The following is a 40,929-nucleotide window of genomic DNA, read 5'->3' as shown; positions in this document are numbered from 1 at the left end:
CGGTCCGCGGCGTGCAGGCCCGGATGGCCGAGAAAATGACGTTGTCGCACAGGGAGATCCCGGCCGCCAAGGTCAGCGTCGCGGTTGACTGCTCCGAACTGTTGCGGCTGTCGGACCGAGCGTCGGCGGATCAGCGGATCACCCCGTTCGTGCTGACCTTGCGGCTGCTGGTGATCGCGCTGCGCCACAACGAGATTCTCAACTCGACATGGGTGGACTCACCCGATGGCCCGCACGTGCGCGTCGAGCATCTGGTCCATCTGGGGTTCGGGGTGGCCACCGATCGCGGGTTGTTGGTCCCGGTGATCGCCGACGCGCATACCAAGACCACCCGCGAATTGGCCGGCCGGACGGCCGAATTGATCGCCGGGGCGCGCGAGGGCATCCTGACGCCGGGGGAGATGCGCGGGTCCACGTTCACCGTGTCCAACTTCGGGGCTTTGGGCGCCGACGACGGCGTGCCGGTGATCAACCACCCCGAGGCGGCCATCCTGGGGATGGGCGCGATCAAGCCGCGCCCGGTGGCCGTCGGCGATCAGGTGGTGGTGCGCCCGACGATGACGCTGACTTGCGTGTTCGACCACCGCGTCGCGGACGGCGCCCAGGCGGCCCGATTCGTCACCGAGCTGAGGGACTTGATCGAGTCGCCGATGACCGCGTTGCTCGACCTCTGACGGCTCAGGGGTGCGGCGGTACGGGGCACCAGAACAGGCCGCAGTTGAAGCTGGGCGCGCGCGAAGGCGGCGGGGGCGGGTACGGCGGCGGGTTGTCGGTGTCCCAGCACTGATTCCAGTATCTGTTTTCGCCCCATGCCGGGTTCCACGGTTGATTGGGGCACCAGTAGACCCGCGGCGCGGGGGCCGGCTGGGCCTGGGCGATGCCTTCGACCAGAGCCGTTCCGGCCGTCGCGAGGCCGCTGGCCAACAGGGCCCCAGCGGCGAGTCGGGTGAGGGTCTGGGTGATCTCCACGGGCATGTCCTTCGCTAGGGCGCCACGCCTGTCGGCGTCTTCGTAGCAAAGCACACTTTTGCCGAATCGCTACCGATCCCAACTTCCGAACCTGCGTCGGCGCTACCGGCGTTGCGCCGCGGCCAGTCGCTGGGCGAATTCCGGTGACTGGATGGAGTAGGCCTGCGGCCCGAGCTCGGTGCGCATGGCCCAGACGTGCTGCTCGTTATCCACCGATCCCGGGCTGATGGTCGTGCGCATGGTGGCCTTGGTCGCCAGCACGACCTCGCGCGGGGCGTTCGCGGGCCCGGCGGCGAGCTCCAGCGCCGCCGCCACCGGATCGTCGGCGACGGACAGCGCCAACCCGTGCCGCACGGCGGCTTCGGCGTCGAAGCGCATGCCGAACAACAGGGCCGCGCGGGCCACCTGCGGCCCCACGGCTCGCTGGAGCATCCAGGTCGCACCGCCGCCGGGATGCAGCCCCAGCTTTTGGAAGCGGGCGTCGAACAACGCCGCCGGCCCGGCGATCCGCACGTCGGCCGCCAGCGCGAGATTCAGTCCGGCGCCGACGGCCGCGCCGTTCACCGCGGCGATGGTGGGCAGCCGGCAACCGCCGACGGCCATGAAGCCGTCGTAAAGCTGTTGCAGACCCGCCTCGGCTTTGTCACCGCCCGCAACGGCGAGCGCGCTCAGGTCCGCGCCCGCGCAAAACGCCTTGCCGGCTCCGGTGACCACCACGGCGTGAACGTCGGGGTCGGCCTCGGCCCGCTCGACGGCCGCGCGCAGGCGAGCCGACATCTCGGCGGTGACGGCGTTGCGCCGGTCGGGGTCGTTGACGGTGATGACCGCGACGCGGCGCTCGACGGTGAACAAGACGGGGTCGGATTCGGCCATCGGGCACCTCCGCGGCTTGGGCTGGCGGCCCCGGGCGACGCACGATTGCCGTGCCGTCGGCTGCTATTCCGGGCCACGGTAAGGGTACTGCGCGGCGTGCATACGGGCGGTCGGGGTCGCGCCGACCGGATTTCGCCCGTTTCGCAGCAGCAAGCTGCGGTGGATGGCCGGGGGGCCGGGCGGCGGGTGCGAAAGAAACGCACGGCAGCGGCCGGGCGTGAATGGCGGCCCCCGCTCTGGCCGTGCCCTTTAACGGCACTCGTATTGTGCGAGCCGCCGCGAGGATTTGCGTGGCGCACACGATACGAGCGAGGCCCCACCGCGGAAAAAATGGCCGTGCAAACGCAAATGCGTTTGCGGCACCTTCCCGCGGACGGGCGCGCGGGCCTACCGAATTGCATGGAAATAATTCAGCGACGTAATGAATTGTCGCGCTTTAAGTCGCGGTCAGTTCACTCTCGACCGGGTCGGGTCGTGCCAACCGCTTTGCCAGCTGGTCCAGCGCCGCCTGGCGCCGTCTGACCCCAAACGTCCGGTGGTCCCGCACGGGCCCCTGCAGCGCTGTGGCCGGCATCGCGTCGTGGCGCAACCGATTGTTCGCGTAGTGGATTGCCGCATCGATCATTTCGATGTACTGCTCCGCCTCGTCGAGCGCACAGGTGCCCTCTATGCACTGGATCTCATCCCAACAGGGATACGACGAGTACCTGGCATCGAGCCGTTGCTGCGATACCTGCGAACCGAAGTAGCCGCGCCAGTCCCGGCTTAGCCACCCCCGCGTCTTGACCTCAACTTTTATCCTATTTCCCAGGCCGGCTACGAATTTGGGTTCTCCAACTCGTACCACCGGTTGCCAGTCGTCCGACGTCATCATCGACCACCCCTCGAATAGAGACGCCTTTAAGTCATGATCCCCCTGCTGGCGTCATCCGCTCGTACGACACGCCAATTGTTGTTCCCCAACCCTCAAATGGGCAAACGCTAGAACGAACGGTCGGTTCGGCACTTGTTAAATGCCGGTTTCCGGCCGCTGTCTTTGGACGCGCCGCGGTGCGCGCGCCCCCATCTACGGCATATGGAGAATGCGCCGCCCCGCCGTATTGCACCGCCAGACGAGTTCGGCGACGCTGGGGTGGGTCAATCCGGTGCGGATAACGAGGGGAAGCGCGATGGCGAAGGTTCTGTTCGTGGTGAGCGGCGCGAGTTACTGGACGCTGAAGGACGGCACCAGGCATCCGACCGGCTACTGGGCCGAGGAGTTCGCGGCCCCCTACCGCGAGCTCACCAACGCCGGTCACCAGGTCGTGGTCGCCACCCCGAAAGGCGTTGTGCCGCATGTGGATGTGATGAGCCTGCGCCCGTCGATGGCCGGCAGCGAAGAGATCGCCCTGGAACTCGAGGAGATCCTGCGCTCCGCCGAGGAGTTGCGCCGACCGATCGAGCTGGCCGACGCCCGCCTCGAGGACTACGACGCCGTCTACTACCCGGGCGGGCACGGCCCGATGGAGGACCTTTGGCAGGACGCCGACTCGGGCCGGCTGCTGACCGCGGCGCTCGCGTCCGGCAAGCCGCTGGCCATCGTCTGCCACGCGCCGGTCGCGATGATGGCCACCCGGCGCAATGGAGCGTCGCCGTTCGCCGGGTACAAAGTCACCGCCTTCACCAATGACGAAGAGGACGGGGTGGGGCTGCGGGCGAAGGCCCGCTGGACCGCCGAGGACGAACTGGTGAAGATGGGCGTCGACTTCTCCCGCGGTGAGGTCTGGAAGCCCTACACGTTAAAAGATCGCAATCTCTTCACGGGTCAGAACCCGGCCTCCGCTGGACCTTTGGCGAAAGAGTTCATCAAGGAACTCCGTTAGGCCAGTGCCGCGGGCCATCCGGGGTCACACTTGTGCAATGAACGTAAGTGACTGCATTGCCGATGCGCTGGGTGCAGCGCCAGCGCGGGTGGCGTGATGGTGCCGGAGCCGCAGCGGCGCGGCCCGCTCAAAGGCCTCTCGGACATCCGCGCGTTCTTCCACACGAACAAGGTCCCGCTGTTCTTCGTCTCGCCGACGCCGTTCAACTTGCTCGGCGTCGACCGCTGGATACGAAACTTCTTCTACCTGACCTACTTTGACTCGTTCGAGGGCACCCACTCGCGCGTGTTCGTGCCCCGCCGACGTGACCGCCGCGATTTCGATTCCATGGACGACGTCTGCAGCCACCTCCTGTCCGACCCCGAGACGATCGAGTTCATCGCCGGCAAAGGTCCGGGCGGCAAGTGCTGTTTCGTGATGATGAACGCGGAAATTCAGGCCCTCGCCCGGTCGGCGGGCCTCGAGATCATGCACCCGCCGATCGAGCTCCGCGAGCGCCTGGGCTCCAAGATCGTGATGACGCGCCTGGCCGACGAGGCAGGGGTGCCCAGTGTGCCCAACACGATCGGGCGGGCCGGTACCTACGACGAACTCCTGGCGCTCGCCCACGACGCCGGCTTGGGCGACGACCTGGTCATCTCGATCGCCTACGGCAACGCCGGCAGCGGGACGTTCTTCGTGCACGGTCAGCGCGACTGGGACGAGCACGCCGGCGACCTCGTCGGGCAGGAACTCAAAGTGATGAAGCGGATCCGCAACGTGGAGGTGTGCCTCGAGGGGGCCGTGACCCGCCACGGGACCGTGGTCGGCCCCGCGATGACGAGTCTGGTCGGTTACTCCGAGCTCACTCCGAGCCGGGGCAGCTGGTGCGGCAACGACATCTGGCACGAGGTGCTGCCGCCCGCCCAGACGCACGCCGCGCGGGAAATGGTGACCAAGCTCGGCGACGTCATGCGCCGCGAGGGATACCTCGGCTACTTCGAGGTGGACCTCCTGCACGATCTCGACTCCGACGAGCTTTACCTCGGCGAGGTGAATCCGCGCCTGTCCGGCGCCAGTCCGATGACGAACCTGACCACCGAGGCCTACGCCGACATGCCGCTGTTCCTGTTCCACCTGCTCGAATACATGGACGTGGACTACGAGCTCGACATCGACGAGATCAACGAGCGCTGGGAGCGGGGCTACGGCGAGGACGAGGTCTGGGGCCAGGTGATCCTGACGGAGACGTCGCCGGATATCGAGATCTTCACCGCGACGCCGCGGACGGGGGTTTGGCGCCTCGACGACGACGGCCGGGTCTCCTTTTCGCGGACCGCCAATGACTGGGCGACGCTGCTCGACGGGTCCGAGGCCTTTTACATGCGGGTCGCCGCGCCGGGCGACTTGCGTTCCGAGGGCGCCCAGCTCGGCGTGCTCGTCACCCGCTCACACCTGCAGACCGACGACTATCAGCTGAGCGACCGCTGCCAGCGCTGGGTCAAGGGCATGAAGGCGAAGTTCACCTCGACGCCCCTGACGCCGGCCGCGCCCATCGTTTCCCGGCTTGTCGCGCGCGCGTGACTCGCCCTGCCGGGATTTCACTCGACAACTGGCTCGCGCCGCCCTACTCGCGCTGGTCGTTCCAGCACATCGAAGACATGGTGCCGACCGCGGTGATCTCGCGGGGGGCCGGCCCGGTCGCGGCGATACCCGCCGCCCCCGCCCCCCTGGCCGAGATCCCGCTGACCGACACCAACGGGTCGGCCAGCACCGTCGGCGCCGTGATGGCCGCGACCGTCACCGACGGGTGGGCCGTCGCCCATCGCGGGTCGCTGGTCGTCGAGGAATACCTCGACGGCATGGCACCCGACACCCGACACCTGCTGTTTTCGGTGAGCAAGTCGCTGGTGGCGACCGTGGTCGGTGTTCTGCACGGGGCCGGTGCCATCGACCTCGCCGCGCCAGTCACGAAATACATTCCCGCGCTTGCCGATTGCGGTTACGCCGGCGCGACCGTGCGTCACCTGCTGGACATGAGGTCGGGCATCGCCTTCTCGGAGGATTACGGCGACCCGGCCGCCGAGATTCATCTCCTCGACCAGGCGATGGGCTGGGCGCCCAAGAGCCGCCCGGACAACCCCGGCACGCTGCGGGACTTCCTGCTCACCTTGCGGCGAAAGGCTTCTCACGGCGGCCCGTTCGAATACCGTTCGTGTGAAACAGATGTGCTCGGTTGGATCTGCGAGGCCGCCAGCGGCCAGCGGATGCCCGGGCTCATGTCGGAGGTGCTGTGGAGCCGCATCGGGGCCCACCGCGACGCCACCATCGGCGTCGACCCGGACGGCACCGGGTTCTTCGACGGGGGTATCAGCGCCTGCCTTACCGACATGATCCGGTTCGGCTCCTTGTTCCTGCGCGACGGTGTTTCGTTGACCGGCCAACAGGTGGTGCCGCCCGCGTGGCTCACCGACACCTTCAACGGGGGACCCGACTCACGTGAGGCGTTCGCCGCCAGCCCCGACCACGACACCGATCTGCCCGGCGGGATGTACCGCAACCAAATGTGGTTTCCCTACCCGGGTGCCAATGTTGTTTTGTGCCTTGGCATGTGCGGTCAGATGGTCTACGTCAACCGCGCCGCGGAGGTCGTCGCCGCCAAGCTGTCCACCCAGCCGCACTCGCATGAGCCGCACATGTTGGACACCCTGCGCGCATTCGATGCGGTGGCACACGAGTTGACGGGAAGTGCAGGCGCGTTTACCTAGACTTTTTTGGGGGGAGGATCACTTTAACCACCAGAAACCCATCGGTATCCGCTCGAAAGTTAGGGGCGTTGTCAATGTCCGCTCAGGGGAACGCGGGAAGTGCGCGACTCAAGCCACCGGTCGAGAAGGTCCGGTCGCACTACGACAAATCGAACGAGTTCTTCAAGCTCTGGCTTGACCCGTCGATGACCTACAGCTGCGCTTACTTCGACGAACATCCCGACCCGCAGAATCTGACCAAGACGCTGGAAGAGGCGCAGTACGCGAAGCGCAAGCTGTCCCTGGACAAGCTCAACCTGGAGCCCGGCATGACGCTGCTCGACATCGGCTGCGGCTGGGGTTCGACGATGCGGCACGCGGTGGCCGAGTACGACGTCAACGTCGTCGGCCTGACGCTCAGCGAGAACCAGTACGCACACGACGTGGAGAAGTTCAAAGAGATCGACAGTCCCCGCCGCATGGAGGTGCGGATCCAGGGCTGGGAGGAATTTCCCGACGAACCGATCGACCGGATCGTGTCGCTGGGCGCGTTCGAGCACTTCGCCGACGGGGCGGGCGACGCCGGATACGAGCGGTACGCCGTCTTCTTCAAGAAGTTCTACGACCTGCTGCCCGACGGGGGCCGGATGCTGCTGCACTCGATCGTGGTGCCGACCACCGACGAGGTCAACGCGCTGGGCCTGAAGACGACGATGACCCTGCTGCGGTTCATCAGCTTCATCCTCAAGGAGATCTTCCCGGGCGGCAGGTTGCCGCAGGTGCACCAGATCGATCGGTATGCGACCGAGGCGGGTTTCCAGATCGAGCGCCACCACTTCATCGGCAAGAACTACGTGCCGACGCTGAACGCGTGGGCGGACGCCCTCGAGGCCCACAAGGACGAGGCGATCGCGTTGAAGGGGCAGGAGACCTACGACATCTACATGCACTACCTGCGGGGCTGCTCCGACCTGTTCCGCGATGGCTACACCAACGTCTGCCAGTTCACGATGGTCAAGTAGCCGGCCGCGCGGCGGTCACGAGCCACGACGGCTGACGGGTGCCCCCGGCACGACTCGAACGTGCGACCTAGGGATTAGAAGGCCCTTGCTCTATCCACCTGAGCTACGGAGGCAATGCGCAGGTCAGTCTATTCCAACGGCGTGTCGCGACACGACTCGCCGCGGCGGCGCGCACGAAAAGCGTTCGCGCCGAGCAGTTATCGGCTATGGTTGGGACCCTCGACACACGTACAACACCGGCCGGTAATCGGCCGTTAACCGCAACGAGGCGTGTGCAAACCGTCGAGGGGTGGCGTTGCTATGAGCGTGACCATGCACTTGACTTCACGGTGCTCGTGGGCCGGTACCCAGGCATTACGCCTGGCCGCCGATGCGATGGACGCCTACCGGGCCGGCACGCTGTTGCTGCGCGGCTCGCCGTTCGCGCTGGGCTGCCTCGTCGGCTGGATCTCCACGGAATTTCCGCCGCACGTCCTGACCGGCCACGCCCTGTCGCGGGTCTCGCACCCGTCCATCGGTCGCGTCGGCGCCAGCTGGGCGGCACAGCGGGCGGACCGGGCCCTCACCGCCGCGCTCGAGGAGTCCTTCGGCCCGGACTTCCGCGAGCAGGTGCGCCATCCGGCCGGCGTCAATCCCGTCTGCGCCCCCCGCGGCGGCGTGTTGGGCAGGCCCGGGCCGCACCGCCGGTACGCGGCGCAGACGTCGAACATCTCCTACGGCCCGAACGGGCGCGACAACCTGCTCGACATCTGGCGACGCCATGACATGGCGCCGGGGCGACGCGCGCCGGTCCTGATCCAGGTTCCCGGTGGGGCGTGGACCGTCGGCGACAAGCGCGTCCAGGCCTACACGCTGATGAGCCGCATGGCCGAACTCGGCTGGATCTGCGTGTCGATCAACTACTGCAAGAGCCCCCGGTCCACGTTCCCCGCGCACCTGATCGACGTGAAGCGGGCGATCGCCTGGGTCCGCCAGAACATCGCCGACTACGGCGGCGATCCCGACTTCATCGCGATCACCGGCGGGTCGGCGGGTGGACACCTGGCCGCCCTGGCCGCGCTCACCCCGAACGACCCCGCCTACCAGCCCGGATTCGAAAACGCCGACACGACGGTTCAGGCCGTCGCGCCCTATTACGGGGTGTACGACTTCACCGACTTCGACAACATGCACGACCTGATGCTGCCGTTCCTCGAGCAATTCGTGGTCAAGGCCCGCTACGCCGACGAGCCCGAGCGGTTCGAGGCGGCGTCGCCGGTGTCCTACGTGCACAGCGAGGCGCCGCCGTTTTTCGTGCTGCATGGCGAGAAGGACGAGCTGGTTCCCAGCGGCCAGGCCCGGGCCTTCTGCGCGGCGCTGCGTGCGGCCGGCGCCGCCACGGTCGCCCACGCCGAGCTGGACAACGCGCACCACGCGTTCGACATCCTGTCGACGGTGCGATCGCGGCTGGCCGCCGACGCGGTCGCCGATTTCCTCGGCGTCGTCTACGGCCGGCGCGTCAGCTCGCTGCTGGACTCGGTCCCGCTGCCCGCAACCTCGGCCAGCTGACCCGCCTGGCCCGACCGCTCCTTTCACCAGCGCGGCAACCCGACTAGCGTTGTGTTGGCGATTGCGCAGGCGGGTCCGAGGCAGGAGGCTTGATCTTCGGTGACAGGGTTGACGCGTCGGGCGGGAGATCATGGCTGAATCCGTCGAGGTCGTGAAGCTGTCCGACCAGCTCGGACCGGTCGACTATCTGATGCATCGGGGCGAAGCGAATCCCCGGACCCGGTCGGGGATCATGGCGCTGGAGCTGCTCGACACCACCCCGGACTGGGATAGATTCCTGACCCGATTCGAGAACGCCTCGCGACGGGTGCTGCGCCTGCGGCAGAAGGTGGTCGTGCCGACGCTGCCGACGGCGTCGCCGCGCTGGGTGGTGGACCCCGATTTCAACCTCGAATTCCATGTGCGCCGCATGCGGGTGGCCGAACCCGGCACACTGCGCGACGTTTTCAACCTCGCCGAGGTGATCCTGCAGTCGCCGATGGACATCTCCCGGCCGCTGTGGACGGCCACCCTCGTCGAGGGCCTGGCCGGCGGGAGGGCCGCGACGCTGCTGCACGTCAGCCACGCGGTCACCGACGGCGTCGGCGGGGTGCAGATGTTCGCCGAAATCTACGACCTCGAGCGTGATCCGCCTGCCAAGCCGACGCCCCCGCTGCCCATTCCGCAGGACCTGACCTCCAATGACCTGATGCGGCAAGGCATTAACCACTTGCCCTCCGCCGTGGTCGGCGGCGTCCTGACCGCGCTGTCCGGGGCGGTGTCGGCGGCGGGCCGGGTGGTTCTGGAACCGGGGCCCACCGTGTCCGGGATCGTTGGTTACGCGATGTCCGGGATGCGGGTGCTCAACCGGGCGGCCGAGCCGTCGCCGCTGCTGCGGCGGCGCAGCCTGGCCACCCGCACCGAGGCGATCGACATCCCGCTCTCCGATCTGCACAAGGCCGCCAAGGCCGGTGGGGGATCGATCAACGACGCCTACCTCGCCGGCCTGTGCGGCGCCCTGCGGCGCTACCACGAGGCGCTCGGCGTGCCGATCAGCACGCTGCCGATGGCGGTGCCGGTCAACCTGCGGGCCGACGCCGACACGGCCGGCGGCAACCGGTTCACCGGCGTCAACCTGGCCGCCCCGGTGGGCACGGTCGACCCGGTGTCGCGGATGAAGAAGATCCGCGCGCAGATGACGCAGCGCCGCGACGAGCCCGCGATGAACATCGTCGGTTCGGTCGCGCCGCTTCTCAGCGTCCTGCCGACCGCGGTGCTCGAGGGGATCACCGGCTCGGTGATCGGTTCCGACGTGCAGGCCAGCAATGTCCCGGTCTACCCCGGGGACACCTACATCGCCGGGGCAAAGGTGTTGCGGCAGTACGGGATCGGGCCGCTGCCCGGGGTGGCGATGATGGTGGTGCTGATCTCGCGGGGCGGGTGGTGCACCATCACCGTGCGCTACGACCGGGCGTCGGTGCGCAACGAGCCATTGTTCGCCCAATGCCTGCTGGAGGGTTTCGACGAAATCCTCGCGCTGGCCGGCGAGGGGGCGCCGCAGGCGGTGCCCGCCTCGTTCAACGAACCGGCGACCTCGGCGCGGACGGCGAAGAGCTCATGAGCGCCCCGAAGGATCGGCGAGACGGCGGGCCCTCCGGCGACATGCGCCTGCCGGGTTCGGTCGCCGAGATCATGGCCAGCCCGCCGGGCCCCAAGATCGGGGCGTTCTTCGACCTGGACGGGACGCTGGTGGCCGGCTTCACGGCGGTGATCCTCACCCAGGAGCGGTTGTTGCGCCGCGACATGGGCGTTGGCGAGTTGCTCGGCATGGTTCAGGCCGGCCTGAGCCACACGCTCGGGCGCATCGAGTTCGAGGACCTCATCGGCAAGGCCGCCGCCGCGTTGGCCGGCCGCCTGTTGGACGACCTGGAGGAGATCGGCGAGCGGCTGTTCGTGCAGCGGATCGAGTCGCGGATCTACCCGGAGATGCGGGAGCTGGTGCGGGCCCACGTCGCTCGCGGGCACACCGTGGTGCTCAGCTCGTCGGCGCTGACCATCCAGGTCAATCCGGTGGCGCGTTTCCTGGGCATCTCGAACATGCTCACCAACAAGTTCGAGACCACCGAGGACGGGATACTCACCGGCGGCGTGCAGAAGCCGATCCTGTGGGGGCCCGGCAAAGCCGCTGCGGTACAACGGTTTGCGGCCGAGAACGGCATCGACCTCAAGGACAGCTACTTCTACGCGGACGGGGACGAGGACGTCGCCCTGATGTACCTGGTCGGCAATCCCCGCCCGACCAATCCCGAGGGCAAGATGGCCGCGGTGGCCAAGCGCCGCGGCTGGCCCATCCTGCGCTTCAACAGCCGCGGGCCGGTGGGCCTGCGGCGCCAGCTGCGCACCCTTGCCGGCTTCGGCTCGATGTTCCCGGTCGCCGCGGGCGCCGTCGGCATCGGCGTGCTGACCCGCAACCGGCGGCGCGGGGTCAACTTCTTCACCTCGACCTTCTCCCAGCTGTCGTTGGCGATCGCCGGCGTGCAGCTCAACGTCATGGGCCAGGAGAACCTGACCGCGCAGCGACCGGCGGTGTTCATCTTCAACCACCGCAACCAGGTCGACCCGGTCATCGCCGGTGCGCTGGTGCGCGACAACTGGATTGGCGTGGGCAAGAAGGAACTCCAGAAGGACCCCATCATGGGCACGCTGGGCAAGCTGCTCGACGGCGTGTTCATCGACCGCGACGACCCCGCGGCCGCGGTGGAGACGATGCACGAGGTCGAGGACCGGGCCCGCAAGGGGCTGTCCATCGTCATCGCCCCGGAAGGCACCCGGGTGGACACCACGGAAGTCGGGCCGTTCAAGAAGGGCCCGTTCCGCCTCGCGATGGCGGCCGGAATCCCGATCGTGCCGATCGTGATTCGCAACGCCGAGCTCGTCGCCGCCCGCAACTCCACCGTCATCAACCCCGGCACGGTCGATGTCGCGGTGTTCCCGCCGATCTCGGTGCAGGACTGGACGGTCGAGAACCTGGCGGAGCGCATCGCCGAGGTCCGCCAGCTGTATCTGGACACGCTGGCCAACTGGCCGGTCGACGAGCTGCCCCAGGTTGACCTCTACGCGGAGAAGAAGGCGGCGGCCAAGGCCAAGGCCCCCGCGAAGAAGCCCGCGGCCGCGAAGGCTCCGGCGAAGAAGGCACCGGCGAAGAAGGCGACGGCGAAGAAGGCCGCGCCGAAAGCCAAGCCCGCCAAGGCGAATCCGCACGAGTCGCAGGCCGCCCTCAAAGACGGTGAGGCGCAACGGCCCGCCGACGCGGCGCTGCGCGCCGAACCGCCGACCGAAGGGCGGCCGTGACCGAACTGGCCGCGGACACCACCGCGGTCCTCACCGGCCAAGACTCGCTGGTGTTGGCGTCCATGAGCTCTCCGGTCGAGAGAGAACTGGTGACGGCCTGGATGGCGCAACAACGCGCCGACAAGCCGGCGGCCAGGTTCGACGTCTTGGAACTGCCACCGCCCAACGCGGCGCCCGAGGCGCTGAGCCCGCTGATCGGGCAGCTCCAGGCCGGTGACGACGCGGCAGGCGACCGCTGGATCGTGCCGGTGCGGGTGTTCTGGCTGCCGCCACCGGACCGCGGCCGGATCGCCAAGCTCGCCGGCCTGCTGCCGGGGCGGGACCCCTACGCCCCCAACGAACGTCAGCAACTGAAGATCATGCGCACCGCTCCGCAGCGGGCGCGGGTGGTGGCCGGGGAACCGGCGAAGGTCTCCGAACTCCGCCAGCAGTGGCGCGACATCACCGTCGGCGAGAACGAGAGCGACTTCGCGCGATTCGTCATCCGTCGCGCGCTGTTGGCGTTGGAGCGTGTCGAGTACCGAATCCTGGGGCCGCAGTACAAGTCGCCGCGCCTGGTGAAGCCGGAGATCTTGGAGTCCAGCCGGTTTCGTGCCGGGCTGAAGAAAATCCCCGGCGCGACCGTCGAACAAGCCGGCGAGATGCTCGATGAGCTCTCCACCGGTTGGAGCCGGGTGTCGGTCGACCTGGTCGGCGTCCTGGGGAGGGCGCTCAGCCGCGGATTCGACCCCGAGATCGACTACGACGGCTACCAGGTCGCGGCGATGCGCGCCGCCCTGGAAACCCACCCCGCGGTGCTGCTGTTCTCGCACCGCTCCTACATCGACGGTGCGGTGGTGCCGGTGGCGATGCAGGAGAACCGGCTCCCGCCCGTGCACGTGTTCGCCGGCATCAACTTGGCGTTCGGCGCGATGGGGCCGCTGCTGCGCCGGTCGGGCGTCATCTTCATTCGGCGCAACATCGGCGAAAACCCGCTCTACAAGTACGTTTTGCGCGAGTACGTGGGTTACATAGTGGAGAAGCGGTTCAACCTGAGCTGGTCCATCGAGGGCACGCGTTCGCGCACCGGCAAGATGCTGCCCCCCAAACTCGGGTTGCTGGCCTACGTGGCCGACGCCTATCTCGACGGCCGCAGCGAAGACATCCTGTTGCAGCCGGTGTCCATCAGCTTCGACCAGCTGCACGAGACCGCCGAATACGCCGCCTACGCCCGCGGCGGGGAGAAGACGCCCGAAGGGGTCGGCTGGCTGTACAACTTCATCAGGGCGCAGGGCGAACGCAACTACGGCAAGATCTACGTCCGCTTCCCCGAAGCAGTTTCGATGCGCCAGTACCTGGGCCCGACGCACGGCCCGATGGCGCACGACCAGGACGCCAAACGGCTTGCGCTGCAGAAGATGTCGTTCGAGGTCGCCTGGCGGATACTGCAGGCGACCCCGGTGACGGCGACGGGCCTGGTGTGCGCGCTACTGCTGACCACCCGCGGCGCGGCGTTGACGCTGGGTCAGCTGCACCACACCCTGCAGGACTCGCTGGATTACCTTGAACGCAAACACAACCCGATGTCGACGAGCGCGTTGCGGCTGCGCTCGCGTGAGGGCGTGCGGGCGGCGGTCGACGCATTGTCCAACGGGCACCCCATCACCCGGGTCGACGGTGGCCGGGAACCGGTGTGGCGCATCGCCCCCGACGAGCAGCACGCGGCCGCGTTCTACCGCAACTCGCTGATCCATGCCTTCCTGGAAACCTCGATCGTCGAACTCGCCCTGGCCCACGCCCGGCACGTCGAGGGCGACCGCATGCAGGCGTTCTGGGATCAGGCTATGCGCCTGCGCGACCTGCTCAAGTTCGACTTCTACTTCGCGGATTCGGCGGCGTTTCGCGACAACATCGCCGAAGAGATGGCCTGGCATGACAACTGGGAGGCCCACGTCAGCGCCGGCGGCGAGGAGATCGACGAGCTGCTGTTCGCCAAGCGTCCGTTGATGGCGGACGCGATGTTGCGGGTGTTCTTCGAGGCCTACGAGATCGTTGCCGACGTGCTGCGCGACGCGCCGGCCGACGTCGCGCAGAAGGAATTGACCGAGTCGGCGCTCGGCGTCGGCCGGCAATACGTGGCGCAAACCCGGGTCCGCAGCAGCGAATCGGTGTCGACGTTGTTGTTCGCCACCGCGTATCAGGTCGTCGTCGATCAGGACCTGATCGCGCCCGCCGCCGACCTCGCCGAACGGCGGACCGCGTTTCGGGCGGAGCTGCGGGACATCCTGCGGGACTCCGATTACGTCGGGCGGATCTCGCGCGACCAGTTCGTCGCCCGCGAGGCCAGAGCGCGCCAGGAGCGCCTGGCTCGGTAGCCGCGGGTTCGCGCCCATACCCTGGCTGCATGACGGTCGATCGGTCGCTGAGCACCCCGCGCGCGCCGGCGTGGCCGCTGCTGATCGGCGTGGCGGTGTTGGCGGGCTGCACGGCGGCCGGGATCGGCGCGCTGTCGCTGGCCGACTCGCTGAGCGCCACGGGGTTGCCGAACCCGGGCCCGGCAACCACGCTGGGGCTGCCGTTCGTCCGGGCGGCGGGGGAGCTCGCCGCGGTGCTGGCCGTCGGTGCGTTCCTGTTCGCGGCGTTTCTGGTGCCCCCGCAGCGCAGCGGCGTCCTGGACGCCGACGGGTACCGGGCGCTTCGCCTGGGAACGGTCGCGTCCGGGGTCTGGGCGGTGTGTGCGGCGCTGCTGGTGCCGCTGACCGTTTCGGACGTGTCGGGCCGACCGTTGGGCGCGCTGTTGAACCCGGTGCGCATCTGGTCGGTGGCGGGCCTGGTCACCACCGCGTCGGCCTGGCGGTGGACCGCGGCGCTGGCCGCGCTGGTGATGCTGGCCAGTCTGCCGGTGCTGCGCTGGTCGTGGACGCCGCTGCTGTTCGCCGGCTCGTTGCTGACGCTCATCCCGCTGGGGCTGACCGGCCACTCGTCGGCCGGCGGGTCGCACGACCTGGCCACCAACAGCCTGCTGATCCACCTGGTGGCCGCCGGCCTGTGGGCCGGCGGCCTGCTGGCGTTGGCGGCCTACGGCTTGCGGGGCGGTGGGCACCTCGCCCTGGCGGCGCGGCGGTTCTCCGCGGTCGCGCTGTGGTGCTGGGTCGCGATGGCGCTGAGCGGCGTGATGAATGCCGTGGTGCGCGTGCCGCTCGGTGACCTGTTGACCACCGATTACGGGCGCCTGGTGGTCGCGAAGTTCCTCGCGCTGTGCGTGCTGGGCGTGCTGGGCTGGCGTCAGCGGCGCTCCTCGGTCGGCCGGTTGCGGGCCGAGCCGGATGGCGCGCGCCGCGTCCTGCTTCGGCTGGCGCTCACCGAGGCCGCCGTCTTCGGCCTCACCTTCGGCGTCGCCGTCGGGCTGGGCCGCACCCCGCCGCCGCCACCGCCGGCCCGGCTGCCCTCGATACCCGAAGCCGAGATCGGCTACGACTTCAACGGCCCGCCCACGCCGGCGCGCATCCTGTTCGACTGGCGCTTCGATCTGATCTTCGGCACCGCCGCGATCGTGCTCGCCGGCCTCTACGTGGCCGCCGTGCTGCGCCTGCGCCGCCGCGGCGACGCGTGGCCGCCCGGCCGGACCACGGCCTGGCTGCTCGGCTGCCTGGCCCTGCTGTTCGTCACCTCCTCGGGCATCGGTCGCTACATGCCGGCGATGTTCAGCGTCCACATGGTCGCCCACATGGGCCTGTCGATGCTGGTCCCGATCCTGCTGGTGCTCGGCGCGCCGGTGAGCCTGGCCCTGCGGGCGTTGCCCGCCGCCGGCCGTGACGACCCGCCCGGCATGCGGGAATGGCTGCTGGCCGCGCTGCACAGCCGGCTGTCGCGGTTCCTCACCAACCCCGTCGTCGCGACCGTGCTCTTCGTCGCCGGGTTCTACGGGCTGTACCTGTCGACCCTGTTCGACACCGCCGTCGGCAGCCACGCGGGGCACCTGGCGATGAACGTGCACTTTTTGCTCAGCGGCTACCTGTTCTATTGGATCGTCATCGGCGTCGACCCCACCCCGCGGCCGATCCCGCCGCTGGCCAAGGTGGGCGTGGTGTTCGCGTCGTTGCCGCTGCACGCGTTCTTCGGGGTGGTGCTGATGGGCACCCGCAGGGTGCTCGGCGCCGACTACTACCGGTCACTCGGTTTGAGCTGGCACACCGACCTGCTGGGCGATCAGCGGCTGGGCGGCGGCATCGCCTGGGCGGCCGGGGAACTGCCCCTGGTGATCGTGATGCTGGCGCTGCTGGTGCAGTGGGCGCGCAGCGACGACCGCACCGCCCGGCGGCTGGACCGCGCCGCCGAGCGCGACGATGACGCCGAGCTGGTCGCCTACAACGCGATGCTGGCCGAGTTGGCGCGGCGCGACGCGCCGGGACATGCAAAGCCCCAGTGACAAGGTGCTGCGGTGCGGGCCTCGAGCGGCTCTCGGTCCGTGCGCGGTTCTCGGCTTCGGCGACGGACTAGTTGTTGGACGGTGGTGGTTTGTGCTGGTAGGGGTCATACCACCACCTATCGGCGCGTTCGCCGATCGGTCCCGGGCACGGTGGAACGGCGGGCGGCGGTCCGGTGGGTTGGCGCGCCAGCGATCCCGGACTCAGTGCGCGCCCGGCGGCGTCGGTGACGGTCAGATCGTGTGCGGGTCCGACAATGGTGATGCCCCCGGAGTGGTGCAGCCGGTGATGATAGGGACAGACCAGCACGAGGTTGGTCAGCTCGGTGGGGCCGCCGTCTTCCCAGTGCCAGATGTGGTGAGCGTGCAGACCCCGGGTCGCGCCGCAGCCGGGCACAGCGCACGTGCGGTCGCGGTGCTCCAGCGCGCGGCGTAGCCGTCGGCTTATCTGGCGCGTGGTTCGGCCCGCGCCGATGAGCTGGCCGTCTCGGTGGAACCACACCTCACAGGTGGCATCACAGGTCAGGTAGCGGCGTTCGGCGTCGGACAGCAGCGGACCCAGATGCAGTGCCGCGGCGCGCTTCTCTGTGTCGACGTGCACCACCACGGTGGTGTGTTGCCCATGCGGCCGCCGGGCCGCCTCGGCATCCCAGCCGGCCTCTACCAGCCGCACAAACGCCTCGGCGGTGCCCGGCAGCGGCGGCGCGCTTTCGGACGCTCCGTCGGTGCGGTCTTGTTTCCATTCGGCGATCAGCGCGTCCCGGTGTGACGCCAACGCGGTGTCGAACTTCGCGGCGTCCGGAGGCGGGAGGGTGATCCGGTAGCAGCTGCCCCGCTCGGTGGACGTCTTCGTGAACGAGCGCTCTGGCTCGGGCCGGGGACCGGGGTCAGGGCGCGGTTCGAGGCTGATCGCGGTTCGCAGTTGGTGCACCGTGGCCACTCGCGCCAGCTCCGCATAGTGCGCGTCGGAGCCCTCGCCGGCGCGTGCGGCGATGACGCCGACCTGATCCAGCGACAGCCGCCCCTCGCGCAGCCCCTGCGTGCAGCGGGGGAACTCCTCGGCCCGGTGCGCGACGGTGGCGATGGTGTGCGCGGCGGCCGGGGACAGCCCCAGCTTCCAGGCCACCAACGCCGCAACGGAGCGCGCGCCGGTCATGCCGCACAGCTCGTCACGATCGATCTCGGCGACCAGGTCCACGATGCGCCCATCGATCGCGTTGCGCTGACCGGCCAACTCCGCCAACTCCTCGAACACCTCGTCCAAACGCTCGGTGGGACTCACTGCCACAGCGCCGGCAGATGCGGTCGAAGACATGGGCCCACGATCGCAACGGGGTACGACAAGTTCCGGCTGCTGCGGGTGGTCCGCGGACGTGCGATCGGACTGATCCACAGTCCCGCCTTTGTCCACAGGGCCGCCCGTCGAGCGCCGGTTTAGGCCCCGTTCATGCGCGGTCCGTCGGTTGCGGCGAGGTCAATGGTCACCACACCAGAGAAATAGCAACCGAGAAGGGATCAGCCAATGTTTGAAACACCGCTTACGGTCGTCGGACACATCGTCACCAACCCCGAACGCCGACAGGTGGGCACGCAGGAGGTGATCAAGTTCCGCGTCGCCAGCAATTCCCGCCGGCGCACGGCCGACGGCGGCTGGGAGCCGGGTAACTCCCTGTTCATCAACGTCAACTGCTGGGGCAAGTTGGTCACCGGCGTCGGCGCCGCCTTGGGCAAGGGGGCGCCGGTGATCGTGGTGGGCCACGTGTACACCAGCGAGTACGAGGACCGCGACGGCAACCGCCGCTCGTCTTTGGAGATGCGGGCCACTTCCGTCGGGCCGGATGTGTCCCGCGCGATCGTGCGCATCGAGCGGCCGGGCTACACGGGTCCGGCCCCCGCCGACCCCGCCACACCGGCCGCGGAGGCCGCCGGCCCCGCCGGTGCGGACGCCGACGGCGAGGGCGGCGCCGCGTCCGCCGACACCGGACCGTTGCCGATGTCGGCTTAGCTGCGGAATCCGGCCCCCCGGGCGATGCCTAGGATGGTCGCGAGAACTCTCTCAAAGACCAGAAAGGCATGACCGCGGCATGGCTGAGTTCATCTACACGATGAAAAAGGTCCGCAAGGCGCACGGCGACAAGGTGATCCTGGACGACGTCACGTTGAGCTTCTACCCGGGCGCCAAGATCGGTGTCGTCGGCCCCAACGGCGCCGGCAAGTCGAGCGTCTTGCGGATCATGGCCGGGCTGGACAAGCCGAACAACGGCGAAGCCTTCCTCGCCACGGACGCCAGCGTCGGCATCCTGCAGCAGGAGCCGCCGCTGAACGAAGAGAAGACGGTGCGGGGCAACGTCGAGGAGGGGCTCGGCGACATCAAGGTCAAGCTGGACCGCTTCAACGAGGTCGCCGAGTTGATGGCCACCGACTACTCCGACGAGTTGATGGAGGAAATGGGGCGGCTGCAGGAGGAGCTCGACCACGCCGACGCGTGGGACCTCGACTCGCAGCTCGAACAGGCCATGGACGCCCTGCGCTGCCCCCCGCCGGACGAGCCGGTGACGAACCTGTCCGGCGGCGAGCGGCGCCGGGTGGCGCTGTGCAAGCTGCTGCTGGCCAAGCCCGACCTGTTGTTGCTCGACGAGCCGACCAACCACCTGGACGCCGAAAGCGTGCAGTGGCTCGAACAACACCTGGCCGCGTATCCGGGCGCGGTGTTGGCGGTGACCCACGACCGGTACTTCCTGGACAACGTCGCCCAGTGGATCCTCGAGCTCGACCGCGGCCGCGCCTACCCCTACGAGGGCAACTACTCGACCTACCTGGAAAAGAAGGCCGAGCGGCTGTCGGTGCAGGGCCGCAAGGACGCCAAGCTGCAGAAGCGGCTGACCGAGGAGCTGGCCTGGGTGCGGCAGGGGGCCAAGGCGCGCCAGGCGAAGAACAAGGCCCGCCTGCAGCGCTACGAGGAGATGGCCGCCGAGGCGGAGAAGACGCGCAAGCTCGACTTCGAGGAGATCCAGATCCCGGTCGGGCCGCGGCTGGGCAACGTGGTGGTCGAGGTCTCGCATCTCGACAAGGGCTACGACGGGCGCACCCTGATCAAGGACCTGTCCTTCACCCTGCCCCGCAACGGCATCGTGGGCGTCATCGGCCCCAACGGCGTCGGCAAAACCACCCTGTTCAAGACCATCGTCGGGCTCGAGCAGCCGGACAGCGGGACCGTCAAGGTCGGCGAGACCGTCAAGCTCAGCTACGTGGACCAGTCCCGCGCCGGCATCGACCCCAAGAAGACCGTGTGGGAGGTCGTCTCGGACGGCCTCGACTACATCGAGGTCGGCCAGAACGAGATCCCGTCACGCGCCTACGTCTCGGCCTTCGGGTTCAAGGGGCCCGACCAGCAGAAGCCGGCCGGCGTGCTGTCCGGCGGCGAGCGCAACCGGCTGAACCTGGCGCTCACGCTGAAAGAGGGCGGGAACCTGATCCTGCTCGACGAGCCGACCAACGACCTGGACGTCGAGACGCTGGGTTCGCTGGAGAATGCCTTGGAGAAATTCCCCGGCTGCGCGGTGGTGATCTCCCACGATCGCTGGTTCCTGGACCGCACCTGCACCCACATCCTGGCCTGGGAGGGCGACGAGGACAACGAGGCCAAGTGGTTCTGGTTCGAGGGCAACTTCGGCGCATACGAGGAGAACAAGGTCGAACGGCTCGGCGTCGACGCGGCGCGACCGCACAGAGTGACCCACCGGAAGCTCACGCGCGACTAGTGTCAGCTGCGCTGCCCCTCGACGGCGATGCGGCGGCACGGCGGCACAGGAGCGGGCGGTTGAGCACAGTGGCAATGGTCGCGAGTTGGGAGCCATCGGCATGACGATCGATCCCGGAGCCAAGCAGGCCCTCCAGCCGTGGACCACGTTCACCCAGCAGCAGGACATCCCGGACTGGATCGCGAAGGCCTACATCGAGAGCTATCGCGGTCCGCACGGCGACCAGCCGGGAGTCGCCGAATCCGGTCCGATCGACCTGACCGTTCCGGCCGCCATCGTGACTCCCGCCATGCTGGGCGCCCACTATCGGCTCGGGCAGCACCGTCCCGCCGGTGAAAGCCGCGTCGCGGTCTACCCGTCGGACGACCCGACCGGAATCGGGCCCGCGATGCAAGTCGTCACCGACCACGGCGGCATGCTGCTGGACTCCGTCACGGTGCTGCTGCACCGGCTCGGTGTGCCCTACACGGCCATCATGACGCCCGTGTTCGAGGTGCACCGCAACCCGAGCGGCGACCTGGTCACCGTCGAACCGAAGCCGCCCGGGGCCCCGCAATACCTGGGGGAGGCGTGGATACACGTGCAGCTGCTGCCGTCCGTCGACGGCAAGGGTCTCGCCGAGGTCCAACGGCTGCTGCCCAAGGTCCTCTCGGACGTGCAGCAGGTCGCCAGCGACGCGGGCGCGTTGATCGCCACCCTGAGCGGGCTGGCCGCCGACGTCGAAACCAACGAGCACGGCCACTTCTCGGCCCCCGACCGTGACGACGTCGCGGCGCTGCTGCGCTGGCTGGGTAACGGGAATTTCCTGCTGCTGGGCTACCAGCGCTGCCGCGTGCACGAGGGTCTGGTCTCCGGTGACGGGTCACCCGGCCTGGGTGTCCTGCGCACCCGCACCGGTTCCCGCCCCCGGCTGACCGACGACGACAAGATGCTGGTGTTGGCGCAATCGGTGGTCGGCAGCTATCTGCGCTACGGCGCCTACCCGTACGCCATCGCGGTTCGCGAGAACGTCGGCGGCGACGACGGCATCGTCGAGCACCGCTTCGTCGGGTTGTTCACCGTCGCAGCCATGAACGCCGACGTCCTGGAAATCCCGACGGTCTCCACCCGGGTGCGCGACGCGCTCACCATGGCCGACAGCGACCCTATCCACCCCGGCCAGCTGCTGCTCGACGTCATCCAAACCGTCCCGCGCTCCGAACTTTTCACGCTGAGCGCCGAGCGGCTGCTGGCGATGGCCAAAGCGGTGGTGGATCTGGGATCCCAACGGCGGGCGCTGTTGTTCCTGCGCGCCGACCGGCTCCAATACTTCGTCTCCTGCCTGGTCTATCTGCCACGCGACCGCTACACCACACAGGTGCGGTTGCAGATCGAGGACATCCTGGTCCGCGAGTTCGGCGGCACGCGACTGGAATTCACCGCCCGCGTCAGCGAATCACCCTGGGCCCTGATGCATTTCATGGTCCGGCTGCCCGAAGAGGCTGCGCCGGTGGATGTCTCGGAGGAGAACAGGGTCCGCATCCAGGGGATGCTGAGCGAGGCGGCGCGAACCTGGACCGACCGGTTGATCGGCGCCGCCGCGGACCGGGCCGTCGAGCACGCCGAGGTCGAGCACTATGCGAACGCGTTCTCCGAGGCCTACAAACAGTCCGTCACCCCCGTCGACGCGATCGAGCACATCGGCATAATCAAAGAGCTGCAAGATAATTCGGTCAAGCTCTTGTTCTCCGAACGCGGCGAGGACGGGGCGGCCCAGCTGACCTGGTTCCTGGGTGGGCGCACCGCCTCGCTGAGCCAGCTGCTGCCCATGCTGCAGAGCATGGGCGTCGTGGTCCTCGAGGAGCGGCCCTTCACCGTGACCCGCCCGGACGGGCTGCCGGTGTGGATCTACCAGTTCAAGATCTCGCCGCACCCCACCATCAAGCCGGCGACCACGGCCGCCGAGCGCGACGCGACCGCGCAACGCTTTGCCGACGCGGTCACCGCCATCTGGCAGGGCCGCGTGGAGATCGACCGGTTCAACGAGCTGGTCATGCGCGCGCGGCTGAGTTGGCAGCAGGTCGTGCTGCTGCGCGCCTACGCAAAATACCTGCGACAGGCTGGTTTTCCCTACAGCCAGTCCCACATCGAAGCGGTGCTCAACGAGCACCCCTCGACCGTGCGGTCGCTGGTCACGCTGTTCGAAGCGCTCTTCGATCCCAAGGCTTCTATTTCCGCGGGGTCGCCGACAAGTCGCGACGCGCAGGCCGCCGCCGCGGCGGTCGCCGCCGACATCGACGCGGTCGTGGGTCTGGACACCGACCGCATCCTGCGCGCGTTCGCTTCCCTGGTCCAGGCCACGTTGCGCACCAATTACTTCGTCACGCGCGAGGGTTCGGCGCGTGCGCGAAACGTGTTGGCCCTCAAGCTGGATGCCCAGCTCATCGACGAGCTGCCGCTGCCACGCCCCAAGTACGAGATCTTCGTGTACTCGCCCCGCGTGGAAGGCGTCCACTTGCGCTTCGGCCCGGTGGCGCGCGGCGGCCTGCGCTGGTCCGACCGCCGCGACGACTTCCGCACCGAGATCCTGGGCCTGGTCAAGGCGCAGGCGGTGAAGAACGCGGTCATCGTCCCGGTCGGGGCCAAGGGCGGCTTCGTGGTCAAGCGGCCGCCGCTGGCCACCGGCGATCAGGCGGAGGACCGCGATGCCACCCGTGCCGAAGGTGTGGCCTGCTATCAGCTCTTCATCTCCGGGCTGCTCGATGTCACCGACAACGTCGACCACGCCACCAAAAAGGTCAGCCCGCCGCCGGAGGTGATCCGCCGGGACGGCGACGACGCCTACCTGGTGGTGGCCGCCGACAAGGGCACCGCCACCTTCTCCGACATCGCCAACGACGTCGCGAAGTCCTACGGGTTCTGGCTGGGCGACGCGTTCGCGTCCGGCGGATCGGTGGGCTACGACCACAAGGCGATGGGGATCACCGCCCGGGGGGCGTGGGAGGCCGTCAAACGCCACTTCCGAGAGATGGACGTCGACACCCAGGCCGAGGACTTCACCGTGGTGGGCGTCGGCGACATGAGCGGCGATGTGTTCGGCAACGGCATGTTGCTGTCCAAGCACATCAGGCTGATCGCCGCCTTCGATCACCGGCACATCTTCATCGACCCCGACCCCGACGCCGCGTCGTCGTGGGAGGAACGCCGGCGGATGTTCGACCTGCCGCGGTCCAGCTGGGACGACTACGACAAATCGTTGATCAGTGAGGGCGGCGGGGTGTACAGCCGCGAGCACAAGTCCATCCCGGTCAGCCCGCAGGTGCGCGACGCGCTGGGCATCGACGGCGAGGTCACCGAAATGACCCCGCCGAACCTGATCAAGGCGATCCTGCAGGCGCCGGTCGACCTGCTGTTCAACGGCGGCATCGGCACCTACATCAAGGCCGAATCCGAGTCCGACGCCGACGTGGGCGATCGCGCCAACGACCCGGTGCGGGTCAACGCAAGTCAGGTGCGCGCCAAGGTGATCGGCGAAGGCGGAAACCTGGGGGTGACCGCGCTGGGCCGCGTGGAGTTCGACCTGTCGGGCGGGCGGATCAACACCGACGCGATGGACAACTCCGCCGGCGTGGACTGTTCGGACCACGAGGTCAACATCAAGATCCTGATCGACTCGCTGGTCACCGCCGGCCGGGTCGATCGCGACGAGCGCAAGTCGCTGCTGGAGTCGATGACCGACGAGGTCGCCCAGCTGGTGCTCACCGACAACGAGGATCAGAACGACCTGATCGGCACCAGCCGCGCCAATGCGGCCAGCCTGTTGCCGGTGCACGGCAGGCAGATTCAATACCTGGTCGACAAGCGGGGGCTCAACCGCGAACTGGAAGCGCTGCCGTCGGAAAAGGAGATCGACCGGCGGTGCGAGGCCGGCATCGGTCTCACGTCGCCCGAGCTGTGCACGCTGATGGCGCACGTCAAACTCGGGCTCAAAGAGCAGATGCTGAACACCGAACTGACCGAGCAGGATGTGTTCGCTTCCCGGCTGCCCCAATACTTTCCGACGCCACTGCGCGAACGGTTCACCCCGGAGATCCGCGGTCACCAGTTGCGCCGCGAGATCGTCACCACGATGCTCATCAACGATCTGGTCGACACCGCCGGCATCAGCTACGCGTTCCGGATCACCGAAGATGTCGGCGTCGGCCCGGTCGACGCGGTGCGGACCTACGTCGCCACCGACGCCATCTTCAGCGTCGGGGAGATCTGGCGGCGCATCCGGGCGGCGAATCTGCCTGTCGCGCTGTCGGATCGGCTCACGCTGGACACCCGGCGGCTGATCGACCGCGCCGGCCGCTGGCTGCTCAACTACCGTCCGCAGCCGCTGGCCGTTGGCGCCGAGATCAACCGGTTCGCCGCCAAGGTCAAGGACCTGACCCCCCGGATGTCGGAGTGGCTGCGCGGCGACGACAAGGCGATCGTCGAGAAGGAGGCCGCCGAGTTCTCCTCGCAGGGTGCACCGAAAGACCTGGCGTACATGATCGCCGCCGGCCTGTATCGCTTCAGCCTGCTGGACATCATCGACATCGCCGACATCAACGACATCGACGCCGCCGAGGTGGCCGACACCTATTTCGCCCTGATGGACCGGCTGGGCACCGACGGCCTGCTGACGGCGGTGTCCGAACTGCCCCGCAACGACCGCTGGCATTCCCTGGCGCGCTTGGCGATTCGCGACGACATCTACGCCTCGCTGCGGTCGCTGTGCTTCGACGTGCTCGCCGTGGGGGAGCCCGACGAAAGTGGCGAGGAGAAGATCGCGGAGTGGGAACACCTGTCCGCGTCGCGGGTGGAGCGGGCGCGCCGCACGCTGGTGGAGATCCAGGAAAGCGGGGAGAAGGATCTCGCGACGTTGTCGGTGGCCGCGCGTCAGATCCGGCGCATGACCCGCACGAGCGGAAGAGGATCGTCGAGTTGAGCGTCGGCTTCGTAGCCCCCGTACCGGTCCGCTGGTCGGACATCGACATGTATCAGCACGTCAACCACGCCACGATGGTCACGATCCTCGAGGAGGCGCGCGTCCAATTCCTGCGTGAAGCGTTCGAGGTCGACATCTTGACCATCGGGTTGCTGATCGCCGAAGTCAAGGTGACCTACAAGGGTCAGCTGCGGCTGGTCGATTCGCCGCTGCAGGTGACGATGTGGACCAAGCGGTTGCGGGCGGTCGACTTCACGCTGGGCTACGAGGTGCGCTCGGTGTCCGCGGACCCGGAATCCAAGCCCGCCGTCATCGCCGAGTCGCAACTGGCCGCCGTCCATATCGAGGAGGAGCGGCTGGTGCGGCTCTCCCCACACCATCGGGAGTATTTGCAGCGGTGGATCCGGTAGTTGACCGCGGACTCTGGTTGGGGCCACGCGACCCGGCCACCCAGCGCAGGGACCTGACCGCGTTCGTCGATTACGCGATGCGTCTCGACGACGCCGCGGTGATTCGACTTCGCGCGCGCCCGCCCGGATTGCTGACGGCCTGGGTGGCAACGGGTTTCGACGTTCTGGCCAGCCGGGTGGTGGCCGGCGAGGTGCGGCCCGAGGATCTGTCGGTGGGCGCGGACGCCCTGGCGCGCGGCCTGTCGGCGATGGACGACGCGGGCTTCGTCGATCCGGGTTTCGCGATGGACTCCGCGTGGCGGGGTGCCCTGCCGCCGGACTCCGGCTTCACCCACCTCGAGGACATCCCCGCCCGGGTGGTACTCGACCTGGCGCAGCGCGGCGCGCGCCTCGCCAAGGAGCACGGCAGTTCGCACGGCCCGCCCGTCTCGCTACTCGACCAGGAAGTCATCCAGGTGAGCTCCGCCGATGCCAGCGTGGGCCTGCCCATGCGGTGCGTGTTCGCGTTGACCGCAATGGGTTTCCTGCCGCAGTCACCGGATGCCGTCGGGGCGGACGAAATGATCCGGGTGCGGATCCTGCCGACCTGGTTGCGGATCGACGCCCGGTTCGGCTCCGTGTACCGCCGCCGGGGGGACCCGCTGTTGCTGAGCTGAGGGACCGGACTTCTAAATCTCGGTGAGTCAAATGGCGGGCATCCGGGCTTCTTCGTCAGGTGCCGTAGACCATCCACAGCGGCAGAACCGCGTCCAGGTAGTCCATGAACTTCTTCAGGCCGACGCGGTATTGCCCGTAGCCGTAGGGGTCTTCGGCGTACTCGGGGAAGGCGATGCCCAGCCCGAACAGGCCGGGCGCCATGATTCCGTTCATCCGGTTGTACTCCAGCGGGCCCCACTGCGGCGTCTCGGGCAGCTGCCGCCGTTCGAAACCGACGGTGTAGACGACGTGGTCGCACTCGGCGACCTTCTCGTCGAATTCCGGGGCGGAAACCCAGCACCTCTCCAGCTTGTCCGGATGGACCCCGTCGATGTTCTCGCGGGCCCATTCGGCGGCCCGCCCCTTGAGGCCGGTGTCGTCGAACAGGATCCAATCATCCAGGTAGACGGCGTATTTCAGCGGGCTGCGGTAGAAGTTGATCACGCGGTCGACCGGAAGCCGCAGCAGGTGCGGCAGCGCGATCATCGACGAGTGCGAGGACCCGAAGACCGCGACCGTCGCACCTTCGAGAGGCACCTCGGCGAGCCTGTCGGCGTCGAGGGCGACCTCGACCGGAATCTCGTCGAGCGGGTAGTCGAGGCCCTTGGGTACCGCGCCGACGGCGAGGATCACGTTGTCGGAGGTCAATTCCGTGTCCCGCGTTTCGATCCACCACCGCCGTCGCCGCAGGACCAAGGTGGTGGCCGTCGTCTGGAAGACATGCACCCGGTCGCGCAGGTGCTCGGTGACCCACACCAACGGGTCGGCGACCAGGGCGAGCGCACAGGTCTCCTCCGGATCGACTTCGGCCAGGGGGAAGGGCGGTGCCTGCGAGAACCGAAACGCCGCAGCGCCATTCAGGAAACTCATGAAGGTCCCGGCAATGGTGTTGCTGGACACCGACCGCCATTTGCCGCCCAAGTCTCCCGCGGTGAAGGCGGGATCGATCCAGGCGATCTTGTCCGGCGGTACGCCCCGATCGAGCAGCCGTCCCACCGCGGCCATTCCCGCGGGTCCGGCTCCGATGACTGTCCACGCGTAGGTCGCCATGTACTAGGTATAGAGGAGCGACCGCGACATCCGCTCAGGCGATGTCGGCGAACATCAGCGCGGTGCCCGCGGCGGTGACCGTCTGGGTCACGATCTGCGCGTGGGTCAGCCGAACGGCGCGCGGCATCAGGTTCGTCCACCGTCCGGCCGCCCACCGGTACGCCCAGTAGATCGCCACCGCGGCGAACCCCAGGGCCGCGGTCCAGTTCACGACGGTGACCCAGCCCGGTGCGGCCGTCGGCATGTGATGGTGCGGCGCGGGCGCGGCCATGTCCATCGCGTGGCCGTCCGAGTCAGCGGACCCGCCCGACAGGCTGCCGTTCATCGCGCCGTACATCCACGCCATCGCGACCATCATCACGGCGTAGTAGTAGTTCGTCAGCCGGCCATCGACCGCCCGGCGCGGATGCCCGGCGATGCCGAAGAACCAGGCGCCACCGAGCAGGAAACCCAACGTCGCGACGACGGTCGGAAAGGTCATCCCCACACCCCAGGCCATGAAGATCATCACGGCGGACATGGCGAGGTGGAGCACCTGGCTGACGACGCCGGTCCAGCAGCGGCGTTGGGCGACAAGGAAATACGCGTATGCCGCGAAGCTGACGGCGAAGAGCACCGTCACCACCCACCGCAACGTGTTATCCACCAACCCGCCTCTCGCCGGTGTGCTCGATCTCGGTCATGCACGACAGTACCCCCATGGGGTATAGGTCCTCGTGAGCGACACCCGGAAGGCGCGCGAAACCGACTGCTCCGCCGTATCTTTGACCGCTCAGGCCAGCCAGGCAGCGGCGTCCGGTGCGAGTTTGCCATCGACCAGCGGAGCGCTGGCCACGATGAGCTCCCCCGGTGGCAGTGGGATCGGTCGGCGGCCGGCATTCAGTGCGCACACACCGCCGCCGCCGCGGCGCCGGAAGGTCAGCGCATCGGGGGGCGCGTCCAGCCATTCGATTTGCTCACCGTCGAATTCGGTGCGCTCCTTGCGCACCTTGATGAGGTGGACGAAGAACGCAAAGGTCGACTCGGGGTCCGCGACCTGCCTCTCGACGGTCAGCGCCGCCCATTCCTTCGGCATCGGCAGCCAGGTGTCGGGCGAGGACGAGAAGCCGAACGGAGGAGCGTCGCCCGACCACGGCATCGGGACGCGGCACCGGTCGCGGCCGCGCTCGGTGTGCCCGGAGCGTTCCCACGTCGGGTCCTGCAGCACCTCGTCGGGCAACTCCACGTCGGGCAGCCCCAGCTCCTCGCCGTTGTAGATGAACACCGCGCCCGGCAGCGCCAGCATCACCATCGCCATCGCCCGTGCCCGCCGCAGCCCGACCTCGCCGCCGCCGTAGCGGGTGACCTCCCGTCCCACGTCGTGATTGGACAACGTCCAAGTGGGCGTTGCGTTTTCCAGTGCCGTGGCCGCCAGCGAGTTGTCGATCGCGTCGTGGACTTGGGTGGCGTCGAAGTCGATCTTCGTCAGCCGGAAGTTGAAGCCGAGATGCAGTTCGTCGGGGCGTAGGTACTCGGCCCACCGGGCGTTGTCCATCACCCACACCTCGCCGATGGTCACCGCTCCCGGGTAGTCGTCGACGATCGTGCGGATGCCGCGATGGATCTCATGCACGCTCGGATGGTTGAAGCGGGGGTCGTCGTCGCTGTGGCTGAGCACCTTGATGTCGTCCGTCGCGTCGGGCAGGTCGGACGGCTTGGCCATGCCGTGCGCCACGTCGATCCGGAAACCGTCGACGCCACGTTCCAGCCAGAAGCGCAGCGTCTTCTCGAAGTCGTCGAAGATGTCCGGGTGCTCCCAGTTGAGATCGGGTTGCTCGGCATCGAACAGATGCAGGTACCACTGGCCGGGATTGCCGTCGGGTTCGACGATCCGCGTCCACGCCGGCCCGCCGAACACCGACGTCCAGTTGTTCGGCGGCAGCTCGCCCTGCGCGCCGCGGCCGTCGCGGAAGAAGTAGCGCTCGCGGGCATCGGTGCCGGGACCGGCCGCCAGCGCGGCCTGAAACCACGGGTGCGCCGAGCTGCTGTGGTTGGGCACCACATCCATCGTGATCTTGATGCCGCGGGCGTGGGCGGCCGCCACCAGTCGCTCGAACGCCGCCATCCCACCGAACAGCGGGTCGATGTCCCGCGGATCGGCGACGTCGTAGCCGTGGTCGGCCATCGGCGACACGGTGACCGGGTTGAGCCAGATCGCGTCGACGCCCAGCCGTTCCAGATGGTCCAGCCGGGCCGTCACACCGTCCAGGTCGCCGACGCCGTCGCCGGTGCTGTCGGCGAACGACCGTGGGTACACCTGATAGAACACCGCGCTTGACCACCACGGCTTGGAGTCCATTCCACCCCGCTCAGTTTCGTGGGCCGACATCACAAGGCTGCGTTGACCAGCGAGTGGGCAGCCATTTCCAGGTAATCGAGCAACTGGCTTCGGTGCTCGTCGTCGAGGGTTGCGGAGTCGATCGAGCCGACCGCGATGTGCATGCAGCGCAGCCAGGCGTCGCGCTCGATGGGGGTGATCCGGAAGGGCATGTGACGCATTCGCAACCGGGGATGACCCCGCCGGTCGGAGTAGGTGCGCGGACCGCCCCAGTACTGCTCGAGGAACATCCGCAACCGTTCCTCGGCGCCCGCCAGGTCGTCCTCGGGGTACAGCTGGCGCAGGATCTCGTCCTCGGCGACCAGCGCGTAGAAGCGGGACACGATCGCCTGAAAGGTGTCGGCACCGCCGACGGCGTCATAGAAGGACTGTGGCTCGGAATCCATTGCCTCCATTGTGGTCCATCGCGGCCGCATCGGGCTGAGCCGGGCCGACGGCACTCCCGCTGTTCACCCGGGCGACATGCCGTTCACCTGCAATAGGGGTGCGATTGGCGACGAATCATGGTGGACTATCCGCGGAGGATCTATGGCGCAGGGCAAAAGACGCCGCAGCCACCGCAGTTCCGGTGCCGCGGCAGGGTTAACCGGGCCCCCAACCGCGTCATGCCTGCATAGCGTCGATACGCATCCCCCCAGCCGCCAAGACGGCGCATCGCTGTGGAGTCGCCGGCGGGTCCTGCTGCTGAATTCCACGTACGAGCCGTTGACCGCCCTGCCGATGCGGCGGGCCATCGTGATGGTGATCTGCGGGAAGGCCGACGTGGTCCACCACGACCCGGCCGGGCCGGTGATCCACTCGGCCACCAGCTCGATCGTGGTCCCCTCGGTGATTCAGTTGCGAACCTATGTGCGCGTCCCCTACCGGGCCCGGGTTCCGATGACCCGGGCCGCTCTGATGCACCGGGACCGGTTCTCGTGCGCCTACTGCGGGGCGAAGGCCGACACCGTCGACCACGTGGTGCCGCGCAGCCGCGGCGGTGACCACTCGTGGGAGAACTGCGTCGCGTGCTGCTCGACGTGCAATCACCGCAAGGGCGACAAGCTGCTCACCGAACTCGGCTGGGCGCTGCGCCGGACGCCGCTGCCCCCCACGGGGCAGCACTGGCGGCTGCTGTCGACGGTCAAGGAGCTCGATCCGGCCTGGGCGCGCTACCTCGGCGAAGGCGCGGCCTAGCGTCGGTGATCGGGCGACATGTCGCGTCCGAGTGTGCCGACGGATCACCGGGTGGGATACGGTTTCCGTCGTGAGCCTTTTGCAGATTCACCTGTACTTCATCGGGATACCGTTGCTGCTGGTGGCCGTGCTGGCGGTGCTGATCTGGTCCCACAAGGGACCGCATCCGGCCGCCTACAAACTGCCGGACAAGTGGACGCACGCGCCGATCCTGTGGGCGGCCACGGACGAAGACGTCGGCCACGCGCACGGTGGGCACGGCGGAGAAGAATTCGCAGTCGGAGGTGGCGCAAGTGGCACGTGGTGACGTAGCGACGATCGAGCCCGGCGAGCTGCCCAACGGGTTCGTCATCACGACGAGCGGGCGGATTTCCGGGGTCACCGAACCCGGCGAGCTGTCGGTCCACTACCCGTTCTCGATCAAGGACCTCGTCGCCATCGACGACGCGCTGAAGTTCGGCTCGCGCGCTTCCAAGGCGCGGTTCGCCATCTACCTCGGCGACCTGGGCAGCGACACCGCCGCCCGGGCCCGCGAGATCCTGGCCCAGGTGCCGACGCCCGACGATGCCGTGCTGCTGGCGGTCTCGCCGGATCAGAAGGTCATCGAGGTGGTCTACGGCTCGCAGGTTCGCGGCCGGGGCGCCGAGTCGTCCGCGCCGCTCGGGGTCGCCGCCGCGTCGTCGGCGTTCGCGCGGGGCGACCTGGTGGACGGTCTGGTCAGCGCGATCCGGGTGATGAGCGCGGGGATCTCCCCGGCCTAGTCGGCGTCGAACTTGCGGGCCCGCAGGGCCCGCTTCACGCCGGCCTGGCCTTCCAGCACCAGCCGCCGCAGCGCCGGCGGCACCTCCGGGTCGGACAGGAACTTGTCCGCTGCCGCGATACCGGCCTCGCTGATGTTCCAGTGCGGGTAGAGGCCGATCACCACCGTTTGCGCGACTTCGCTGGACCGCCGCGCCCAGACGCCGGGTATCGCCTCGAAGTAGCGGTCGGTGAACGGGTCGAGCAAGTCCCGCTGCCCGGGCGGGGCGAAGCCCGCGATGATGGCGCGGGCCGTGATGTTGGCCAGGGTGTCGTCTTCGATCACCGTCGTCCAGGCCTCTTCCTTGACCTGCGCTTGCGGCCGTGCCGTCGCGGCCTGGGCGCCGTGCCGCTTGCCGGCGGCGGTGGGGTCGCGTTGCACTTCCGCGTCGATGAAGGGTGTCGCCGGCCCGTCGGCGTCGACCTCGCCCGCGCCGGCGAGCGCCGTCACGATGCGCCACCGCAAATCGGTGTCGATCTCGAGGCCGGGCAACCCCAGGTCGGCCGGGTCGTGGTCGAGCAGGTCGGCCAACGCCACCACGTGCCGGGTCGACAGCACCGACGAGCACAGGGTGTTGACGAACGCGAGCTGGTGATCCGAGCCGGGCTGCGCCCCGCGCGCCAGCTCGAGCACCCGGTCGGCGAACTCCGGCCACCCGTGCTCGCGCGCCCAGCCCGGCTCGGCGTAGGAGGCCAGCGCCGTCTGCGCTTGCAGCAGCAGCCGCTGCGCCACACCGACCTCGCTCTCGGCGTGCACCCCGCCCGAGACCAGGGCCACGAAGTCGCGGGCCCGCAGTTCGGCCTCGCGCGTCATCTCCCACGCCGCCGACCACACCAGCGAGCGCGGCAGCGGTTCGGCGATGTCGGCGATTCGCGTCAGCGCGGTCTGCAGCGACTCGCCGTCCAGCCGCAGCGAGCAGTACGTCAGGTCGTCGTCGTTGACCAACACCAGCTTCCCACGCGAAACACCAACCAGCGCAGGCACTTCCGTGACCGGACCTTCGACGTCGAGTTCCTCGCGCCGCACGCGCACCAGCTTGCCGGCGCCGTCGTCGTCATAGATGCCGATCGCCAGCCGGTGCACCCGCGTCTCGCCGGCCCCCGGGGCGGCCCCGCTCTGCGTCACCGCGAATCGGGTGAACCTGCCCTCAGCGCCTGGGGCGTCGACGTCGAAATCCGGTCGCAGCGTGTTCAATCCGGTCGTCTTCAGCCACTGCTGGCCCCAGTCGGACAGATCCCGGCCCGACGCCTTCTCCAGCGCGGCGACCAGGTCGCTGAACGTGGCGTTGCCGAAGGCGTGCGCGCGGAAGTAGTCCCGCAGCCCGGCCAGGAAGTGTTCGAGGCCGACGTAGGCGACGAGCTGCTTGAGCACCGAGGCGCCCTTGGCGTAGGTGATGCCGTCGAAGTTCACCTCGACCGCGGCCAGGTCGGGGATGTCCGCGGCGATCGGATGCGTTGAGGGCAGTTGGTCCTGGCGGTACGCCCACGACTTCTCGACCGTCGCGAAAGTCGTCCAGGCCTCGGTGAATTCGGTGGCCTCGGCCTGGCACAGCACCGACGCGAACGTCGCGAACGACTCGTTGAGCCACAGGTCGTCCCACCAGCTCATCGTGACCAGGTCGCCGAACCACATGTGCGCCATCTCGTGCAGCACGGTCTCGGCGCGCCGCTCGTAAGAGGCCCGGGTGACCTTGCTGCGAAAGACGTAGTCCTCCAGGAACGTCACCGCGCCCGCGTTTTCCATTGCGCCGGCGTTGAATTCGGGGACGAACAGCTGATCGTACTTACCGAACGCGTACGGCAGGCCAAAGTTCTTGTGGTAGAAGCCAAATCCCTGCTTCGTCTGGGTGAACAGCCGCTCGGCGTCCATGTGGCGCGCCAACGATTCCCGGCAGAAGATGCCCAGGGGGATCTCCCCGTGTTCGTCGGTGTAGCTGTCCTTCCACTCGGCGTACGGGCCGGCGATCAGCGCCACCAGGTAGGTGCTCATCCGCGGGGTGGTGGCGAAGGTGTGCACCCTGGCCTCGTCCGAGTCCTCAACGGACTGGGGTGCGCCGTTGGAGATCACCTTCCAGTGCCTGGGCGCGGTCACCCGCACGTCGAACGTGGCCTTGAGGTCGGGTTGGTCGAAGCAGGCGAACATGCGCTTGGCGTCCGCGGTCTCGAACTGCGAGTAGAGGTACGTTTCGTCGTCGACCGGGTCGACGAAGCGGTGCAAGCCCTCGCCGGTGTTGGAGTAGCGGCAGTCCGCGTCGACGACGAGGACGTTGCGTTTCGTCAGGCCGGGCAGCGGGATGCCCGCCGATTCGTCGTAACCGGAGACGTCGAGCTCGTGACCGTTGAGGGTGGCCGCGCGCACGGTCTCGGCGGCGAGGTCGATGTAGGTGTCGGCGCCGGGAAGCGCGTCGAACACCACCGTGGTCGTGGACCGGAACGTGCGTTCGCCGGGCGCGCCGTTCCCGTCGGTGACGTCGAGGTCGATCTGGTAGCTGTCGACGGTGATCAGGGCGGCGCGTTCGACGGCCTGGTCCCGGGTGAGATTAGGAAGGGCCACCCGTCCAACTTACGTGCCCGGCTCCAATCTCGAGCGGTGCGGGAACAGGGGCGCGGCGCCTACGGTTGTGCTGGACGGTGTGTTGACCGACGAGAGGACTTCGCTATGCCTGACAAGGCTGCCGGGAAAGACCAAGCCGACTTCTGGTTCGATCCGCTGTGCCCGTGGTGTTGGATCACCTCGCGCTGGATCCTCGAGGTGGAGAAGGTTCGCGACATCGACGTGCACTTCCACGTCATGAGCCTGGCCATCCTCAACGAGAACCGCGAAGGCCTACCCGACAAGTACCGCGAAATGATGAAGCACGCCTGGGGACCCGTGCGGGTGGCGATCGCCGCGGAGCAGGCGCACGGCGCCGAAGCGCTGGCCCCGCTGTACACCGCCATGGGCACCCGGATTCACAACGAGGACAACAAGAACCTCGACGAGGTCATCAAGCTGTCGCTGGCCGATGCCGGCCTGCCCGCCGAGCTCGCCGAGGCCGCGCACAGCGAGGCCTACGACGACGCCCTGCGCAAGAGCCACCACGCCGGCATGGACGCCGTCGGCGACGACGTTGGCACGCCGACCATCCACGTCAACGGTGTGGCGTTCTTCGGGCCGGTGCTCTCGAAGATCCCGCGCGGCGAGGAGGCCGGCAAGCTGTGGGACGCGTCGGTGACGTTCGCGTCGTACCCGCACTTCTTCGAGCTGAAGCGAACCCGCACCGAGAAGCCCGAATTCGACTGACGATCAGCCCGTGTAAGGATTGCGGGCATGCGCGTCTACCTCGGCTCTGACCACGCCGGATTCGAGCTCAAGCAGCACATCGTCGCCCACCTCGAAGCGGCCGGGCACGAGCCGATCGATTGCGGCGCCTTCGGCTACGACGCCGAGGACGACTACCCGGCGTTCTGCATCGCCGCCGCCACACGCACGGTGGCCGACCCGGACAGCCTCGGCATCGTGCTGGGCGGGTCGGGCAACGGCGAGCAGATCGCGGCCAACAAGGTGCCGGGCGCACGCTGCGCGCTGGCCTGGAGCGTGGAGACGGCCACGTTGGCGCGCGAACACAACGACGCCCAGTTGATCGGGATCGGCGGACGCATGCACACCGTCGAGGAGGCGCTGGCCATCGTGGACGCCTTCCTGAGCGCGCAGTGGTCGAAAGCCGAACGCCACCAACGGCGTATCGACATTCTCGCCGAGTACGAACGCACCCACCAGGCGCCACCGGTGCCCGGCGCGCCGGCGTAAGCCATGCCCGAAGGGCATACTCTGCACCGCCTGGCCCGGCTGCACCAGCGCCGGTTCGGCGGTGCGCCCGTTGCGGTGTCGAGCCCGCAGGGTCGTTTCGCCGACTCGGCCGTGGTGGACGGCCGCGTGCTGCGCCGCACCAGCGTGTGGGGGAAGCACCTGTTCCATCACTACGCCGGCGGCCCGATCGTGCACGTGCACCTGGGCCTCTACGGGGCCTTCACCGAATGGCCCCGTGAGGGTGCGCTCGTGCCGGAGCCGGTGGGGCAGGTGCGGATGCGGATGGTCGGCGCCGACTACGGCACGGACCTGCGCGGGCCGACCGTGTGCGAGGTGATCGACGAGGGCCAGGTTTCCGACGTGCTGGCCAAGCTCGGTCCCGACCCGCTGCGCAACGACGCCGATCCGGCCTGGGCGTGGAATCGAATCACCAAGTCGCGCAGACCGATTGGGGCGCTTCTGATGGATCAGACCATCGTCGCCGGCGTGGGCAACGTCTACCGCAACGAGCTGCTGTACCGCCACAACATCGACCCGTTCCGGCCGGGCCGCGACATCGGCCAAGCCGAATTCGACGCGGCGTGGACCGACCTGGTCGCGCTGATGAAGGTCGGTTTCCGCCGCGGCAAGATCATCGTGGTGCGGCCCGAGCACGACCACGGGCCGCCGTCGTACCGGGCCGGGCGGCCCCGGACGTACGTCTACCGGCGCGCCGGAGACGCCTGCCGGGTCTGCGGAGACACGATCCGCACCACCGTGCTCGAAGGCCGAAACGTGTTCTGGTGCCCGACCTGCCAGAAATGACGCGGCCCCAAGCCGGGACTAGATGACGCCCAGCGCCGCGTAGACCTCGTTGCTGAGCGCCAGGCTGCGCGGGTCCGCGTTGGCCTTGGTCGCGTCGAAGCGGTTCATCACGTACGCGTAGCCGATCCGGTGTTCGAGATCGACGAAGCCGAAGGAGCCGCCCAAGCCGCCGTGGCCGAATATCCGCGGGTTGGGCCCGTTGACGCACCGCCTGTTGAGCATGTAGCCCAGGCCCCAGCCGTGATCGGCGACCCGCGGCCCCAACACCAGATCGCTTTCCGAGCCGCCCTGGCACTCCCGCACCAGGTCCATGTGCTCGCGGCTGAGGATCTTCTCCTGGGCGAGCGCGTTGTAGAACGTCGCCAACCCCAGGGCCGACACCTGCCCGTTCGTCCCGGGAAACTCGAGTTCGCGCCACAGCCGCAGGTCGTGCGAGCCCAGCTCGTCGTCGGGGGCGAACCCCATCGAGATCGACAGCCCCGCCTTCGGGTGCTCGGCCAGCCCGGCGGGGTAGCCGGGGGCCTGCGCGTCGGCCAGCAGGTCGCGGGCGTGCGGCTTGTTGACCCGGTCGGCGCAGCGGCGTTGGTCGGCCAGCGACAGCCCGATGTGGACGTCGGCGCCGAGCGGCTCGGCGATCTCGGTGCGCAGGTACTGGCCGATGGTCCGGCCGGTGACCCGGCGGAACACCTCGCCGAGGATGAAGCCGAAGGTGGTCATGTGATAGCCCTGGGCCGTGCCCGGCTCCCAGTAGGGTTCGGCGGCGGCCAGCTGCGCGCAGACGAAGTCCCAGTCGGCGACGTCTTCCCAGCGCAGCCGGGTGCGGGGCCCGATCACGCCGGAGCGGTGGCTCATCACCATGGCCAGCGTGATGTCCTGTTTGCCGGCCTGCCCGAACTCGGGCCAGTAGCGGGCCACCGGGGCGTTCAGGTCGAGCTCGCCGCGGTCGGCCAGTTGGTGGACGCAGGTGGCCGACAGGCCCTTGGTGCCGGACAACACCGTGGTCAGCGTGTTCTCCCGCCAGGGCCGGGTGCGGGCGGCGTCAGCCCAGCCGCCCCAGAGGTTGACGACGAGGGTCCCGTCCACCCACACCGCGACGGCAGCCCCGACTTCATCACCCAGCGTGAAATTGCGCTCGAACGCGTCGCGCACTCCAACGAAGGCCGACGCGCATGAGCCATCGATTTTGACGTCGCTCATGGCGCCTTTCTCTGGGAGTTGATCCTCACCCCGAGCGGGCGACGGGAATCGAACCCGCGTAGCTAGTTTGGAAGACTAGGGCTCTACCATTGAGCTACGCCCGCATGTGTTAGTCGAGCGTGACTGTAGCTGTCGACGAAGATCAAATCTAATCGACGCGGTCTTGTGATCGCTCCGTGAGGGCGGGCGAGGACGCCGCGAAGCCTGTGGCCGGCCCGGCCTCCCGGGGCCTTAGGATCATCGAGGTCAGCGCGGGGTGTAGCGCAGCTTGGTAGCGCATCCGCTTTGGGAGCGGAAGGCCGCAGGTTCAAATCCTGTCACCCCGACCAGCGCGACCCCGCGCCGCACGCATACGGCCCACCGAACGCCAGGAACGACCACCGAGGAGCACGTCCGTGAAGAGCACTGTCGAGCAGCTGAGCCCCACCCGGGTACGCATCAACGTGGAGGTGCCGTTCGCCGAACTCGAGCCCGATTTCCAGCGCGCCTACCAGGAGCTGGCCAAGCAGGTGCGCCTGCCCGGCTTCCGCCCCGGCAAGGCGCCGGCGAAGTTGCTGGAGGCGCGGTTCGGCCGGGAGGCGCTGCTGGACCAGGTCGTCAACGAGGCGCTGCCCGCGCGGTACGGGCAGGCGGTCGTGGAGTCGGAAGTGCAGCCCCTCGGCCAGCCCGAGATCGAGGTGACCAAGAAGGAGTACGGGGAGGAGCTGGCGTTCACCGCCGAGGTCGACGTGCGCCCCAAGATCGAGCTCCCGGATTTGAGCTCGCTGAAGATCTCGGTGGACCCGATCGAGGTCAGCGACGAGGACGTCGACGCCGAGCTGGAGTCGCTGCGCGCCCGGTTCGGCACCCTGACCGGCGTCGACCGGCCCGTTGCCACCGGGGACTTCGTCTCGATCGACTTGGCCGCCACCATCGACGGGGAAGAGGTGCCGGGGGCCTCCGCGGAGGGGCTGTCCCACGAGGTCGGCTCGGGCCGGCTCATCGCCGGACTCGACGACGCCCTGGTCGGCCTGTCCGTCGATGAGTCCCGGGAGTTCACCGCGAAGCTGGCGGCCGGCGAACACGCCGGGCAAGACGCTCAGGTGACCGTCACGGTGAAGTCGATCAAGCAACGCGAGCTGCCCGAGCCCGACGACGAGTTCGCCCAACTGGCCAGCGAGTTCGACACCATCGACGAGCTGCGGTCCAATCTGCGCGACCAGGTCGAGCGGCTCAAGCGGGCGCAGCAGGCCGACGAGATCCGCAACGCCGCGCTGGACACCCTCCTCGAGCAGGTCGACGTGCCGCTGCCGGAGGCGATCGTCCAGGCCCAGTACGACAGCACCATTCACGGCGCGCTGCACGGGCTCGACCACGACGACGCCAAGCTCGACGAGGCGCTCGCCGGACAGGGCAAGACCCGCGAAGAGTTCGAGACCGAGACGCGCAGCGCCGCGGAGTCCGACGTCAAGCGGCAGCTGCTGCTGGACGCGCTGGCCGACGAGCTGCAGGTCCAGGTCGGCCAGGACGACCTGACCGAACGCCTGGTGATGACGTCCCGCCAGTACGGCATCGAGCCGCAGCAGCTGCTGGGTTACCTGCAGGAGAACAACCAGCTGCCGGCGATGTTCGCCGACGTGCGGCGCGGGCTGGCCATCGCCGAGGTGGTGCGGGCGGCGACGGTGACCGACAGCGACGGGAACACCATCGACACCAGCGAGTTCTTCGGCAAGCGTGCCGACGAGGCCGACGAGGCCGACGAGGCCGAGGCTTCCGACGACGAGTGACCGTCTTGACGCTGTGAGCGAAAGCGCCCAATTGAGGGGGAGCGTGGCCGCGAAACAGTGGGCCCGGTTGGTTAGGGTCGGTGCATAGAAGAACTGAAAGAAAGCAGGTAACCCAGTCGTGTCTGACATGCGTTCGCCCTCGCAGGGGCTCAACCTCACGGACTCGGTCTATGAGCGCTTGCTCTCCGAGCGCATCATCTTCCTGGGCTCGGAGGTGAACGACGAGGTCGCCAACCGGCTGTGCGCGCAGATCCTGCTGCTCGCCGCGGAGGACGCCGACAAGGACATCTCGCTGTACATCAACTCCCCGGGCGGATCGATCAGCGCCGGCATGGCGATCTACGACACCATGGTGCTGGCGCCCTGCGACATCGCCACCTACGCGATGGGGATGGCCGCCTCGATGGGCGAGTTCCTCCTCGCGGCCGGCACCAAGGGCAAGCGTTACGCGCTGCCGCACGCGCGCATCCTGATGCACCAGCCGCTGGGCGGGGTGACCGGTAGCGCGGCCGACATCGCGATCCAGGCCGAGCAGTTCCACGTCATCAAAAAAGAGATGTTCCGCCTCAACGCCGAATTCACCGGCCAGTCGATCGAGCGCATCGAGGCGGACTCCGACCGCGACCGCTGGTTCACCGCGCAGGAGGCCCTGGAATACGGGTTCGTCGACCACATCATCACCCGCGCCGCAAGCATCACCAATGGAGAAGCCCAGTGAATAACGAAATTCAGCCCCAGGCGCGGTACATCCTGCCGTCGTTCATCGAGCACTCCAGCTTCGGCGTCAAGGAGTCCAACCCGTACAACAAGCTGTTCGAGGAGCGCATCATCTTCCTCGGCGTCCAGGTCGACGACGCCTCGGCGAACGACATCATGGCGCAGCTGCTGGTGTTGGAGTCCCTGGACCCCGACCGCGACATCACCATGTACATCAACTCGCCCGGCGGCGGATTCACCTCGCTGATGGCGATTTACGACACCATGCAGTACGTGCGCGCCGACATCCAGACGGTGTGCCTCGGCCAGGCCGCCTCCGCCGCGGCGGTGTTGCTGGCCGCCGGGACGCCCGGCAAGCGGATGGCGCTGCCCAACGCCCGGGTGCTGATCCACCAGCCGTCCCTGCAGGGCGTGATCCAGGGCCAGTTCTCCGACCTGGAGATCCAGGCCGCCGAGATCGAGCGGATGCGCACCCTGATGGAGACGACCCTGGCCCGCCACACGGGCAAGGACGCCGCGACGATCCGCAAGGACACCGACCGGGACAAGATCCTGACCGCCGAAGAGGCCAAGGACTACGGGATCATCGACACCGTCCTGGAGTATCGGAAGCTGTCCGCGCAGACCGCCTAGCGTTCGCGGTCCCGCGCCGAACGTGCACTGGGGGCGGCAAATCGGCCGAAAATCCGCCGTGAGTG

General features: G+C 68.3%; 34 protein-coding genes and 3 tRNA genes. 25 read left to right on the top strand and 12 right to left on the bottom strand.

Annotation, left to right across the window (positions count from 1 at the left end):
* Positions 1 to 674, top strand: a 674-nt coding sequence (locus A5702_RS21950) for a dihydrolipoamide acetyltransferase family protein (protein WP_197506656.1), incomplete at its 5' end; no start/stop codon positions are given.
* Positions 675 to 678: 4 nt separating this feature from the next.
* Here A5702_RS21950 and A5702_RS26515 read toward each other — a convergent pair.
* The 3 genes from A5702_RS26515 to A5702_RS21935 all read right to left on the bottom strand — a co-directional run bounded on the left by A5702_RS26515 (position 679) and on the right by A5702_RS21935 (position 2,713).
* Positions 679 to 969 carry a hypothetical protein gene (locus A5702_RS26515; protein WP_156349677.1) on the bottom strand — a complete coding sequence of 97 codons (291 nt, stop codon included), beginning with the start codon at positions 967 to 969 and terminating at the stop codon, positions 679 to 681.
* Positions 970 to 1,071: 102 nt separating this feature from the next.
* On the bottom strand, positions 1,072 to 1,842 hold the full coding sequence (locus A5702_RS21940) for an enoyl-CoA hydratase (protein WP_068223717.1): 771 nt from the start codon (positions 1,840 to 1,842) through the stop codon (positions 1,072 to 1,074).
* 436 nt (positions 1,843 to 2,278) lie between these two features.
* Positions 2,279 to 2,713, bottom strand: a complete 435-nt coding sequence (locus A5702_RS21935) for a hypothetical protein (RefSeq protein WP_055404876.1) — start codon at positions 2,711 to 2,713, stop codon at positions 2,279 to 2,281.
* 298 nt (positions 2,714 to 3,011) lie between these two features.
* Here A5702_RS21935 and A5702_RS21930 point away from each other — a divergent pair, with 298 nt between their 5' ends.
* The 4 genes from A5702_RS21930 to A5702_RS21915 all read left to right on the top strand — a co-directional run bounded on the left by A5702_RS21930 (position 3,012) and on the right by A5702_RS21915 (position 7,452).
* Positions 3,012 to 3,704: a type 1 glutamine amidotransferase domain-containing protein gene (locus A5702_RS21930; RefSeq protein WP_055404862.1), complete on the top strand. Its 693-nt coding sequence runs from the start codon at positions 3,012 to 3,014 to the stop codon at positions 3,702 to 3,704.
* Between the two features lie 96 nt (positions 3,705 to 3,800).
* On the top strand, positions 3,801 to 5,267 hold the full coding sequence (locus tag A5702_RS21925; protein ID WP_068223726.1) for a biotin carboxylase: 1,467 nt from the start codon (positions 3,801 to 3,803) through the stop codon (positions 5,265 to 5,267).
* Positions 5,264 to 6,451 (top strand): serine hydrolase domain-containing protein, encoded by a 1,188-nt coding sequence (locus A5702_RS21920; protein WP_068223714.1) that lies wholly within the window; start codon positions 5,264 to 5,266, stop codon positions 6,449 to 6,451. The genes A5702_RS21925 and A5702_RS21920 overlap by 4 nt, the downstream gene beginning before the upstream one ends.
* A gap of 74 nt (positions 6,452 to 6,525) precedes the next feature.
* Positions 6,526 to 7,452: a cyclopropane mycolic acid synthase family methyltransferase gene (locus A5702_RS21915; RefSeq protein ID WP_068223711.1), complete on the top strand. Its 927-nt coding sequence runs from the start codon at positions 6,526 to 6,528 to the stop codon at positions 7,450 to 7,452.
* 39 nt (positions 7,453 to 7,491) lie between these two features.
* Here A5702_RS21915 and A5702_RS21910 read toward each other — a convergent pair.
* Positions 7,492 to 7,565: transfer RNA gene (locus A5702_RS21910), tRNA-Arg, on the bottom strand.
* Between the two features lie 187 nt (positions 7,566 to 7,752).
* Here A5702_RS21910 and A5702_RS21905 point away from each other — a divergent pair.
* The 5 genes from A5702_RS21905 to A5702_RS21885 all read left to right on the top strand — a co-directional run bounded on the left by A5702_RS21905 (position 7,753) and on the right by A5702_RS21885 (position 16,738).
* On the top strand, positions 7,753 to 9,000 hold the full coding sequence (locus A5702_RS21905) for an alpha/beta hydrolase (protein ID WP_055400177.1): 1,248 nt from the start codon (positions 7,753 to 7,755) through the stop codon (positions 8,998 to 9,000).
* A gap of 130 nt (positions 9,001 to 9,130) precedes the next feature.
* Positions 9,131 to 10,600, top strand: a complete 1,470-nt coding sequence (locus A5702_RS21900; protein ID WP_055400175.1) for a wax ester/triacylglycerol synthase family O-acyltransferase — start codon at positions 9,131 to 9,133, stop codon at positions 10,598 to 10,600.
* Positions 10,597 to 12,330: an HAD-IB family hydrolase/lysophospholipid acyltransferase family protein gene (locus tag A5702_RS21895; RefSeq protein WP_068223707.1), complete on the top strand. Its 1,734-nt coding sequence runs from the start codon at positions 10,597 to 10,599 to the stop codon at positions 12,328 to 12,330. Before A5702_RS21900 ends, A5702_RS21895 begins: the two co-directional genes overlap by 4 nt.
* Positions 12,327 to 14,684, top strand: a complete 2,358-nt coding sequence (locus tag A5702_RS21890; RefSeq protein WP_068223703.1) for a glycerol-3-phosphate 1-O-acyltransferase — start codon at positions 12,327 to 12,329, stop codon at positions 14,682 to 14,684. Before A5702_RS21895 ends, A5702_RS21890 begins: the two co-directional genes overlap by 4 nt.
* A 29-nt stretch (positions 14,685 to 14,713) precedes the next feature.
* Positions 14,714 to 16,738: a cytochrome c oxidase assembly protein gene (locus tag A5702_RS21885; RefSeq protein ID WP_068223700.1), complete on the top strand. Its 2,025-nt coding sequence runs from the start codon at positions 14,714 to 14,716 to the stop codon at positions 16,736 to 16,738.
* A 67-nt stretch (positions 16,739 to 16,805) separates the two neighbouring features.
* On the opposite strand, the gene A5702_RS21880 is transcribed toward A5702_RS21885, so the two are convergent.
* Positions 16,806 to 18,050 carry an HNH endonuclease signature motif containing protein gene (locus A5702_RS21880; RefSeq protein ID WP_068223697.1) on the bottom strand — a complete coding sequence of 415 codons (1,245 nt, stop codon included), beginning with the start codon at positions 18,048 to 18,050 and terminating at the stop codon, positions 16,806 to 16,808.
* A gap of 207 nt (positions 18,051 to 18,257) precedes the next feature.
* On the opposite strand from A5702_RS21880, the gene A5702_RS21875 reads away from it, so the two are divergent.
* The 5 genes from A5702_RS21875 (at position 18,258) to A5702_RS21855 (ending at position 26,516) form a co-directional block, all read left to right on the top strand.
* Entirely contained in the window at positions 18,258 to 18,740 is a 483-nt protein-coding gene (locus A5702_RS21875) for a single-stranded DNA-binding protein (protein WP_068223695.1), read from the top strand.
* 79 nt (positions 18,741 to 18,819) lie between these two features.
* Complete coding sequence (gene ettA / locus A5702_RS21870) at positions 18,820 to 20,496, top strand: energy-dependent translational throttle protein EttA (protein WP_055400163.1); 1,677 nt, start codon at positions 18,820 to 18,822, stop codon at positions 20,494 to 20,496.
* Positions 20,497 to 20,596: 100 nt separating this feature from the next.
* Complete coding sequence (locus tag A5702_RS21865) at positions 20,597 to 25,450, top strand: NAD-glutamate dehydrogenase (protein ID WP_068223692.1); 4,854 nt, start codon at positions 20,597 to 20,599, stop codon at positions 25,448 to 25,450.
* Entirely contained in the window at positions 25,447 to 25,860 is a 414-nt protein-coding gene (locus A5702_RS21860) for a thioesterase family protein (RefSeq protein WP_055400158.1), read from the top strand. Before A5702_RS21865 ends, A5702_RS21860 begins: the two co-directional genes overlap by 4 nt.
* Positions 25,848 to 26,516, top strand: a complete 669-nt coding sequence (locus A5702_RS21855) for a hypothetical protein (protein WP_055400156.1) — start codon at positions 25,848 to 25,850, stop codon at positions 26,514 to 26,516. Before A5702_RS21860 ends, A5702_RS21855 begins: the two co-directional genes overlap by 13 nt.
* Before the next feature lie 55 nt (positions 26,517 to 26,571).
* Here the strand turns inward: A5702_RS21855 and A5702_RS21850 are convergent, their stop codons facing one another.
* From A5702_RS21850 to A5702_RS21835, 4 genes are all read right to left on the bottom strand, one after another.
* Complete coding sequence (locus A5702_RS21850; RefSeq protein ID WP_068223689.1) at positions 26,572 to 27,606, bottom strand: FAD/NAD(P)-binding protein; 1,035 nt, start codon at positions 27,604 to 27,606, stop codon at positions 26,572 to 26,574.
* Between the two features lie 34 nt (positions 27,607 to 27,640).
* Positions 27,641 to 28,252, bottom strand: a complete 612-nt coding sequence (locus A5702_RS21845; RefSeq protein WP_156669710.1) for a DUF5134 domain-containing protein — start codon at positions 28,250 to 28,252, stop codon at positions 27,641 to 27,643.
* 126 nt (positions 28,253 to 28,378) lie between these two features.
* Positions 28,379 to 29,974, bottom strand: a complete 1,596-nt coding sequence (locus A5702_RS21840; protein WP_156669709.1) for a glycoside hydrolase family 13 protein — start codon at positions 29,972 to 29,974, stop codon at positions 28,379 to 28,381.
* Entirely contained in the window at positions 29,974 to 30,369 is a 396-nt protein-coding gene (locus A5702_RS21835; protein ID WP_068223723.1) for a globin, read from the bottom strand. Before A5702_RS21835 ends, A5702_RS21840 begins: the two co-directional genes overlap by 1 nt.
* 142 nt (positions 30,370 to 30,511) lie before the next feature.
* Here A5702_RS21835 and A5702_RS21830 point away from each other — a divergent pair, with 142 nt between their 5' ends.
* From A5702_RS21830 to A5702_RS21820, 3 genes are all read left to right on the top strand, one after another.
* Positions 30,512 to 31,159, top strand: coding sequence for an HNH endonuclease (locus tag A5702_RS21830; RefSeq protein ID WP_055400147.1), 648 nt, complete (start codon positions 30,512 to 30,514; stop codon positions 31,157 to 31,159).
* 79 nt (positions 31,160 to 31,238) lie between these two features.
* Positions 31,239 to 31,466 carry a hypothetical protein gene (locus A5702_RS21825; RefSeq protein WP_068223720.1) on the top strand — a complete coding sequence of 76 codons (228 nt, stop codon included), beginning with the start codon at positions 31,239 to 31,241 and terminating at the stop codon, positions 31,464 to 31,466.
* Positions 31,453 to 31,920 carry a DUF5130 domain-containing protein gene (locus tag A5702_RS21820; protein WP_055400146.1) on the top strand — a complete coding sequence of 156 codons (468 nt, stop codon included), beginning with the start codon at positions 31,453 to 31,455 and terminating at the stop codon, positions 31,918 to 31,920. Before A5702_RS21825 ends, A5702_RS21820 begins: the two co-directional genes overlap by 14 nt.
* Here A5702_RS21820 and pepN read toward each other — a convergent pair.
* Positions 31,917 to 34,511 carry an aminopeptidase N gene (pepN, locus tag A5702_RS21815; RefSeq protein ID WP_068223681.1) on the bottom strand — a complete coding sequence of 865 codons (2,595 nt, stop codon included), beginning with the start codon at positions 34,509 to 34,511 and terminating at the stop codon, positions 31,917 to 31,919. The two genes, A5702_RS21820 and pepN, sit on opposite strands and share 4 nt — an antisense overlap.
* Before the next feature lie 105 nt (positions 34,512 to 34,616).
* Here pepN and A5702_RS21810 point away from each other — a divergent pair, with 105 nt between their 5' ends.
* From A5702_RS21810 to A5702_RS21800, 3 genes are read left to right on the top strand one after another with little or no spacing between them, the layout of a single operon-like run.
* Positions 34,617 to 35,240: a DsbA family protein gene (locus tag A5702_RS21810; protein ID WP_055400142.1), complete on the top strand. Its 624-nt coding sequence runs from the start codon at positions 34,617 to 34,619 to the stop codon at positions 35,238 to 35,240.
* Between the two features lie 27 nt (positions 35,241 to 35,267).
* Positions 35,268 to 35,747, top strand: coding sequence for a ribose-5-phosphate isomerase (locus A5702_RS21805; RefSeq protein ID WP_055400140.1), 480 nt, complete (start codon positions 35,268 to 35,270; stop codon positions 35,745 to 35,747).
* A 3-nt stretch (positions 35,748 to 35,750) separates the two neighbouring features.
* Entirely contained in the window at positions 35,751 to 36,551 is an 801-nt protein-coding gene (locus tag A5702_RS21800; protein WP_055400138.1) for an Fpg/Nei family DNA glycosylase, read from the top strand.
* An 18-nt stretch (positions 36,552 to 36,569) separates the two neighbouring features.
* On the opposite strand, the gene A5702_RS21795 is transcribed toward A5702_RS21800, so the two are convergent.
* The gene (locus A5702_RS21795; RefSeq protein ID WP_068223678.1) at positions 36,570 to 37,748 is read right to left on the bottom strand and encodes a serine hydrolase domain-containing protein; all 1,179 of its coding nucleotides are present in this window, start codon (positions 37,746 to 37,748) and stop codon (positions 36,570 to 36,572) included.
* Between the two features lie 33 nt (positions 37,749 to 37,781).
* A tRNA-Gly gene (locus A5702_RS21790) sits at positions 37,782 to 37,852 on the bottom strand.
* A gap of 148 nt (positions 37,853 to 38,000) precedes the next feature.
* On the opposite strand from A5702_RS21790, the gene A5702_RS21785 reads away from it, so the two are divergent.
* The 4 genes from A5702_RS21785 to clpP2 all read left to right on the top strand — a co-directional run bounded on the left by A5702_RS21785 (position 38,001) and on the right by clpP2 (position 40,864).
* Positions 38,001 to 38,077: transfer RNA gene (locus A5702_RS21785), tRNA-Pro, on the top strand.
* A gap of 66 nt (positions 38,078 to 38,143) precedes the next feature.
* Positions 38,144 to 39,514 carry a trigger factor gene (gene tig, locus A5702_RS21780; RefSeq protein ID WP_068223675.1) on the top strand — a complete coding sequence of 457 codons (1,371 nt, stop codon included), beginning with the start codon at positions 38,144 to 38,146 and terminating at the stop codon, positions 39,512 to 39,514.
* A 127-nt stretch (positions 39,515 to 39,641) separates the two neighbouring features.
* A complete protein-coding gene (gene clpP1 / locus A5702_RS21775) occupies positions 39,642 to 40,232 on the top strand; it encodes an ATP-dependent CLP protease proteolytic subunit ClpP1 (protein WP_055400132.1) in 591 nt (196 codons plus the stop codon).
* Positions 40,229 to 40,864 (top strand): ATP-dependent CLP protease proteolytic subunit ClpP2, encoded by a 636-nt coding sequence (gene clpP2 / locus A5702_RS21770; RefSeq protein ID WP_055400130.1) that lies wholly within the window; start codon positions 40,229 to 40,231, stop codon positions 40,862 to 40,864. The genes clpP1 and clpP2 overlap by 4 nt, the downstream gene beginning before the upstream one ends.
* Positions 40,865 to 40,929: the final 65 nt, after the last annotated feature.

This window comes from Mycobacterium sp. E3339 (genome assembly GCF_001666915.1).
Classification (GTDB): domain Bacteria; phylum Actinomycetota; class Actinomycetes; order Mycobacteriales; family Mycobacteriaceae; genus Mycobacterium.
Note: the sequence above shows the minus strand (reverse complement) of the source record. Positions and strands in the feature narration are given on the sequence as shown.

Bases quoted from the DNA above. Each gene is read 5' to 3' on its own strand.
- A5702_RS21940 (WP_068223717.1), bottom strand. From the start codon at position 1,842: ATGGCCGAATCCGACCCCGTCTTGTTCACCGTCGAGCGCCGCGTCGCG.
- A5702_RS21935 (WP_055404876.1), bottom strand. From the start codon at position 2,713: ATGACGTCGGACGACTGGCAACCGGTGGTACGAGTTGGAGAACCCAAA.
- A5702_RS21930 (WP_055404862.1), top strand. From the start codon at position 3,012: ATGGCGAAGGTTCTGTTCGTGGTGAGCGGCGCGAGTTACTGGACGCTG.
- A5702_RS21925 (WP_068223726.1), top strand. From the start codon at position 3,801: ATGGTGCCGGAGCCGCAGCGGCGCGGCCCGCTCAAAGGCCTCTCGGAC.
- A5702_RS21915 (WP_068223711.1), top strand. From the start codon at position 6,526: ATGTCCGCTCAGGGGAACGCGGGAAGTGCGCGACTCAAGCCACCGGTC.
- A5702_RS21905 (WP_055400177.1), top strand. From the start codon at position 7,753: ATGAGCGTGACCATGCACTTGACTTCACGGTGCTCGTGGGCCGGTACC.
- A5702_RS21900 (WP_055400175.1), top strand. From the start codon at position 9,131: ATGGCTGAATCCGTCGAGGTCGTGAAGCTGTCCGACCAGCTCGGACCG.
- A5702_RS21895 (WP_068223707.1), top strand. From the start codon at position 10,597: ATGAGCGCCCCGAAGGATCGGCGAGACGGCGGGCCCTCCGGCGACATG.
- A5702_RS21885 (WP_068223700.1), top strand. From the start codon at position 14,714: ATGACGGTCGATCGGTCGCTGAGCACCCCGCGCGCGCCGGCGTGGCCG.
- A5702_RS21880 (WP_068223697.1), bottom strand. From the start codon at position 18,050: ATGTCTTCGACCGCATCTGCCGGCGCTGTGGCAGTGAGTCCCACCGAG.
- A5702_RS21875 (WP_068223695.1), top strand. From the start codon at position 18,258: ATGTTTGAAACACCGCTTACGGTCGTCGGACACATCGTCACCAACCCC.
- ettA (WP_055400163.1), top strand. From the start codon at position 18,820: ATGGCTGAGTTCATCTACACGATGAAAAAGGTCCGCAAGGCGCACGGC.
- A5702_RS21865 (WP_068223692.1), top strand. From the start codon at position 20,597: ATGACGATCGATCCCGGAGCCAAGCAGGCCCTCCAGCCGTGGACCACG.
- A5702_RS21850 (WP_068223689.1), bottom strand. From the start codon at position 27,606: ATGGCGACCTACGCGTGGACAGTCATCGGAGCCGGACCCGCGGGAATG.
- A5702_RS21840 (WP_156669709.1), bottom strand. From the start codon at position 29,974: ATGTCGGCCCACGAAACTGAGCGGGGTGGAATGGACTCCAAGCCGTGG.
- A5702_RS21835 (WP_068223723.1), bottom strand. From the start codon at position 30,369: ATGGATTCCGAGCCACAGTCCTTCTATGACGCCGTCGGCGGTGCCGAC.
- A5702_RS21830 (WP_055400147.1), top strand. From the start codon at position 30,512: ATGGCGCAGGGCAAAAGACGCCGCAGCCACCGCAGTTCCGGTGCCGCG.
- A5702_RS21810 (WP_055400142.1), top strand. From the start codon at position 34,617: ATGCCTGACAAGGCTGCCGGGAAAGACCAAGCCGACTTCTGGTTCGAT.
- A5702_RS21805 (WP_055400140.1), top strand. From the start codon at position 35,268: ATGCGCGTCTACCTCGGCTCTGACCACGCCGGATTCGAGCTCAAGCAG.
- A5702_RS21800 (WP_055400138.1), top strand. From the start codon at position 35,751: ATGCCCGAAGGGCATACTCTGCACCGCCTGGCCCGGCTGCACCAGCGC.
- A5702_RS21795 (WP_068223678.1), bottom strand. From the start codon at position 37,748: ATGAGCGACGTCAAAATCGATGGCTCATGCGCGTCGGCCTTCGTTGGA.
- clpP1 (WP_055400132.1), top strand. From the start codon at position 39,642: ATGCGTTCGCCCTCGCAGGGGCTCAACCTCACGGACTCGGTCTATGAG.